Annotated in this window: 49 protein-coding genes and 1 tRNA gene (1 of these 50 only partly in view); 26 read left to right on the plus strand and 24 right to left on the minus strand. The window is 70.4% G+C overall.

The genetic code is table 11. The annotated features are described in order from the left end of the window. Nucleotides 1–294, plus strand: the end of a protein-coding gene (gene rpsD / locus E0493_RS17625; RefSeq protein ID WP_160938561.1) for a 30S ribosomal protein S4. It extends 324 nt beyond the left edge of the window; only the last 294 of its 618 coding nucleotides appear in the window; its start codon lies beyond the left edge, outside the window; it ends in the stop codon at nt 292–294. Between the two features lie 332 nt (nt 295–626). On the opposite strand, the gene E0493_RS17630 is transcribed toward rpsD, so the two are convergent. Then, nucleotides 627–1088, minus strand: coding sequence for a PEGA domain-containing protein (locus E0493_RS17630; protein WP_160938562.1), 462 nt, complete (start codon nt 1086–1088; stop codon nt 627–629). 984 nt (nt 1089–2072) lie between these two features. Here E0493_RS17630 and E0493_RS17635 point away from each other — a divergent pair. After that, nucleotides 2073–3875 (plus strand): SLC13 family permease, encoded by a 1803-nt coding sequence (locus tag E0493_RS17635; protein ID WP_160938563.1) that lies wholly within the window; start codon nt 2073–2075, stop codon nt 3873–3875. 92 nt (nt 3876–3967) lie between these two features. Here E0493_RS17635 and E0493_RS17640 read toward each other — a convergent pair whose 3' ends face one another. Both E0493_RS17640 and E0493_RS17645 read right to left on the minus strand, forming a co-directional pair. Continuing rightward, entirely contained in the window at nt 3968–4117 is a 150-nt protein-coding gene (locus E0493_RS17640; RefSeq protein ID WP_160938564.1) for a hypothetical protein, read from the minus strand. Nucleotides 4118–4272: 155 nt separating this feature from the next. Beyond that, a complete protein-coding gene (locus E0493_RS17645) occupies nt 4273–4791 on the minus strand; it encodes a hypothetical protein (RefSeq protein WP_160938565.1) in 519 nt (172 codons plus the stop codon). Nucleotides 4792–5340: 549 nt separating this feature from the next. On the opposite strand from E0493_RS17645, the gene E0493_RS17650 reads away from it, so the two are divergent. After that, nucleotides 5341–5622: a hypothetical protein gene (locus tag E0493_RS17650; RefSeq protein ID WP_160938566.1), complete on the plus strand. Its 282-nt coding sequence runs from the start codon at nt 5341–5343 to the stop codon at nt 5620–5622. A 380-nt stretch (nt 5623–6002) separates the two neighbouring features. On the opposite strand, the gene E0493_RS17655 is transcribed toward E0493_RS17650, so the two are convergent. Together E0493_RS17655 and E0493_RS17660 are read right to left on the minus strand one after the other, a co-directional pair. Next, a tRNA-Arg gene (locus tag E0493_RS17655) sits at nt 6003–6079 on the minus strand. Nucleotides 6080–6146: 67 nt separating this feature from the next. Next, nucleotides 6147–7505: an amidase gene (locus E0493_RS17660; RefSeq protein WP_160938567.1), complete on the minus strand. Its 1359-nt coding sequence runs from the start codon at nt 7503–7505 to the stop codon at nt 6147–6149. Between the two features lie 155 nt (nt 7506–7660). Between E0493_RS17660 and E0493_RS17665 the strand changes: the two genes are divergently transcribed. The 7 genes from E0493_RS17665 to E0493_RS17695 all read left to right on the plus strand — a co-directional run bounded on the left by E0493_RS17665 (nt 7661) and on the right by E0493_RS17695 (nt 15181). After that, entirely contained in the window at nt 7661–8641 is a 981-nt protein-coding gene (locus tag E0493_RS17665) for a TRAP transporter substrate-binding protein (protein ID WP_160938568.1), read from the plus strand. A gap of 117 nt (nt 8642–8758) precedes the next feature. Beyond that, nucleotides 8759–9265, plus strand: coding sequence for a TRAP transporter small permease (locus E0493_RS17670; protein ID WP_160938569.1), 507 nt, complete (start codon nt 8759–8761; stop codon nt 9263–9265). 7 nt (nt 9266–9272) lie between these two features. Next, nucleotides 9273–10571, plus strand: coding sequence for a TRAP transporter large permease (locus E0493_RS17675; protein ID WP_367614540.1), 1299 nt, complete (start codon nt 9273–9275; stop codon nt 10569–10571). A gap of 20 nt (nt 10572–10591) precedes the next feature. Then, nucleotides 10592–11422 carry an NAD-dependent epimerase/dehydratase family protein gene (locus E0493_RS17680; protein WP_160938570.1) on the plus strand — a complete coding sequence of 277 codons (831 nt, stop codon included), beginning with the start codon at nt 10592–10594 and terminating at the stop codon, nt 11420–11422. 56 nt (nt 11423–11478) lie between these two features. Beyond that, complete coding sequence (locus tag E0493_RS17685) at nt 11479–12294, plus strand: aldose epimerase family protein (RefSeq protein WP_160938571.1); 816 nt, start codon at nt 11479–11481, stop codon at nt 12292–12294. A 380-nt stretch (nt 12295–12674) separates the two neighbouring features. Continuing rightward, on the plus strand, nt 12675–13793 hold the full coding sequence (locus E0493_RS17690) for an FAD-dependent oxidoreductase (protein WP_160938572.1): 1119 nt from the start codon (nt 12675–12677) through the stop codon (nt 13791–13793). A gap of 104 nt (nt 13794–13897) precedes the next feature. Further along, nucleotides 13898–15181 (plus strand): esterase-like activity of phytase family protein, encoded by a 1284-nt coding sequence (locus tag E0493_RS17695; protein ID WP_160938573.1) that lies wholly within the window; start codon nt 13898–13900, stop codon nt 15179–15181. Nucleotides 15182–15276: 95 nt separating this feature from the next. Here the strand turns inward: E0493_RS17695 and E0493_RS17700 are convergent, their stop codons facing one another. The 3 genes from E0493_RS17700 to E0493_RS17710 form a co-directional block, all read right to left on the minus strand. After that, nucleotides 15277–16689 carry a TRAP transporter large permease gene (locus tag E0493_RS17700; protein WP_160938574.1) on the minus strand — a complete coding sequence of 471 codons (1413 nt, stop codon included), beginning with the start codon at nt 16687–16689 and terminating at the stop codon, nt 15277–15279. Nucleotides 16690–16721: 32 nt separating this feature from the next. After that, nucleotides 16722–17270 carry a TRAP transporter small permease subunit gene (locus E0493_RS17705; protein WP_160938575.1) on the minus strand — a complete coding sequence of 183 codons (549 nt, stop codon included), beginning with the start codon at nt 17268–17270 and terminating at the stop codon, nt 16722–16724. A gap of 181 nt (nt 17271–17451) precedes the next feature. Beyond that, nucleotides 17452–18552: a TRAP transporter substrate-binding protein gene (locus E0493_RS17710; RefSeq protein WP_160938576.1), complete on the minus strand. Its 1101-nt coding sequence runs from the start codon at nt 18550–18552 to the stop codon at nt 17452–17454. Nucleotides 18553–18767: 215 nt separating this feature from the next. Between E0493_RS17710 and E0493_RS17715 the strand changes: the two genes are divergently transcribed. Further along, on the plus strand, nt 18768–19703 hold the full coding sequence (locus tag E0493_RS17715; RefSeq protein ID WP_160938577.1) for a cation diffusion facilitator family transporter: 936 nt from the start codon (nt 18768–18770) through the stop codon (nt 19701–19703). A 168-nt stretch (nt 19704–19871) separates the two neighbouring features. Here E0493_RS17715 and E0493_RS17720 read toward each other — a convergent pair whose 3' ends face one another. From E0493_RS17720 to E0493_RS17735, 4 genes are all read right to left on the minus strand, one after another. Further along, a complete protein-coding gene (locus tag E0493_RS17720; protein ID WP_160938578.1) occupies nt 19872–20696 on the minus strand; it encodes a class I SAM-dependent methyltransferase in 825 nt (274 codons plus the stop codon). Between the two features lie 105 nt (nt 20697–20801). Next, nucleotides 20802–22190 (minus strand): FAD-binding oxidoreductase, encoded by a 1389-nt coding sequence (locus E0493_RS17725; RefSeq protein ID WP_160938579.1) that lies wholly within the window; start codon nt 22188–22190, stop codon nt 20802–20804. Then, nucleotides 22187–23092 (minus strand): dimethylarginine dimethylaminohydrolase family protein, encoded by a 906-nt coding sequence (locus E0493_RS17730; protein WP_160938580.1) that lies wholly within the window; start codon nt 23090–23092, stop codon nt 22187–22189. The genes E0493_RS17725 and E0493_RS17730 overlap by 4 nt, the downstream gene beginning before the upstream one ends. A gap of 53 nt (nt 23093–23145) precedes the next feature. Beyond that, a complete protein-coding gene (locus tag E0493_RS17735) occupies nt 23146–23391 on the minus strand; it encodes a helix-turn-helix domain-containing protein (protein WP_202397198.1) in 246 nt (81 codons plus the stop codon). A 492-nt stretch (nt 23392–23883) separates the two neighbouring features. On the opposite strand from E0493_RS17735, the gene E0493_RS17740 reads away from it, so the two are divergent. Further along, on the plus strand, nt 23884–24711 hold the full coding sequence (locus E0493_RS17740) for an HpcH/HpaI aldolase family protein (protein WP_160938582.1): 828 nt from the start codon (nt 23884–23886) through the stop codon (nt 24709–24711). A 43-nt stretch (nt 24712–24754) separates the two neighbouring features. Here the strand turns inward: E0493_RS17740 and kdgD are convergent, their stop codons facing one another. From kdgD to E0493_RS17760, 4 genes are all read right to left on the minus strand, one after another. Beyond that, complete coding sequence (gene kdgD / locus E0493_RS17745; RefSeq protein WP_160938583.1) at nt 24755–25693, minus strand: 5-dehydro-4-deoxyglucarate dehydratase; 939 nt, start codon at nt 25691–25693, stop codon at nt 24755–24757. Nucleotides 25694–25777: 84 nt separating this feature from the next. Continuing rightward, on the minus strand, nt 25778–27031 hold the full coding sequence (locus E0493_RS17750; protein WP_160938584.1) for a DNA polymerase IV: 1254 nt from the start codon (nt 27029–27031) through the stop codon (nt 25778–25780). 159 nt (nt 27032–27190) lie between these two features. Next, the gene (locus E0493_RS17755) at nt 27191–28090 is read right to left on the minus strand and encodes an ROK family protein (protein ID WP_160938585.1); all 900 of its coding nucleotides are present in this window, start codon (nt 28088–28090) and stop codon (nt 27191–27193) included. 59 nt (nt 28091–28149) lie between these two features. Beyond that, nucleotides 28150–29091, minus strand: coding sequence for a DMT family transporter (locus E0493_RS17760; RefSeq protein ID WP_160938586.1), 942 nt, complete (start codon nt 29089–29091; stop codon nt 28150–28152). 506 nt (nt 29092–29597) lie between these two features. Here E0493_RS17760 and E0493_RS17765 point away from each other — a divergent pair. From E0493_RS17765 to E0493_RS17795, 7 genes are all read left to right on the plus strand, one after another. After that, nucleotides 29598–29987: a PH domain-containing protein gene (locus E0493_RS17765; protein ID WP_160938587.1), complete on the plus strand. Its 390-nt coding sequence runs from the start codon at nt 29598–29600 to the stop codon at nt 29985–29987. Between the two features lie 43 nt (nt 29988–30030). Further along, on the plus strand, nt 30031–30285 hold the full coding sequence (locus E0493_RS17770) for a sulfurtransferase TusA family protein (RefSeq protein WP_160938588.1): 255 nt from the start codon (nt 30031–30033) through the stop codon (nt 30283–30285). After that, nucleotides 30282–31211 carry a histone deacetylase family protein gene (locus E0493_RS17775; RefSeq protein WP_160938589.1) on the plus strand — a complete coding sequence of 310 codons (930 nt, stop codon included), beginning with the start codon at nt 30282–30284 and terminating at the stop codon, nt 31209–31211. The genes E0493_RS17770 and E0493_RS17775 overlap by 4 nt, the downstream gene beginning before the upstream one ends. Before the next feature lie 33 nt (nt 31212–31244). Further along, entirely contained in the window at nt 31245–31499 is a 255-nt protein-coding gene (locus tag E0493_RS17780; RefSeq protein WP_202397199.1) for an exodeoxyribonuclease VII small subunit, read from the plus strand. A 2-nt stretch (nt 31500–31501) separates the two neighbouring features. Continuing rightward, a complete protein-coding gene (locus tag E0493_RS17785; protein ID WP_202397200.1) occupies nt 31502–32410 on the plus strand; it encodes a polyprenyl synthetase family protein in 909 nt (302 codons plus the stop codon). After that, nucleotides 32410–34398, plus strand: coding sequence for a 1-deoxy-D-xylulose-5-phosphate synthase (gene dxs, locus E0493_RS17790; protein WP_160938590.1), 1989 nt, complete (start codon nt 32410–32412; stop codon nt 34396–34398). Before E0493_RS17785 ends, dxs begins: the two co-directional genes overlap by 1 nt. Before the next feature lie 110 nt (nt 34399–34508). Next, nucleotides 34509–35249 carry a TlyA family RNA methyltransferase gene (locus tag E0493_RS17795; RefSeq protein WP_160938591.1) on the plus strand — a complete coding sequence of 247 codons (741 nt, stop codon included), beginning with the start codon at nt 34509–34511 and terminating at the stop codon, nt 35247–35249. A 4-nt stretch (nt 35250–35253) separates the two neighbouring features. On the opposite strand, the gene E0493_RS17800 is transcribed toward E0493_RS17795, so the two are convergent. The 8 genes from E0493_RS17800 to fabI all read right to left on the minus strand — a co-directional run bounded on the left by E0493_RS17800 (nt 35254) and on the right by fabI (nt 40011). Further along, complete coding sequence (locus tag E0493_RS17800; RefSeq protein ID WP_160938592.1) at nt 35254–35400, minus strand: peptide chain release factor 1; 147 nt, start codon at nt 35398–35400, stop codon at nt 35254–35256. Nucleotides 35401–35549: 149 nt separating this feature from the next. Then, nucleotides 35550–36749 (minus strand): hypothetical protein, encoded by a 1200-nt coding sequence (locus tag E0493_RS17805; RefSeq protein ID WP_160938593.1) that lies wholly within the window; start codon nt 36747–36749, stop codon nt 35550–35552. A gap of 90 nt (nt 36750–36839) precedes the next feature. Then, the gene (aroC, locus tag E0493_RS17810; RefSeq protein WP_160938594.1) at nt 36840–37952 is read right to left on the minus strand and encodes a chorismate synthase; all 1113 of its coding nucleotides are present in this window, start codon (nt 37950–37952) and stop codon (nt 36840–36842) included. Nucleotides 37953–38108: 156 nt separating this feature from the next. Continuing rightward, nucleotides 38109–38348 carry a hypothetical protein gene (locus E0493_RS17815; RefSeq protein WP_235913854.1) on the minus strand — a complete coding sequence of 80 codons (240 nt, stop codon included), beginning with the start codon at nt 38346–38348 and terminating at the stop codon, nt 38109–38111. A 28-nt stretch (nt 38349–38376) separates the two neighbouring features. Then, nucleotides 38377–38598 carry a hypothetical protein gene (locus E0493_RS17820; RefSeq protein WP_160938595.1) on the minus strand — a complete coding sequence of 74 codons (222 nt, stop codon included), beginning with the start codon at nt 38596–38598 and terminating at the stop codon, nt 38377–38379. A 25-nt stretch (nt 38599–38623) separates the two neighbouring features. Continuing rightward, nucleotides 38624–38812 carry a hypothetical protein gene (locus E0493_RS17825; RefSeq protein WP_160938596.1) on the minus strand — a complete coding sequence of 63 codons (189 nt, stop codon included), beginning with the start codon at nt 38810–38812 and terminating at the stop codon, nt 38624–38626. Nucleotides 38813–38846: 34 nt separating this feature from the next. Further along, nucleotides 38847–39071: a hypothetical protein gene (locus tag E0493_RS17830; RefSeq protein WP_160938597.1), complete on the minus strand. Its 225-nt coding sequence runs from the start codon at nt 39069–39071 to the stop codon at nt 38847–38849. Nucleotides 39072–39174: 103 nt separating this feature from the next. After that, nucleotides 39175–40011 (minus strand): enoyl-ACP reductase FabI, encoded by an 837-nt coding sequence (gene fabI, locus E0493_RS17835; protein ID WP_160938598.1) that lies wholly within the window; start codon nt 40009–40011, stop codon nt 39175–39177. Between the two features lie 106 nt (nt 40012–40117). Here fabI and pdxH point away from each other — a divergent pair, with 106 nt between their 5' ends. From pdxH to E0493_RS17870, 7 genes are all read left to right on the plus strand, one after another. Continuing rightward, the gene (pdxH, locus tag E0493_RS17840) at nt 40118–40714 is read left to right on the plus strand and encodes a pyridoxamine 5'-phosphate oxidase (RefSeq protein WP_160938599.1); all 597 of its coding nucleotides are present in this window, start codon (nt 40118–40120) and stop codon (nt 40712–40714) included. After that, complete coding sequence (locus E0493_RS17845) at nt 40711–42159, plus strand: bifunctional aminoglycoside phosphotransferase/ATP-binding protein (RefSeq protein ID WP_160938600.1); 1449 nt, start codon at nt 40711–40713, stop codon at nt 42157–42159. Before pdxH ends, E0493_RS17845 begins: the two co-directional genes overlap by 4 nt. Nucleotides 42160–42315: 156 nt before the next feature. Next, nucleotides 42316–43191, plus strand: a complete 876-nt coding sequence (locus tag E0493_RS17850; protein WP_160938601.1) for a universal stress protein — start codon at nt 42316–42318, stop codon at nt 43189–43191. Nucleotides 43192–43602: 411 nt separating this feature from the next. After that, nucleotides 43603–44985: a glycosyltransferase family 4 protein gene (locus E0493_RS17855; protein WP_160938602.1), complete on the plus strand. Its 1383-nt coding sequence runs from the start codon at nt 43603–43605 to the stop codon at nt 44983–44985. After that, complete coding sequence (locus E0493_RS17860) at nt 44982–46022, plus strand: hypothetical protein (protein WP_160938603.1); 1041 nt, start codon at nt 44982–44984, stop codon at nt 46020–46022. Before E0493_RS17855 ends, E0493_RS17860 begins: the two co-directional genes overlap by 4 nt. Continuing rightward, nucleotides 46022–47134: a glycosyltransferase family protein gene (locus E0493_RS17865; RefSeq protein ID WP_160938604.1), complete on the plus strand. Its 1113-nt coding sequence runs from the start codon at nt 46022–46024 to the stop codon at nt 47132–47134. The genes E0493_RS17860 and E0493_RS17865 overlap by 1 nt, the downstream gene beginning before the upstream one ends. Before the next feature lie 246 nt (nt 47135–47380). Next, nucleotides 47381–48733 carry a hypothetical protein gene (locus E0493_RS17870; protein WP_160938605.1) on the plus strand — a complete coding sequence of 451 codons (1353 nt, stop codon included), beginning with the start codon at nt 47381–47383 and terminating at the stop codon, nt 48731–48733. Nucleotides 48734–49171 lie beyond the last annotated feature (438 nt).

Consider the following 49171-nt stretch of genomic DNA (forward strand, 5'->3'; position numbering starts at 1 on the left):
CCCTTTGGTGCCCGCCAGTTCATCAACCACGGCCATGTCACCGTGAACGGCAAGCGCGTGAACATCCCCTCCTACCTCGTGCGCGATGAAGACGTGATCGAGGTCAAGGAGAAGTCGAAGCAGCTCGTCGTCGTGCTTGACGCCGCGCAGAGCGGCGAGCGCGACGTGCCCGAGTACATCGAGGTCGATCACCGGCAGATGAAGGGCCGCTTCCTGCGCGCCCCGAAGCTCTCGGACGTGCCCTACCCCGTGCAGATGGAGCCGAACCTCGTCGTCGAGTTCTACTCGCGCTGAGGATGAGGGGCGGGACCTTGGTCCCGCCCTTTTCTGTTTCCGCCAGGTATTTCCGCGACGGCATGAAGTTTGGGCGGCTTGGCGGCGGAAGCTGGTCGCCCGCCTCGCCGGACGATGCGGCAAAAGCGTGTGCGGCCGGAGCCCGCGGTGCAAGCACCGGCGATCCCCGCCTGCCGCGATCGGCCTCCCCGCCGGTCAGCGCCTTCTGAAGGACTGGCGATGATGGCGGCATTCGGGCGCGCTCGCGCATGGCGAAAGTCGGCACTCCCGGGCGCACCCACCTCGGGCCGGCGCGCGGAAGGGCCATTGCGCCCGCTCGCCTGCCGAGAGCCTCAGCTGCCGGGACTCACCCCCGGCTCATAGATGATGGGCATGACGCTGCTCGCCTGCTGCCCATAGAGCGGAGCGGCTGCCGGACGCGGATGCTCAACAAGGTCCAGGCGGATGACCTGCGGGTATTTGCTGTTCGCAGCGGAAGCGGCGTCAACGGCCACGCCGATGATGCCGCCGGCAAGGATGTTCCCGAAGGTGGTACCGGTGAAGCCCCCCGCGATGCTGATCGAGGAGGAGTCGTAGCCCTCCTTGCTGCAGGCCACGGTCAAATCATGGCGGCTCTTGCTGATGCTCAGGCTCCCCGGAGTCATGGCCACCGTGCCGATGCGCTGCCCTTCACGGTCGATCACGCAGGTCGCGCCCGCCGGCGTGGTGGAGACCGTGACATTACCTGTTGTTCCCTCGATCATCGTTGCACAGGCGGAGAGAACGGCGAGGGGTACGAGGCGGAGCAGGCGCATGGAGGGTCCGATGGTTCTTGCCGACCCCAGGCTGCCTGTGCAGCGGAAAAATTCTGGTTCAGGGAAAGCGCATTCGTTCCGCCAAGTGCGGGCATGCTTGAGCGGAATACCGCATGGCGCCGTTTGCAGGCCCGGGCTTGGCGCCCCCGGCCTCCTGGCAGAACGCCTGAGCGGTGCTCATGTCGTTGCTGGAGCGAAGGGGCAGGGTGGGGCGGCGGATGCGGAAGGCCGAGGGTTGACTTGCGGCGCATGATCTGCCCGCTTCTCAAGGCGCTGAAATCCAACGAGTGAGCCTAGCATGCTGATCGGCTATTCCCTCAGCTCGACCACGGATCTGGGCGTCAGCCCGGGCATCCAGGTTGGCGGCCTCCGCGCCGCCGACCGCGAGAAGATTTCCTGGGTGTCGCCGGGATCTCAGCGGGTCGCCGGTGCGAAGCGGCCCTTCCCGGCGCGAAAGGTGCTTGCAGCGGGCCACGCCAGCAGAATCGGGCCCGTCGGAGTTGCGGCCTTCCCGGCCGTGGGGACGCCGCGAGCGGAGGCTGGGCGGAGCCGCGCGGCATGAGTCGCAAGCCTGCCAGCCCCGCCTCCAGGTCAGCACCGCAAAAGCCGCGCAGCGTCCCCAGGCCAGTTTCCCCGAAGCCGCGCAAGGCCACCGGCAAACCGCGTGCGGCGGCCCGGCAAAAGGCTGCCGGACCCGCGCCGCGATGCGGCAAGGACCCTGCATCGTGGCTGCGGCTTGCCGATCTCGCGCTTGGGCTGGCGCTGCTTGGTGCCGGCATATGGGGCCTGATCGTGTTCCGGAATGCGCTGTAGGCTTCCCCTGTGGCAGCAGGAAGGCCCTGCGCCTGCCTGCACCCGCCGCCGGCCCAGGCGGCGGGAATCGGGGGCTTATCACCGGCGGTGCCGCCGAGCCGGATCGGCCGGGCAAGCCGGAAACCCCACCCGCCTCCGCGGGTTTTCGAGTTCTCTCCTGAAGAAGCCTGCATGACACCCGATCAGATCACCGTCACCGCCCTCTGCCTGCTGGCGCTGGCGGGTTTCGTGCTGCAACCCGTCCGCTACGACGTGGTCGCATTGCTGCTGCTGCTGGCGCTGGTCGTGTTCGGCCAGGTCGCGCCAGAAAAGGCCTTCCTGGGCTTCGCCGAGCCGGCCGTGACCACCGTCGCCGCCGTGCTGGCCATCAGCAAGGGCCTGCAATCCGCCGGCACGGTGGATCTGCTGCTGCGCCGGCTCGGCGGGATGCGGGGCCGCCCGCGCCTGCAGGTGGCGACACAGACCACGCTCTGTGCCGGCTTCTCCGCCTTCATGAACAACGTCGGTGCGCTGGCCCTTTTCATGCCCGTGGCGCTGCGCAACGCCTACCGGGATAAGTATTCGCCGTCCCGCTCGTTGATGCCCCTGGCCTTCGGTTCCGTCCTGGGCGGGCTGGTCACGCTGATCGGCACGCCGCCCAACCTGATCGTCTCGGCGATTCGTGCCGACCGCACGGAACTCGGCCGCTACGCCCTGTTCGATTTCGCCTGGGTGGGCTTGCCGATCGCCGTGGCGGGGGTGGCCTATGTCGTCCTGGCCAGTCGCTTCCTGCGCGACAAGCAGGGCGGCAAGGCCGCTGGTGTCGATGCCGGCGACTATGTGGCCGAGGTGCGGATCGGCGAGCGGAGCCGTGCCGTCGGTCTCTCGATCCGGGCGCTGGAAGGCATGGGTGATGACGACGTCACGGTGGTGGGCCTGTTCCGCGGCCCCAACCGGACCCTCGCGCCGCCCGGGGAGGCGCGCCTGCGCCCGGATGACGTGCTGCTGCTGGAGGGCCCGCCCGAGGCGCTGCGGAACCTGGTGGAAGCCGCGGCCCTTTCGCTCGCTGTGCCCGCGGAGAGCGACGGGGAGTCCGTGGTCGAGGAGGATGAGGAGGACGGCATCCGCGCGCTGGTGGCCGAGGATGTGAACGCGGTGGAGGCCATCCTGCGCCCCGGCTCCTCGCTGATCGGCCGCTCGCCGGGCGCGCTGCGCCTGCGCAGCCAGTATGGGGTGAATCTGCTGGCGGTGTCGCGCCAGGGCCGCCGCGTCACCGACCGGATGAGCGACATCGTGCTGCGCGGCGGCGACGTGCTGCTGCTGCAGGTGCTGCCCGAGCGGCAGGCGGAGGCGTTCCAGGCGCTCTCCCTGCTGCCGCTGGCGGAGCGTGGCGTCACACTCGGCCGGCCGCAGCGTGCCTGGCTGGCCGGTGGGTTGTTCCTGGCCGGCATCCTTGCGGTGCTGTTCGACTTCGCGCCAGCCCATATCGCCTTCGCGGGCGTGCTGGCGGCTATGCTCGTCTGCCGCATCCTGCGGCCCGACGAAGCCTATGCGGCGATCGACTGGCCGGTGATCGTGCTTCTGGGCGCGCTCTTCCCGCTTGGGGAGGCCATGGAGGCCTCCGGCACGATGGCGCTGCTGGTGGATGTCCTGTCCGGGCCGGCCGCCGCGCTGCCGGGCTGGGCGCTGGTCGGCGCGGTGATGCTGGCCTGCATGCTGCTGTCCGAGGTCATGGCCAACAACGCCACGGTGCTGCTGATGGCGCCGATCGCCATGGGGCTCGCGCAAGGCTCCGGCGTTTCGACCGACGGCATGCTGATGGCGGTGGCCATGGGCACCTCCTGCACCTTTCTCAGCCCCATCGGCCACCAGTCCAACACGCTGGTGATGGAGCCGGGCGGCTACCGCTTCCAGGACTATCCACGACTCGGCGCGCCCCTGGCGGTGATCTGCCTCGTGCTCGGCGTGCCGCTGATCCTGTATTTCTGGAGCTGATCGCCCCGGCAGGCGCCGGCGGGGCAGGGCGGGCTGCCCCGGGAGCAGCCCTGCTTTCGCCGGCCCGGACGTGGCGCTGAGCGGAATCGGACTCAGAAGGCCCGTGCGATGACCCAGCCAATGGCGGTCCAGAGCGGGACGCTCAGCGCGCCACCCCACAGGAGGCCCTTCGCGGGAGAGGGGCGGCTCTCCGCAACCGGAGCGGAGGGGAGCCTGCAGATGTCGGCGGTGGTGTCGCTCATGGGGAAGTCTCCAGCCAATCCCCGGAGCATGCGGCAAAGGTGTTAAGATTCTCCTTCCGCAGGTCCCGGCCGCTGGGGTGGGAGCGACAGGCTCGGCAGCCGGGCCGGGAAGGTCAGCGGGCCATGCCTGGGCCTGCGAGCAGTTCGCGGGCTGCTCAGACCATGCTGACAGCCACCCAGCCAATCAGCGTCCACAGCAGTGCACTGAGCGCGCCACCCCAAAGAAGACCCTTGGTAAGCGGAGAACAGCGCCGCCTGACATAAGCGCAAGGGCGGAAGTCGTTGACGGCCGCCATGTTGCTCATCGGGCTGGCTCCTCCAGTGGGCTTTCCAGCGTAACGCAGGAGGTAAAATGCCGTTTCCGCAGAACAACCGGATTGGAAAGGGAGCGCGTGAACCTGGATTCCGTGTGGAAGCTTCTGGATGCAACCGCTACCCGGCATGCGCATTTCTATCTGCGCTGTACATTCCTCCCCAGCAGCTTTTCCATTGCTGACTTCAGCCCCGGCCTGGTGCCGGGGCTTCTTTGTTTGGGTGCTTTCTCTGGAGGGGAGCGCGCAGGCCAGGAGTTTGCCGCCGATCTTCTTTTTGCTGCGGAGGCGGTTTCTTTCTCCCGGCATGTCCTGTTCCAGGCGGAAGTGTTCCCGCAACAGCCGAAGGGTCTCCTGAAGCACGGCCAGGGCTTTTCTCCGCCTCCCGCGCGGCAGATGGATGACCGTCCCGCTCCGGCCTTTCCAGAACGGCCATCCGTCGCCGCGCACGCTTCTCGGCTTCGCCGACGTGGCGCTGCGCCCGCCGCAGCCGGCCTTCAGCCATTCTGCATTTCCCGCCCCTGCAGGTGCCGCCCGTTCCCAATCCTGAACGACGCAGGGGCGCCAGCCTCCGTGTCCGGCTTGCTGAAAGCATCCGACACCATGCGTCCGAGCCCGGCCTAAACACCGCTCCTCGTGGCTGGTGGCATCCCTCCGAGAGGCAATGCAGGGCAGGGCGCCCGCAGCAAGGGTGCGAAACTACGGCAGGGGCTGTTCGGCGCATCATGTGACCGCTCTCGGCGGATCAGCACCCGCGCATGGCGGGACTGGACCCGAACAGGAACGAAAACCCTCTCCCTGTTGCCCGGGCGCAGGAAAGAAACCTACCGAGCGCATTTACGCTTTCTTTATTAGCGCAAATCGTCTAAAAAATAGATCGAACTTCCCCTGTGGCAATTGACGGTGTGCGCGATGTCCCCCCCCATCCGTGCAACGGGCTGCTTCGATCTTCTGGAGCAGCACGTTATGGCTTCCTTCGCAAAGGCGTACCACTCAAGGTTGCAGATCTCCTGCGCCGATGAGGGAGCACAGCTCGCCTTCTTCGCCGTGGAAGGCCATCAGGTTTGCCTCGCAAAGCAGGGGCGTGAGGTTGTCGCGCATGACTGCCACGGAAAGGCGCTGGCGCAGGGGCAGGACGTGGCGCTGCTGCTTGTTCAGCTGATGGCAGGTTCCTGGAGCGCCCCCGCGGCCTGACCGAAGGCCAGGAGCCCATGACAACCCGTGCCTGCGCCCCGGTGCCCGCCGCTGCCGATGCTCCGGAAGGGATGAACTCACCACAGCCACCAAGACCGGCGCCGCCACAGTGCCGAGCGCAAGCTCCAGTGGGCCGAAAAGAACGCCTGGCCTGGCATGCCGATCCCGGCCTGGCGTCCTTCCCGGCGGGCATCGGAATGGAGACGTCGGGCAGGTCGGCCACTCCCTTCCTTCCCGTCCTGCGGCCGGAAACAAAAAGGGCCCGCCGGAAGCGAGCCTTACCAGATTCATCGTCTTCGAGGTTTGGGGCCGCGCAGTATTTCCGCAGCGAGGCCAACTTCCTGCGGCTGAGGCGGCAGGCCTGGAAGTCCTGGAATTCTTGGCGGACCCGAAAGGATTCGAACCTTCGGCCTTTGCCTTCGGAGGGCAACGCTCTATCCAGCTGAGCTACGGGTCCTCGCCAGGGGCTTGTTTAGCCGCAGCAAGCGCGCAGGGGAAGCCCCTCGCTGCGCGACTGACCGGTTTCAACCGCGCAGAATGGCCTCCACGGCCATTGCGGCGACGAAGAGGGCGTCATCGCCGTCATGCTGGCCGGTCAGCATCAGCCCCACCGGCGCCTCGCCGGGCGCCTGGCACGGGAGGCTGATGCTGCAGCGGTCAAGGAAGTTGAAGGCGGCCGTGTTGCGCAACAGCAGAAGGTTGATGCGGTTGTACTCCGCCTCATCCTCCACCGCGTCGATGGCTGGCGGCGTGAGCGCCGTGGTGGGGCAGAGCACGGCATCATAGGGCGCGGTGCGGGCTGCGGCGGTCGCGATGAGGCGGGCCCGGGCCTTGTGCAGGTCCAGATAGTCCGCCGCGCCCATGCTGGCGCCGCGCAGGATGCGAGCCAGGATGCGCGGGTCATAGCGGTCGCGCGCGCGCTCGATGAGGGCGCGGTGCCAGGCATAGGACTCCGCCGCGGCGAAGCCGCCTGCCGCGTTGACAGCCGGGATCTCCGCCAGTTCCGGCAGGTCGAAGCGCTCGATATGGGCGCCGGCCGCCTTCAATCGCGCCACTGCGCGCGCAAAGGCCTCGGCCACCGCTGGTTCCAGCCCCTCGAACAGGAAGGTTGCTTCCGGCACACCGAATCGAAGCCCTGCGACAGGGCGGACCGGCGGCGGCGAGGCGGCCTCGGCGCCGGCCATCAGCGTGTGCAGAACGGCGCAGCAGCCGGCGGTATTGGCCAGCGGTCCGATGCTGTCCAGCGAGCTGGACAGTGGCAGCACGCCTTCCAGCGGCACGCGCCTGGCGGTCGGCTTGTAGCCGACGATGCCGCAAAGCGCCGCCGGCACGCGGCAGGAGCCCCCCGTGTCCGAACCCAGGGCACCCAGCCCCATCCCGTCCGCCACCGCGACCGCCGCGCCGGAGGAGGAGCCGCCAGGAAGCCTCCCGGTGGCGCGGTCCCAGGGCGAGCGCGGCGTGCCATGGTGCGGGTTCACGCCCAGGCCGCTGAATGCGAACTCCACCATGTTGGTCCGCCCGAGCACGACAAAGCCGGCGCGCTCCAGGCCGGCCACGGCGGGGGCGGTGGCGGTGGCGGGGGGTGCGTCGGCCAGCGCCACGGCGCCGGCGCGGGTCGGCACGCCCTGCTGGTCGAACAGGTCCTTCACCGAGATCGGAATGCCAGCCCAAGGGGAGGGCGCGCGTCCTGCCGCGCGCAGCGCGTCCATCGCACGGGCGCTGGCGCGGGCCTGCTCCGCCTGCACGAGAACAAAGGCGCGGCCGCCTTCGCCGGCGGGGTCGGCAATGCGCTCCAGCGCCGCCTCCGTCAGCGCCAGCGCGGTGGTGCGGCCGGACGCGAGGGCCTCGGCGGCGGCGGAGAGGGAGGCGATCGGCAGGCTCATGCGACGTTTGGCTCCAGCGGAACAGGCGGCCCGCATGCTGGGCGCCCCGGTGCCGCGCCGCAAGATGGAGGGGGGATTGCGATTTTGAGGGTTTGACAGCCTCCCCGTTTCAGGCGCAACCTCAAGCGAAGAACGAGCATCTGGGAGGACGTACGATGACACGACGTCTGATGAATTGGGCGGCAGCCGCCGCGATCGCCCTGCTGGGCTGGACCTCCACCCCTTCGCAGGCGCAGGAATGGCGCGGGTGGAACATCCATCCGCCTGACTACCCCGTTTCCAAGGGCATGGACCGCTTCACCGAGCTGGTCGCCCAGCGCAGCAACGGCCGCCTGAAGCTCAAGACCTACCACTCGGCGCAGCTTGGCCAGCAGGACGAGGCCATCCAGCAGATGCGCCTTGGCTCCATCGACTTCGCCGAGTTCAACCTCAGCCCGCTGAACAACCTGGTCGCCAGCACGCAGGTGCTGACGCTCCCCTACCTGTTCCGCGACGTGGAGCACCTGCACCGCGTGGTGGACGGCCCGGTGGGCGACCAGATCGCGGCGGAGCTGGAGAAGGTCGGCATCGTGCCGCTCGCCTGGTACGACGCCGGCGCGCGCAGCTTCTACACCCGCAACAAGGTCACCAAGCCCGAAGACCTGAAGGGCATGAAGATCCGGGTGCAGACCTCCGATCTCTGGATCGACCTGGTCAAGGCGCTCGGCGCCAACCCGACGCCGCTGCCCTTCGGCGAGGTCTATACCAGCCTGCAGTCCGGCGTGATCGACGGCGCCGAGAACAACTGGCCCTCCTACGAGAGCACCCGGCATTTCGAGGTGGCCAAGTACTACATCACCGACGAGCACTCCAACGTGCCCGAGATCCTGGCCGTCTCCGCGACCCGCTGGCGCCGGCTGAACGATGCCGACAAGAAGCTGCTGAAGGACGCGGCGCGTGAAAGCGCCACCCACCAGCGGCAGCTCTGGGCCGAGCGCGAGAAGGTCTCCCGCGAGCGGGTGATCGCCGGCGGCGCCGTGGTCACCGACCTCGAGGACCGCTCCGGCTGGTCCGCGCTGATGAAGCCGGTCTATGACAAGTACGCGGCCGATCCGAAGATGGCCGACCTGGTCAAGCAGATCCGCGAAACGAAATGAGCCGGTGATCCGGGGCGCGGCGTCCGCAAGGGCGCCGCGCTTTTTTCTTGCCTCGGCGGCGGCGGCCCGGCGCCCCGCCTCCTGCCGGCGTTCTCCCCTCTCGGAGTCCACCCGCCCATGAATGCCTTCTCGCGTGCTTTGGATGGCCTGGCCAAGCTGGTCATCCTGCTCGCCTCCATCGCCATGGTGGCGCTGGTGGTCATCACCGGCTGGATGGTGTTCGGCCGCTACGTGCTGAACGACACGCCCACCTGGGTCGAGCGCGCGGCGACGCTGATCGTCATCACCATCGCCCTGCCCGTCGCGGCGGTCGGTGTCCGGGAACGCTTCCACCTTTCCGTCCTTGGCTTCCGCGAGGCGCTGCCGCCCGGTGCGTGCCGCATCATCGAGGTGATCTGCGACGTCGTCGTCGGCGTGTTCGGCGCCGCCATGGCGATCTGGTCCTGGGAGCTGGTGCAGACCAGCCAGGGCATCCGCATCCCCTTGCTGGGCATCAGCCAGGTCTGGACCTTTGTGCCGCTCACCGTCAGCGGCATCCTCATCGTTCTGTTCGCGGCCGAGCAGGCGCTGCTGGCGCTCGCCGGCCGGCATACCGAAGCCCGTTCCGCCTCGTCGCTGGAGTAGCCCGCCCGTGGAAATCGGCCTGATCATTCTGTTCGCCATCTTCTTCGGCGGCATCGTCATGGGCGTGCCGGTGGCCTTCACCCTCGGCCTCGCCGCGCTCGGCGGCTTCGTCTGGGAAGGCATCAGCCCGGCCGTCGCCTTCCAGCAGATGACCTCGGGGATGAGCTCCTTCTCGCTGCTCGCCATTCCCTTCTTCATCTTCGCCGGCGAGATCATGATGCATGGCGGCATCGCCCGGCGGCTGATCGCGGTGGCGGCCAGCGCGGTCGGGTGGATGCGGGGCGGGCTCGGCATGGTGAACGTCGCCGCCTCGATGCTGTTCGGCGGCATCTCCGGCTCGGCGGTGGCGGATGCCTCGGCGCTCGGCAGCGTGCTGATCCCGGCGATGAAGCAGAAGGGCTACGACACCGACTACGCGGTGAACGTCACCGTCACCGCCTCCATCGCCGGCATCATGATCCCGCCCAGCCACAACATGATCCTCTACTCGCTGGCGGCGGGCGGCGGCATCTCGGTCTCGGCGCTGTTCTTCGCCGGCATCATCCCGGGCGTGGTCATGTGCCTCTGCCTCGGCGTCGCCGCCTATGTCATCGCGGTGCGGCGGGGCTATCCGGCCGAGCAGTGGCAGGGCTTCCGCCACCTGATCATGACCTTCCTCGACGCCCTTCCGGGCCTGATGACCGGCGTCATCATCCTGGGTGGCGTGCTGGGCGGCGTCTTCACCGTGACGGAAAGCGCCGCCTTCGGCGCCATCTGGGCGCTGGCGGCAACGCTCATCGTCTATCGCGGCCTCTCCTGGGAGACCTTCAAGGTCGCGCTCGCCGCCTCGGTTCGCACCACCGCGGTGGTGCTGCTGCTGGTCGGCACCGCCACGGCCTTCGCCTGGCTGCTGGCGCTCTACGGCTTCGCCGACATGCTGACGCGCGGCATGCTGGCGATCAGCGACAACCCGGTGGTCATCCTGCTGCTGATCAACGTGGCGCTGCTGCTGCTCGGCTGCGTGATGGACATGGCGGCGCTGATCCTGATCACCACGCCGATCTTCCTGCCGGTGGTGCAGGCGCTCGGGATGGACCCCGTGCAGTTCGGCATGGTGGTGATGATGAACCTCGGCCTCGGCCTCACCACGCCGCCGGTCGGCGCCGTTCTCTTCGTCGGCTGCGCCATCGGCAAGATCCGCATGGAGCAGACCATGAAGGGCATCTGGCCCTTCTACGGCGCCATCCTGGTGGCGCTGGCCTTGACCACCTACTGGCCGGCTGTTTCCCTCACCCTGCCGCGCGTGCTGCTCGGCTACGGCCAGTGACGTCCTGAGGAACCGCATCCATGTCCGCTTCGCAAAAGCCCGTCCTGCTGACCGGCGCCTCCGGCAATCTCGGCCGCATGCTGGCCCGTGAGCTCGCCGCGCTCGGCCACACCCTGGTGCTGACCGACATCAAGCCGTTTCCGGACGACCTGCCGGCCGGCGCCAAGTTCACCACCGCCGACCTCGGCGACGAGGTGACCATGCACCATCTGGCGGATGGCTGCGGCGCCATCCTGCATTTCGGCGGCGTCTCCGTGGACCGGCCCTTCGAGGAGGTGCTCGACCCCAACCTCCGCGGCCTCTACCACATCTACGAGGCGGCGCGGCGCAACGCGGCGCGGGTGCTCTTCGCCTCCTCCAACCACTCGATCGGCTTCCACGAGCGCAGCGAGAAGCTGGACTACGACTGCGCCTTCCGTCCCGACAGCTTCTACGGCCTCTCCAAGGCCTATGGCGAGCTGATCGGCCGGCTCTACTGGGACAAGCACGGCGTCGAGAACCTGAACGTGCGCATCGGCAGCTGCTTCCCCGAGGTGGCGAACGCGCGGATGCTCTCCACCTGGCTTTCCTATGCCGACCTGGCGCGGCTCTGCGACGCCTTCCTGAAGGCGCCGCGCGTCGGCCATGCGGTGGTCTGGGGCGCCAGCGACAATCCGGCCAGCTTCTGGGGCAAGGATCACCGCGACCGCATCGGCTGGCAGCCGCAGGACACCGCCGAGACCGCCCGCGCGCAGGTGAAGGACAAGGTTTCCGGCAACCCGGTGGTGGAGCGCTACCAGGGCGGCGATTACTGCGCCAACGACTACAGCCGCGCCGCGCCGAGCCCGAAGGACCCCTTCGCGCTCGACTGATCCCATGGCCGCGGGGGCGGGAAAGCCTGCCCCCTCGCTCCAAGCCCGGAGGATGCATGCGCCTCGAATCCGGCCCCTGGCGGGCCGATCTGCTGCCGGAGCGGGGCGCCCACTTCGCCGCCCTTGCCCATGCCGGGCGAGCGCTGCTCGACCCCGCGCACGGCGCCTTCTGGATGCTGCCCTGGACCAACCGAATCGACGGCGGGCGCTTTCCCTGGGCCGGCGAGACCTACCATTTTCCCGTCACCCACGCCGACGAGGGCAACGCCCTGCACGGCCTTTCCCGTGCGCTGCCCTGGCAGGTGGAGGCCGCCTCGGCGCGGCGGGCGGTGCTGACCCAGTCCCTGGCGCGGCCGCCCTTCGACTATGCCGCGAGGCTGGAGGTGGTGCTCTCGGAGGCCGCGCTCACGCTGGACCTCACCCTGCGCAACGAGGGCGCCGAGCCCTGTCCGATGGGCTTTGGCTGGCATCCCTGGTTCGCCCGCCCCCAGGGTTGCGCGGTGCACTTCGCGGCCGAGGCCACCTTCCGGCGCAACGCGCGCAAGCTGCCGGTGGAGGTGGTGCCTTCGGCTGGCGTGAATGGCGGCGAGGCCGACTGGCTCAATGCCGACGGCCAGTTCGCCGGCTGGGACGGCGTGGCGGAGCTGCGCCGCCCCGACCTGACGCTGGTGCTGCGCGCCACGGGCGACTGGTCGCGCAACCTGCAGTTCTTCGCCCCCGCCGACCGGCCGGTGCTCTGCCTGGAACCGGTCAGCCATGTGCCGGACGTGATCAACCGCCCGCAATTCGCGCGCTGGGGCGCGATGCACATCCTGGCGCCCGGTGAGGCGCTGCATGGCGGCATCACGCTCTCGGTGGCGCCGCCGAGCTGACGGCGGAGGGGGCCGCGGGCAGGCGAAGCCTCCCGGCGGCCTCCAGCCCATCCGCAACCCGTTCCGCGAGCAGTGTCCGGGGATGCCGCAGGCGGCCCCGCCGGCCCGGCTGCCCGCCGCCATGCGGAGGTAGGGCGGGGCCGGGAGGTGGAGGGCATAGCGTCGGCCATCGTGCTTGGCGTGCATCCAGACCACCGTCACCGCCACCAGGTCCGCACCGAGGAAAGCCATGCCGCCGCCGAGCGAGGCCTGCTTCGGCCGCGTTCTCCTGGCTTCCCCCCTGGGGAGAAGGAACCGCGCGCCCGTGCAGGTGCTCCACCGGGAAGCGACACGCTGGCCTGGCGCTAGGCAGGCCGGAGCGGCTGCGGCATGCTCCCGCCATGCCGAACGCGCTTGTCCTCGGGGCCGGGATCATGGGCCTCTCCGCCGCCTGGGGCCTGTCCCGCGCAGGGTTTTCCGTCACAGTGGTCGAGCAGGACCCGGTGCCCAATCCGCGCGGCGCCAGCGTGGACGAGCACCGCCTCATCCGCCACGCCTACGGCCCTGCCGCCGGCTACACGCGGATGGTGGAGGAGGCCTATGCCGCCTGGGACCTGCTCTGGGCCGACCTCGGCGAACGCTTCCACGTGCCGACGGGCGTGCTGGCGGTGGCCAGCCGGCAGGAAGGCTGGCTGGCGGAGAGCCGCGCCACCCTCGCTGCCCAAGGGCACGCCTGCACCGATCTGAGCGCCGAGGGCGTCGCCGCCCGTTACCCGATGCTGGGCACCCACGGCATCGGCGCCGCCTTCCACATGGCGGAAGGCGGCGTGCTGCTGGCCGGCCGCATCGTCGGCGCCCTGGCGCGGCACCTGCAAGGGCGTCGCGTGCGCTTCCTGCGCGGCCGCGCCATCGATGTTGATCCCGCCCGCGCCAGCCTGACCCTGGAGGACGGCACCCGCCACGAAGCCGATCGCCTGGTGCTCGCCGCCGGCCCCTGGGCGCCGCGCCTCGTTCCCGGCCTCGCCGGGCGCGTCACCGCCTCGCGGCAGATCGTCGTCTACCTGGAGCCGCCGGCCGCCCACCGCGCCGCCTGGAAGACGGCTCCCATGCTGCTCGACCTTTCCGACGAAGGCGGCTTCTATGCCGTGCCACCCGTCGCCGGCACGCCGCTGAAGGTCGGCGACCACCGCTTCTCGCTGCAGGGCGACGCCGAAGACCCGCGCGAGGCCAGCGCCGCCGAGGCCGAGGCCATCCTCGCCCTGGCCCGCCCCCGCCTGCGCGACGCCGGCGCCTATCGCGTGCTCGGGGCCAAGGCCTGCTACTACGATGTCGAGCCGGAGGAACGCTTCATCGTCGAGCCGCTGGGCGAGCCGTGCATCGTCATGAGCGGCTTTTCCGGGCATGGCTTCAAGTTCGGTCCGCTGCTCGGGCTGGCGGTGGCGGCCGGGAACGCCGAGGCGCTCACAGGCTGGGCCGCAGGGCGGGGGGGAGCCGCCCCCCTGAACCCCCCGCCGGGGTGACAGCGTCGCCCCGGGCCCCGCCATCCGTCATCAAAGGGTCACACGTCGCACGGAGAACAAACGCATAGCTTGCGCCGTCCGCGAATCATGCAACGGAGGCGCCGATGCGTCGTCTTCTTCTCGCCACCTGCCTGCTGCTGCCCGGCATCGCTCAGGCCAGGCCCGAAGTCACCATCCTGAGCAATGACGACCCGGGGCTGCGCATGGGGCAGGTCCGCTTCGCGGGCGGCAAGACCCTTGACCTCCGCCTCGGCATCGGCAGCGCCGCCTACCACCGCCCGGGCGATCCGGCCGACATCGTCTATACCCTCTCCGACCGCGGCCCCAACATCGCCTGCGGCGACGCCAGGGAAATCACCGGCCTTGCCGCCGACCGCATCTGCGCCGCCGACGCCAGGGGCCGCATCTATCCGCGCCCGGACTATGCGCCGACCCTCTACGGCGTGCAGCTCCTGCCGGAGCAGAAGCGCTTCCGCGTCTTCGAAGCCCTGGCGCTGAAGACGCAGGACGGCCGCCCCATCACCGGCCTCACCAACCCGTTGAAGGGCCGCACCGAGCAGCCGCTCGACGGCGAGGGCCGCAAGCTCGACCACGACCCCTCCGCCATCGACGCCGAGGGCCTGCTGCGCCTGCCCGATGGCAGCTTCTGGGTGGGCGAGGAGAACGCCCCGTCGCTGGTGCATGTGGGCGCCGAGGGGCGCATCCTCCGCCGCATCGTGCCGGCCGGCACGGCGGGCGAGTTCGCCGGCGCCGGCTACGAGGTGTTGGACGGCCTGCCCGCCCTGCTGGCCAGGCGGCAGTCCAACCGCGGCATCGAGAGCGTGGCCGGCACGCCGGACGGCGCCACGCTCTACGCCATCCTGCAGAACCCGCTGGCCAACCCCGACGCCGCCGCCTACCGCGACGCCCGCAACACCCGCCTGCTGCGCTACGACCCCGCCACCAACACGGTGACGGGCGAATGGGTCTATCAGCTCGACGATCCGCAGAGCTTCCGCAATGATCCGTCGAACAAGCAGAACAACCCGCGCATCTCCGAAATGAGCTGGCTCGCCCCCGGCCGCCTGATGGTGCTGGAGCGCACCGAGAAGACCACCAAGCTCTACGAGGTGCGGCTGGACCAGGGCGCCACCAACATCGCCGGCACCCGCTGGGACGATGCGGCGACACGGCCGACGCTGGAGCAGAGCAACGACCTCGTGGGCACCGGCATCACGCCGCTCGCCAAGCGCCTGCTGCTGGACAGCGCCGACCATCCGGAACTGCCGGCCAAGATCGAGGGCATCGCGCTGCTGCAGGGCGGCACGCTGATGCTCATCAACGACGACGACTTCGGCATCACCGGCGAGCGCACGCGCATCGCGCTGGTGAAGGGCGTGCTGGACTGACGCCGGTGGCCGGGGAGGAACCCTTCCCGGCGCGCTTCCCCGCCCAGGCGGAAGGCAGGGTGCCCGGGGGAATTCCTTCCCCCGGACTTTTCGCGTTACTTGAAGATGATCGGCGCGTCGTCGGCCGGCATGTCGGGCAGCGGCACCTCGATGCGGATGCTGCTCGGATCCACCTTCGGGCCGGAATCCAGCCAGTAGGTCACGCTCTGCGGCCACAGGATGACGGTCGCCACCAGGACGAGCTGCATGCAGACCCAGGGGATGGCGCCCCAGTAGATGTCCTTGGTCAGCACCTCCTTCGGCGCCACGCCGCGCAGGTAGAACAGCGCGAAGCCGAAGGGCGGGTGCATGAAGCTGGTCTGCAGGTTCACGCAGAGCAGCACGCCGAACCAGACCAGGTTGATGTCGAGCTTCGCCGCCGCCGGCGCCAGCAGCGGCACCACGATGAAGACGATCTCGAAGAAGTCGAGGAAGAAGGCCAGGAAGAAGATGAAGACGTTGACGAAGATCAGGAATCCGGTCTGGCCGCCGGGCAGGTGGGAGAGCAGGTGCTCGATCCAGAGCGCGCCATCCACGCCCTGGAACACCAGGGAGAAGACGGTGGAGCCGACCAGGATGAAGATCACCATGGCGGTCAGCCGCATGGTGTTCTCCATCGCCTGCCGCAGCAGCGGCCAAGTGAGGCGGCGGTTCACGGCGGCCAGCAGCATGGCGCCCACCGCGCCCATGGCGCCCGCCTCGGTCGGCGTGGCGATGCCAAGGAAGATGGTGCCGAGCACCAGGAAGATCAGCACGATCGAGGGCACCATGCCCTTCGCCACGCGCCAGTAGAGCGGCCAGCCACGCGGTCCCAGCGCCTCGGGCGGCAGCGGCGGCACGCGGTGCGGCTGGAAGATGGCGACCAGCGCGATGAACAGGATGAACAGCGCGATCTGCAGCATCGAGGGGCCGATCGCGCCGGCATACATGTCGCCCACCGAGCGGCCGAGCTGGTCGCCCAGCAGGATCAGCACCAGCGAGGGGGGGATGAGCTGCGCGATGGTGCCGGAGGCGGCGATCACGCCCGTCGCGATCCGCATGTCGTAGCCGTAGCGGTGCATCACCGGCAGGCTGATCATGCCCATGGCGATCACCGAGGCGGCCACCGTGCCGGTGATGGCGCCGAGCACCGCACCCACCAGGATGACCGCGATGGCGAGCCCGCCCGGCACCTTGCCGAAGAGCTGGCCGGTGCCCTCCAGCAGGTCCTCCGCCAGGCCGCAGCGTTCCAGCACCGCCCCCATCAAGGTGAAGAAGGGGATCGAGAGCAGCAGCTCGTTCGACATGATGCCGAACACCCGGAAGGGCAGGTTGCCCAGGTAGGCCGGGGTGAAGAAGCCGAGCTCGATGGACAGGAAGCCGAAGAACAGCCCGGCCGCGGCCAGCGAGAAGGCCACCGGGAAGCCGATCAGCAGGAAAACGACGAGACCGCCGAACATCAGCGGCGGCATCATCTCGAGGGTCACCATCGGGGAGGAGTGTCCGCGTTACGGGGTGGCGATCATTGGTCGGGGCGGTGGTAGTCGGTGACCACCCCGCCCTGCGGCGTGATGCCGCGCAGCAGGGCGGCGCGCTTGATCAGCTCGGCCAGGCCCTGCAGCCAGATCAGCGCGAAGCCGACCGGCAGGAGCAGCTTCACCGGCCAGCGGATCAGGCCGCCGGCATTGGAGGACTCCTCCAGGCGCACCCAGCTGTCCACGAAGAAGGGCCAGGTCATCCAGGCCATCAGCCCCATCGCCGGCAGCAGGAACAGGATCAGGCCGAACACGTCCACCCAGAGCCGGGCACGCGGGGAAAGGCTGCCGAAGACGAGATCCACGCGCACATGCTCGTTGCGCATCAGCGTCGGCGCGGCACCAAGCAGGACGATGCCGGCGAAGAAGTACCACTGCACCTCCAGCCAGGCGTTGGAGGAGTAGTTGAGGCCGTAGCGCACCACGGCGTTGCCGGCACTGACCAGACAGGCCAGCAGCACCAGCCAGTAGGCGATCACGCCGAAGGCGGTGCTGACCTTGTCCATCGCCCGACTGAAGCCAAGCAGGGCACCCATCCAGCGGGTCCTTCCAGGTCTGATAGAAAACACGTCCAACGCCGCTCGGGCGGCGCCCTGATAGAAAATACGTCCGGCGCCGCTTGGGCGGCGCCCTGACAGAAAACAAGGCCGGCGCCGCTTGGGCGGCGCCCTGACAGAAAACAAGGCCGGCGCCGCTTGGGCGGCGCCGGGCAGGCCGTCAGCGGCGCTGCTGCGCCTCCTGGCCGTACATAGCATAGACGAACTGGTCAAAGGTGTGCTCCGTCACCCGGAACCAGCCATACTCGGTATCCCGGAACTCCCGCCAGCCCTCGTAGATCTTCTTGAAGGTGGCGTTCTGGGCGGCGATCTCGTCATAGAGCTCGAAGCTGGCCTTGTAGGCGGCGCCCATCACGTCGCGCGGGAAGGCGCGAAGCTGGGTGCCGGCGGCGATCAGCCGCTTCAGCGCCGCCGGGTTCTGCACGTCGTACTTGGCGATGGAGGTGAGGGTGGCGTCGTGGCAGGCGCTTTCCAGGACCTCCTTGTAGAGCTTCGGCAGCTCGTCGTACTTGGCCTGGTTGACGTAGAGCGAGAGGTTGAGGCAGCCCTCCCACCAGCCCGGGAAGTAGTAGTAGGGCGCGACACGGTTGAAGCCGAGCTTCTCGTCGTCATAGGGTCCGATCCACTCGGCCGCGTCCACCGTGCCCTTCTCCAGGGCGGGGTAGATGTCGCCGCCGGCGATCTGCTGCGGCACCACGCCGAGCTTCTGCATCACGTTGCCGGCCAGGCCCGCGATGCGCATCTTCAGGCCGCTGAGGTCCTGCACGGACTTGATCTCGCGCCGGAACCAGCCGCCCATCTGCGCGCCGGTGTTGCCGGCGGGGATGGAGACGATGTTGTAGCCGGCGAAGAACTGGCGCAGCGCCTCGCGGCCGCCGCCCTCCTGCATCCAGGCGTTCATCTGCCGGGTGTTCAGGCCAAAGGGCAGGGTGGCGTCGAAGGCGAAGGTCGGGTCCTTGCCCACGAAGTAGTAGGAGGCGGTGTGGGCGCACTCGACGGTGCCGTTCTGCACCGCGTCGGCCACCTGCAGGCCGGGCACCAGCTCCCCGGCGGGAAAGGCGCGGATCTGGAACTTGCCGTCCGTCAGCGCCGCCACGCGCTGCGCGACGCGCTCGCCGGCGCCCCAGATGGTATCCAGCGAACGGGGAAAGGAACTGGCCAGCCGCCAGCGGATTTCGGGCGCGGTCTGGGCAATGGCCGGGGCGGCCAGCGCCGAGGCGCCCATCACGGCACCACCGGTCAGCAATTGGCGACGGATCATTCGCTCTGCAACTCCCTTGGACAGCCGGCGGCTGCCGCCGCCGCTCCGTCCCATTTTGCGGGCAGAGGCCGAGCTTTGTCATCGGCCGGCTGGCGAGGACCGTGAAATATTATTATGGACTCCTGTTCATCTTTTCCGCCGCGAGCGCCTTCCCGCAAACGATCGCCGCCCGCCGCGTTCTGTCCGGGGCACAGACCGCAGGCCGAGGAACACCGATGCCGAAAGAGGGAAGCGCGAAGCTGGCAGTCTATGCCGCGCTGGCCGGGAACGTGGCCGTTGCCGTCACCAAATTCGGCGCGGCTGTCCTCTCCGGCAGCTCGGCGATGCTCAGCGAGGCGATCCATTCCACCGTGGACTCCGGCAACCAGGCCCTCATGCTCCTCGGCATGCACAAGGCGGCACGGCCGGCAGACGAGTTGCACCCGTTCGGCCACGGGCAGGAGGTGTATTTCTGGAGCTTCATCGTGGCGATGCTGATCTTCGGCATCGGCGCCTGCGTCTCGGTCTGGGAAGGGGTTGAGCAGGTCCTGCATCCCGTGCCGGCGCAGAATGTCTGGATCAGCTACGGCGTGCTCGCGCTCGCCTTTGTCTTTGAGGGCACCAGCCTGTATTTCGGCGCGCGCGAGTTCCGCCGGCAGACGCGCCCGCGGGGACGCTGGCTGCGCGCCGCCCGCAGGACCAAGGACCCCATCGCCATGACGGCGGTCTTCGAGGACAGCGCGGCGGTCGCCGGCGTGGTGATCGCCGCGCTCGGCGTCATGCTCGACCACCTCTTCGGCTGGCCGGTGATGGAAGGGGTGGCCTCGCTGCTGATCGGGCTGCTGCTCGGCGTGACCGCGCTGTTCCTGGCGCGGGAGAGCCGCAGCCTGCTGCTGGGCGAAAGCGTTGCGCCGGAGGTGCGGCAGGACATCGCCCGGCTGGTTCGCGCCGATTCACGGGTCGTGCGGCTTGACCGCATCCTGACCCTGCACCTCGGGCCCGCCTATGTGCTCGTCGCCCTGACCCTCGACTTCCACGACCGGCTCGGCGACGAGGCGGTGGAGGCGGGCACGCGGGAGATCGCGCGCCGCATCCGTGCCGCCCATGAGGAGGTCGGCACGGTGCTGTTCGAACCCCGCGACAAGCCATCCGGCGCCGCCTCCGCGGCCTGAGCCGCTCCTGCGCGCGGAAGGGCGGCCTTCTGCTAGAGCAGATCCTGTTCCGATGGCATCATCGGGACGGGTGAAGATGTTCGTCAAAACAACCGGCTAGAGCATTCCCGTGNTCGTCAAAACAACCGGCTAGAGCATTCCCGTGAGCCAGGGCGAACGGAAAATGCCCTAGGTGACGCCGCGCACCGCCCAGGCGCGCGCGGCGAGCCGGATGCGCCCGTCCGGCTCCGTGGGCAGCGTAACACGCAGTCGCTCGCGCAGCCGGGCGCGGTGCTCCTCGTCCAGCGACATGCAGTAGCCGGGAGCGGGGGCCTGCCCGCCCAGGAAGGGCCGCCAGAAATCCTCGAAGTCGTGGAACACCGTCGGCACCTCGATCGCCGTCACCTCGACGCCACGCAGCCCCGCGCCGCCGAAGCGCGCGCGCAGGGCATCGGGCCGGCAGAGCGGCGAGCGGAGCGCCTCGTCCCGCTCGCGGGCGGCCGGGTCCAGCGCGCCGGCGGCGTCCCAGAAGCGGCGCATCATCTGCATGCCATCGGCATAGTCCCAGACATAGGCCGCCAGGGTCCCGCCGGGACGGGCGGCGCGGCGCATCTCCGCCACCGCCTTCGCCGGGTCCGGCACGAAGTTCAGGACCAGGCCGCTGACGACCGCGCCGAAGCTGGCATCCGGCACCGGCAGGGCCTGGGCGTCGCCTTGGCGGAATGCGGCGCGTGGGTCCGTCACCTGGTGCCGTGCATGGGCCAGGAAGCCCTCGGAGGGATCGATGCCGAGCACACTGGCCGGGGCATGGTCCGCCAGGATCGCTTCGGTCAGCGCACCGGTGCCGCAGCCCAGGTCAAGCCAGTCCTCGCCGGGCGGCACACCGAGCCAGGCGAGGAACTCCTTCGCGACCCGGCGGCTCCAGCGCCCGACATAGCCTTCATAGACCTCGCCGGATGCCCACCACGGGCCGGCCTCTCCACCCCGCGCGCGGGGCCCGCCTTCCGCTGCCATCGCACCGCTCCCCGCGACTGCACGAGCGGGGAGGAGTGTGGCGTCGTTCCGAGCCCCGCGCCAGCGCCATGCGCCGGCCGGGGCTGGCGGGGCGCCCGGATCGCCTCAGTTCAGGAACAGCTTGCCCGGGTTGAGAATGCCCTTCGGGTCCATCGTCGCCTTCAGGCCGCGCATCACCGCCAGCACCTCGGCCCCATGCTCCTGCTCCAGGAACTCGCGCTTGCCGAGGCCGATGCCGTGCTCGCCCGAGCAGGTGCCGCCCAGCGCCAGGCCCTGCGCGACGATCTGCCGGTCCAGCGCCCAGGCCTTCTCCAGCCCCTGCGGGTCATCGGCGGGGAAGAGGATGACGACGTGGTAGTTGCCATCCCCGACATGGCCGACGATGCAGGTGTCCTGCCCGGCCGCCTCGGCCAGGGCCTTGGCGCCGGTGATCGCCTCGGCGAGGCGCGAGATCGGCACGCAGACGTCGGTGGTGATGCCGCGGCGGCCCGGGTAGAGCGCGTTGGCCGCCCACCAGGCGTCGTGCCGGGCCTTCCAGAGCCTGCCGCGCGCCTCGGCGTCATGCGCCCAGGCGAAGCCCTTGCCGCCCATGTCGGCGGCGATGGCCTCCACCGCCGCCGCCTGCTCCTGCACGCCGGCCGGGCTGCCATGGAATTCCAGGAACAGCGTCGGCAGCGGCGCGAAATCGAGCTTGGAATAGGCGATGGAGGCGCGCATCTGGTCGGCGTCGGCCAGTTCGATGCGGGCGACGGGGATGCCGGCCTGCATGGTCATGATGACCGTCTCGACCGCCGCGGCCAGGCTGTCGAACTGGCAGACGGCGGCGCTGGTCGCCTCCGGGATGCCCTGCAGCCGCAGGCGGACCTTCGTCACCACGCCGAGCGTGCCCTCGGAGCCGACGAAGAGCCGCGTCAGGTCGTAGCCATTGGCCGCCTTGCGGGTGCGGCCGCCGGTGCGGATGACGCGGCCATCGGCCAGCACCACCTCAAGCCCGAGCGTCGCCTCGCGCATGGTGCCGTAGCGCACCGCGTTGGTGCCGGAGGCGCGGGTGGCCACCATGCCGCCGAGCGAGCAGTGGCTGCCCGGGTCCACCGGAAAGAACAGGCCCTGGTCGCGCAAATAATCGTTGAGCTGGTGGCGGCTGACGCCCGGCTCCACCAGGCAGTCCATGTCCTCGGCATTGACCTCCAGGATGGCGGTCATGCGGCTGAGGTCGAGGCTGATGCCGCGCCGGACGGGCACCACATGCCCCTCCAGGCTGGTGCCGGCGCCGAAGGGGGTGACGGGCACGCCATGCGTGTTGCACAGCGCCAGCAGGCGCGAGACCTCCTCGGTGCTCTCCACGAAGGCCACGGCATCGGGCAGCACGGGCGGGTTGGCGTCCTCGCCGCGGGCATGCTGCTCGCGCACCGAGGCGTTGGTGGAGAGCCGGTCCCCCAGGAAGGCCCGCGCGGCGGCGATCACGGTGTCCACGGGGTTGGCGGTGATGGTCATGCGATCTCCTCATCCCGCGCGAGCGGGCAGGTCAGGCAATGCGGGCCGCCGCCGCCCAGGGTGAACAGCGACAGCTCGGGGTCGAGCACGGCGAGCCCCTCGGCGCGGAGCGCGGCGTTCAGGGCGCGGCTGCCGCGGGCGGATACCACGCGGCCGCCGCCCAGGGCGAGGATGTTGCAGCCGAGCTGCATTGCGTCCCGGTAGGGGACAGGCAGCCAGCGGATGCCATGCGCCCGCAGCCAGCGGAGGAAGTCCTCGTCCAGCACATCGGCGCAGGCGACGGCGAGGCCGGGGGCGGCCATGCAGAACAGCACGTCGAGGTGGAGGAAATGCTCGTCGAAGGGCTCCAGCCGGACCTCCCAGCCCTCGGCGCGCAGCCAGCCGGCGAGTTGTTCGGCACCCGCCTCGTCGGTGCGCCCGCCGGAATGGCCGATCACGGCGAGGCCGGGGTGGAGGATGTGGATGTCGCCGCCTTCCAGCGTGCCGGCGGAGGATTTCCGCCAGAAGCCGCTGCCCCGGGCGGCGTGGAAGTCGAGCAGCCCGGCATATTCGCCGCGCCGCTGCGGCCGTTCGAGCTGGCAGAGCACCGGGCCGCGATGCGTCACCACCACGCTGTCCCGCGTGTAGACCATGTAGGGCAGGTGCGGCTCGGGCGGCAGGTGGTGCACGGTGGCGCCGCCCTCGCGCAGCGCCGCCACCAGCTCGGCGTGCTGGGCGGCGAGATGCGCCGGCGCCGGGGCCTGCCGCGCCTCGGCGAGCGTATGGCGGGCAATGGTGTTGGTGGGCAGCCACCGATAGTGGTCCGGCGGGCAGACCAGGACTTCCCGCAGCGTCCCGGTTTCCGAGGCGAGACGCCAGCGGGGCGCGGCGGGGGGTGAGGTATGGCTCGTCGGCTGGCGCATGGTGCCGAACGCTACGCGCCCCCCATTGGAGCGGCCAGCGAAAAGCAGCCGCCTCAGGCGGCGACGGCCTGCCGTCCGGGATAGCGGTTGAAGCGGATGCCCGGGCCGCCGTCGCGCGCGCCGTTATCCGCCAGGAAGACGATGCCGGCCTCCTCGAAAGCGGTGCGCAACTTCTCCAGGATGCTGACCGTGACATTGGGCACGCCATAGACCGACTCGATGCGCCGGATGCTGGCCTGGCTGACGCCCGAGCGGCGGGCCAGTTCGTCCACCGGCCAGCGGAGCGCCGCGCGCGCCATTCGGACCTGGCATGCCGTGAGAAGGATGCCACCACTCAACATTGCCTTGCTCCTTCCTCTTCGTTGCGCTGATTTCGCTCAGGAATGCGGGAAATCCCATCATTTGGCCGGCGTGGCTAGACCTTCGCACCACGTCTGGCCGGTCATCAAGCGCATGGCTGATGGGCGTGACGGAGCAATGCTGCAAATCGGGCGGCGGTGCCGCGGACCCAGAAGGAGAGGACCGGCGCGCGCCACCCCTTCGGCGGCCGCGCGCCCCCTGGCGGCGCCACGGCTTGCTCCGGGCCAGAGGCAGGAGGGGCTGGCCCGGTCCGGGCGGCAGTCGCTCCACAGCCGGGCGCGGTTGGAGGGAAACATGACCCCTGGCGCCGGCAGGACGCGGCGAGCCTCTCCCGCCGCGGCAAAACCGCATTCGTCATGCGTTCGACACGTTGACGCTCCCGCTTCACCGAGCCTAGCGTTTCCCTCCATCCCGGAGGAAACGAACACCCAATGGCAAACAAGGTGAAGGAGGCCTGGTCGCAGGGCCGCGCCGTGGTGAATGGCTGGCTGGCCATCCCCAATGCCTACAGCGCCGAGGTGATGGCGCAGGCCGGCTTCGACAGCCTCACCGTCGACATGCAGCATGGCGTGCAGGACTATCTTTCCGCGGTCGCCTGCTTCCAGGGCATGCAGCCCCATGCGGTGACGCCGATGGTGCGCGTGCCGTGGAACGAGCCGGGCATTGTCGGCAAGGTGCTGGACGCCGGTGCCATGGGCGTGATCTGCCCGATGGTGAACACCGCGGAGCAGGCGAAGCAGCTTGTCTCCTCCTGCCGCTATCCGCCCGAGGGCACGCGCTCCTTCGGGCCGATCCGCGCCGGCATCTATGGCGAGGCAGGCTCCTATTTCGCCACGGCGAACAAGGATGTCGCGGTCATTCCGATGATCGAGACGCAGGAGGCGCTCGACAACATCGAGGCCATCCTGGACGTGCCGGGCATCGACGGCATCTATGTCGGCCCGTCGGACCTCGGCCTCTCGCTCGGCCTGGTGCCGAAGCTGGACCGGGAGGAGCCGGAGATCCTCAAGATCTACGAGCGCCTGCTGAACGAGTGCGGCAAGCGCGACATCGCCGTCGGCCTGCACAACGGCACCGCCGCCTATGCCAAGCGCATGATCGGCATGGGCTTCAAGCTCGTCACCATCGGCAACGACAGCGGCCTGCTGCTGCAGGCGGCGCGCGTCGCGGCGGCGGGCGCGCGTGGCGAGGGCAGCGAGCAGGCGGCGCGGCACAGCCAGGCGGGCAGCCAGCGCGAGCCCGGCGAGCTGCGGAAGTAAGGAAAACCGTGGGGGAGCATCGCTCCCCCACGAAGCCGGCGGATCAGGCGGCGGCGCGGCGCGCGCCTTCCGGCAGCTTGGCGACCAGCGCCTTCAGCATCTCCATCTCGCCCGCGTCCAGATCGGTCAGCGGCGGACGCACCGGGCCGGCGGAACGGCCGACCGCGGCGCAGCCTGCCTTCACGATGGAGACCGCATAGCCCTTCTTCCGGTTGCGGAGGGCGATATAGGGCAGCACGAAGTCGCGCAGGCCCTGGAACACCGCCTCGCGGTCGTGCCGGCGCACCGCCGCGTAGAAGTCCTGCGCGAACTCCGGCACGAAGTTGAAGATGGCGGAGGAATAGGTCGTCACGCCCATCTCCAGATAGGGCAGGGCGAAGGTCTCCGCCGTCGGCAGGCCGCCGACATAGGTGAGCCGGTCGCCCATCCTGGCGTAGATCCGCGTCATCAGCTCGATGTCGCCGACGCCGTCCTTGAAGCCGACGAGGTTCGGGCAGCGCTCGCAGAGCCGCGCCAGCGTGTCCTCGTTCAGGATGGCGTTGTCGCGGTTGTAGACGATGACGCCGAGCTTCGTGCTCCGGCACACCGCCTCGATATGCGCGGCGAGGCCGGCCTGCTCCGAGTTCACCAGGTAGTTCGGCAGCAGCAGCAACCCGTCCGCGCCCGCCGCCTCGGCCGCCTGCGCGAGCTCCTTCGCGATCGGGGTGGCCATGCCGCAGGGGGCGATCACCGGCACGGCGCCCTTCACCTCGTCCACCGCCGCCTTCACCACGGTGGCGATCTCGCCGGCGGAAAGGTTGAAGAACTCGCCCGTGCCGCCGGCGGCGAAGAGGCCGGCCGGCTTGTGGCTCAGCATCCAGCCGACATGCTCGCGGTAAGGCGTCGGGTCGAAGGAGAAGTCGGGGTGGAAATGCGTGACCGGGAAGGAAAGCAGGCCGCTGCCGATCTGCTTCGCCATCTCGGCGGGGGTCATCTGGGGCATGTGCGTTCCCTTGTTGTTCAGGAATGACGTCAGGTCATCCTATGTCTGGCAAGTGGTGCAGGTCCATGCCTCAAATGCGGCTGCCTAGCGCTTGGCGAGAAGGCCTCGCGTGACCGCGGCCTCGCCGAAGCGGGCGCGCAGCTTCTCCATGGCCTCCCAGCGGGCGGCGCGGCGCGGCGCCTCCGCGTCCACCAGGTCGCCCAGATCGGCCCCGGCGCCGGGCAGCAGCGGCTGCGCGCCGATGCCGATCAGCCGGAACGCGGTGCCGTCCGCCTCCCGCGCCAGCAGCGGCCGGGCGGCGGCGAAGAGCGTGTCCGGCAGTCGGCTCGGCGCCGGCAGCCGGGCATGCCGGGTGCGCAGCGCGAAGCTCGCCGTCTTCAGCTTCAGCACCACTCCCCCGGCGGCGAAGCCCTTCTCCTTCAGCCGCCGCGCCAGCTTCTCGCAAAGCCGCCAGAGCGGCGCCTCCAGCTCGGCCACGCCGCGCAGGTCCGCTTCGAAGGTGGTCTCCGCGCTGATCGACTTGGTCTCGCGGTTGGGGTCCACCGGCCGGCCATCCTCGCCGCGCGCGCGGGCGGCCAGCCCCGGCCCCTCCTCGCCGAGCCGCGCCGCGGCCTCGCGCGGGGAGAGCCCCTGCAACTGCCCGAGCGTGACGAAGCCCAGCCCGTTCAGCCGGCGCGCCAGCACCGGCCCGACGCCCGGCAGCACCGAGACGGGTTCGCCCGCCAGCACCGAGGCTGCCTCCGCCGCGCCGATCACCGCGAAGCCGCGCGGCTTGTCCCGCTCCACCGCCAGCTTCGCCAGCAGCCGGTTGGGCGCGAGGCCGACCGAGACGGTCACGCCCACCTCCCGCTCCACCCGCAGCGCGAAGCGCGCCAGCACGGCGGCCGGGGGCGCCCGGTGCAGCGCCGCCGTGCCGGAGAGGTCGAGCACCGCCTCGTCGATCGAGAGCGGCTGCACCAGCGGCGTCAGGTCCTCCATCAGCGCGCGGATGGCGCGGCTGGCGGCGGCGTATTTCGCCATCTCCGGGCGGATCACCACCGCATCCGGGCAGAGGGAGAGCGCCTTGAACATCGGCATCGCCGAGCGCACGCCGCGGATGCGCGCCAGGTAGCAGCAGGCCGAGACCACGCCCCGCTTGCCGCCGCCGACGATCACCGGCTGGGCGCGCAGCTCGGGGCGGTCGCGCTTCTCCACGCTGGCGAAGAAGGCGTCGCAGTCGATATGGGCGATGGCGAGCTCGGTCAGCTCGCCATGGCGCACGATCCGCCGCCCGCCGCAGGCCCGGCAGGTGGGTCCCTCCTGGAACAGGTGCAGGCAGTCGCGGCAAAGGGCGGGCATGGAGGCATTCTAAAGCGGGAATGGGCTGGGCAGGAGGGTTCTTCCCGGAGGTATCGAGGAAGCGAAGGCCGGGGGAATGAATTCCCCCGGACCCCCTTCTTTTTCTGTCGGTTTTCGGCTCCGCCCTGAGGGAAGGCTCCCGCCCCACGGTCGATCAGCTCAGGGCCGGTCCCAGAGGCGCGCGGCGCCGAACACGCCGGAGGAGTCGCCGTGCTTCGCCCGCACCAGCCGCACAGCTGCCACGTCGCCGAAGACGTAGGGCGCCATCCGGCGGGGCACCTCGGCATAGAGATGATCCAGGTTGGAGAGGCCACCGCCCAGCACGATGGCGTCGGGGTCGATCAGGTTGGTCACGGCGGCCAGCGCCCGGGCCAGCCGGCCGGCATGGCGGACCAGCGCCGAACGGGCCGCTTCGTCCCCCGCCGCCGCGGCTTCGGCGATGCCCCCGGCATCCCGATGGCCCTCGCCCTTCCAGCCGGCGGCCAGCGCCGGGCCGCAGAGCCACGCCTCCAGGCATCCCCGCTGGCCGCACCAGCAGCACGGGCCGGGATGCTCCTCCGGCCGCGCCCAGGGCAGGGGATTGTGCCCCCATTCGCCGCCGACCCGGTTGCGCCCCTCGATCACGCGCCCGTCCACCACCACGCCGCCGCCGACGCCGGTGCCCAGGATCACCGCGAAGACCACGCCATGGCCGGCGCCGGCACCATCCGCCGCCTCGCTCAGCGCCAGGCAGTTGGCGTCGTTGGAAAGCCGCACGGGGCGGCCGAGTCGCGCCTCCAGGTCGCGGTCCAGTGCCCGGCCGTTCAGGCACTGGGTATTGGCGTTGCGCACCAGCCCGGTGGCCGGGCTCAGGCTGCCGGGGATGCCGAGCCCGACCGTGGCGCCGGAGACGCCGAGATCCGCCTCGGCAGCCGCCACCAGCCCGCCGATCAGATGCAGGATGCCGCCGTAGTCGCTCGGGGTGGCGGCGCGCCGGCGCAGCCGCACCGCGCCCGCTTCGTCGAGCGCGGCGATCTCCGTCTTCGTGCCGCCAAGGTCGATGCCGATGCGCAGGGTCATGGGTGGGGAGAATACAGGGCGATGCGGCCCGGGCCAGGGCGTGCCGCCGGCCCGGGCGTTCAGCCGCGGCGCAGCGCCAGCGTCACGCCGCTGAGCGTCAGCACCATGGAGACGATCTGGCGTGTCCCGAACGGCTCGCCCAGCAGGGCGGCGGCCGTCAGCGTGCCGAGCAGCGGGACCAGCAGCATCCCGGTCGAGGCGGCCGAGGGCGGCAGGCGGCGCAGCGCGCCGAACCAAGTCAGGTAGCAAACCCCCATCGGGAAGATGGTCATGTAGACCATGGCGCCCAGGCCGGCGGGCGTCAGGGCGCCGAGCTGCGGGCTCTCGAAGGCGACGCCGAGCAGGAACATGGGCAGGCAGCCCAGCCCGACCTGCCAGGCGGTGGAGGCGACCGGCGCCAGCGGCAGCGGCGCCCCGTTCAGCACGGTGCCGAGGGCGAAGAGCACCGCCGCCGCCAGCGCGAAGCTGACGCCCGGCAACTGCCCGCTTCCGGCCGCGAAGCTCTGGCCGCCGAGCAGCACGCTGATGCCCGCCACCCCGAGCAGCAGGGCCGCGACGCCGCGCCGGGTCGGGCGCGTGCCGAGCAGGGGCCAGGCGAAGATCGTCGCCCAGATCGGCATGGTATAGACCAGCAGCGCCCCCTCACCGACGCTGATCCACTTCATGCAGAGCGAGGAGAAGCCCATCCAGGCGAAGACGTTGGTGAAGGCCGCGCCGAGCAGCCGCGGCCATGCCTCGCGCGGCACGCGCAGGCTCTGCTTCATCAGCACCGCCACCAGGGCGAGGCCGATCGCCGCCACCACGCCGGCCAGCCCGCGCGAGAAGAGCGGCGGCCAGACCTGCAGCAGGAACTTCATGGCCACCCAGTTCAGCGCCCAGCCGCAGGCGGTCGCCAGCAGGCAGGCGATGCCGATGGTGCGCTCCGGGCGCCGCTCGGCGGGGGGAGGAGCGGGCAGGCTGCCGAGCTTTGCTTCCTCCACATGTGCCAGGCCGCGCGTCATGTCGGCAGGCCTTCCGGGTGCCGGGGCGGAATGGTGGGCATGGCCTTGCCTCCCTCCAGAAGATTGGTGCCGCTCCTGCCATGATGCGCCGGCGTCCGCTCCAGGGCGCGCAGGGTGCTTGCAAGGCCTTGCGGGACAGGCAAGCCGCCCCTGCAGCGCCTGGCCTGGCGGACTGCCGCCTTCCAGCGGGCTGAGCAGCAACGCTGCGATTCTGCCCCGCCGGCCCGGGATGCGCCAGCCCGCCGGTCTCCAGTCCCTGGACAAGGCCCTCAGCCAGGCATGGCGCGGCGGTGCGCAACCCGTATCCCGGCCTCGGGCGTCCGCGGCGGCGCAGGGGACCGGATCGGGGGGCCCGGCGCGCAGGCGGCCGGACAGCTTCATCCGGCAACCGCGCAGGCCGTGGGACTCGATCCCAATCAACCTGCAAGCTCCCGCGCCTTGGCCCCACCCTGGCGGCCCCCGCCTCGACCCGCCATATCGACGGGGAGGACAAAGGAGGACTGCGGATGCTGGGGAGGCTCCTGGGTGCGATCACCGGCGATGCCGGGCAGGTGGAGCCGAAGGATCTCGGCCCACGCTTCCTGGAGGCGCTGCTGCCGGGCGAGCAGGTGCTGGCGGCCTTCCGCACCGTGCGCGACGGCTTCGCGCTGACCGACTGGCGCATCATCCTGCTGGACCGCCAGGGCGTTACCGGCTCCAAGACCGAGGTGGTCAGCATCCCCTACAAGGCGATCTACCGCTTCTCCGTGGAGGCGGGAGGAACGGCCGACCTCGACGAGGAGTTGAAGGTCTGGGAGCGTGGCGGCGCCGAGCCCACCGCCTTCAGCTTCCGCCGCGGCACGGGCGCGGCCATGGCCGCGCAGCGGGTGCTGGCGGAGCGGGTTCGCGGCCCGTGAGCGGGCGCTTGCGCGCGGCCTCCGGTGGTGGTGCAGTCCTCCAATGAGTGAGACCACACTTGATGTGCAGGGACTGACCTGCCCCCTGCCGGTGCTGAAGGCCAACAAGGTGCTGCGCGGCCTGCCGCCCGGCGCCAGGCTGACCGTGCTGGCGACCGACCCCGCGAGCGTGAAGGATTTCCAGGCCTATAGCCGCGAGACCGGCCATGCGCTGGTCTCCTTCAGCGAAGTGGCGGGGCTCTACCGCTTCACCCTGCGGCGGCGCGAGGAGCCGGCAGCGGAGAAAACGCCCAGGTGACCGTCCTGCTGGTTTCGCACCACGCCTGCCTCGGGCATTCCAACGGTTCCGATCATCCGGAGTGCCCGGACCGGCTGCGCGCGGTGCTGGCCGCTCTCGAAGCGGAGGAATTCGCCCATCTGCTGCGGGAAGAGGCGCCGCGCGCCAGCCTGGAGCAGCTCTGCCGCGTGCATCCGGAGGGTTATGTGCGCGGCATTCTCGACATCCGTCCCCCCGAGGGCGAATGGGTGTCCCTTGATGGCGATACCGGCATGGCCGCCGGCAGCGCCGAGGCCGTCCTGCGGGCCGCCGGCGCCGGCGTGGCGGCGGTGGACGCCGTCTGCCGGGGCGAGGTTCGCCATGCCTTCTGCGCCGTGCGCCCGCCCGGGCACCATGCCGAGCCGCGCCGGCCGATGGGCTTCTGCCTGTTCGCCAACGCCGCGGTGGCGGCGCGGCACGCCCAGGCGGCGCATGGCGTCGCGCGCGTGGCCATCCTTGATTTCGACGTCCATCACGGCAACGGCAGCCAGGCCGTGGTGGAGCGCGACCCCAGCATCCTCTTCGCCTCCACCCACCAGTCGCCCTGCTATCCCGGCACGGGAGGGGAGAACGAGCGTGGCGTGGGCAACGTCTTCAACGTCCCGCTGCCGCCGGGCGCCACCGGCGAGGCCTTTCGTGCCGCCTGGGCCGAGCGCCTGTTGCCGGCGGTGGAGGACTTCGCGCCTGGACTGATCGTGATCTCCGCCGGCTTCGACGCCCATGCGCGCGATCCGCTGGCGCAACTCCGCCTGCGGGAATCGGATTTCGAATGGATCACGGCCGAAATCTGCCGCCTGGCCGAGCGCGCCTGCGGCGGCCGGGTCGTCTCCACGCTGGAAGGCGGCTATGATCTGGACGCGCTGGCGACTTCCGCCGCCAGCCATGTGCGCGCGCTGATGCACGCCTGACCTGCCGATACCCTGCTCCGAGGTTCCTGCCCCATGCCCGAGACGCCCCCCCTGACGGACGTCGCTTCCCTGTCCTTCGAGGCCGCCCTGGCGGAGCTGGATGCCATCGTTCGCAAGCTGGAGGGCGGCCAGGCGAAGCTGGAGGAGGCGATCGCCGACTACGAGCGTGGCGCCGCGCTGCGCCGACACTGCGAAGCCAAGCTGGCCGAGGCCGAGGGCAAGGTGCAGGCGATCGTCGCCGGGCCGGCCGGCGGGCCGGAAGGCGCCACGCTGCGCGACATGGCCTGACCATGCCGGAGACCCAGACCTCCCCGCTCGCCATGGCGCTCGGCGGCGCCGTGGCCGAGATCGAGCACGCGCTCGACACCCTGCTGCCGGCCGAGGAAGGGCCGGAGGCGCGGCTCTACGCCGCCATGCGCCACGCCGTGCTCGGCGGCGGCAAGCGGATGCGCGGCTTCCTGGTGCTGGAGGGCGCGGCGCAGTTCGGCGTCTCCCGCACCTCGGCGCTGCGCGTCGCCGCCGCCATCGAGATGCTGCACGCCTATTCGCTGGTGCATGACGACCTGCCGGCCATGGACAACGACGACCTGCGCCGCGGCAAGCCCACGGTCCACAAGGCCTATGACGAGGCCACCGCCATCCTGGCCGGCGACGCGCTGCAGGCGCATGCCTTCGCCGTGATGGCGCATGAGGACACCCATTCCGACCCCGCCGTGCGCGCCGAGTTGTGCCTGCGCCTGGCCCAGGCGGCCGGTCCGCGCGGCATGTGCGGAGGCCAGATGCTCGACATGCTGGCGGAGGAAGGGGAGGAGGATCCGAGCGAGGCCGCCATCGGCCGCCTCCAGCTCCTCAAGACCGGCAAGCTGATCGAGTTCGCCGCCGAGGCGGGTGCCATCCTCGGCAAGGCGCCGGGGCAGCAGCGGCATGCTCTCTGCGCCTATGGCCGCGAGCTGGGGGCCGCCTTCCAGATCGCCGACGACATCCTCGATGCCACCGCCAGCGCGGCGGAGACCGGCAAGCGCACCGGCAAGGACGCCGAGGCCGGCAAGGCCACGCTGGTGGGCCTGCTCGGGCTTGATCGCGCAAAGGTGCAGGCCGAAAGGCTCGCCGAGCAGGCGGCGGCGCATCTCGACAGTTTCGGTGAGCGCGCCGATCTGCTGCGAATGCTGGCTGCCTATACCATCAACCGGAGGTCCTGATGGCGACTCCCCCGAACCCCGCCCGGCTGCCTCCCAACCAGCCGCCGGCGACGCCGTTGCTGGACCGGGTGCGCGTCCCGGCGGACCTGAAGAACTTCTCGGCCGAGCAGCTGAAGCAGATCGCCGACGAGCTGCGCGCCGAGACCATCCACGCCGTCAGCCAGACCGGCGGGCATCTCGGCGCCTCGCTGGGCGTGGTGGAGCTGACGGTGGCCATCCACGCCGTGTTCGACACGCCCAAGGACCGGCTGCTCTGGGATGTCGGCCACCAGGCCTATCCGCACAAGATCCTGACCGGGCGGCGGGACCGCATCCGCACCCTGCGCCAGGGCGGTGGCCTTTCCGGCTTCACCCGCCGCTCCGAGAGCGAGTACGACCCGTTCGGCGCCGCGCATTCCTCCACCTCCATCTCGGCCGGGCTCGGCATGGCGGTGGCGCGTGACCTCAAGCGCCTCAGTGGGAAGAATGCGGCGGGATACCGGGACGACCGCAACGTCATCGCGGTGATCGGCGACGGCGCGATGAGCGCCGGCATGGCCTACGAGGCGATGAACAACGCCGGCGCCATGAAGTCCCGCCTGATCGTGGTGCTGAACGACAACGACATGTCGATCGCGCCGCCGGTCGGCGCCATGTCGGCCTACCTGTCGCGGCTGATCTCCTCGCGGCCCTTCCTGTCGCTGCGCGAGGTGATGGCCAAGGTCGCCCGCCGCTTCCCCGCGCCGCTGGAGCGCGCCGCCCGCCGCGCCGACGAGTTCGCCCGTGGCATGCTGACCGGCGGCACGCTGTTCGAGGAGCTGGGCTTCTACTATGTCGGCCCGATCGACGGGCACAACATGGACCACCTTCTGCCGCTGCTGCGCAACCTGCGCGACGCGGAGGAAGGCGCGCCCATCCTGCTGCACGTCGTCACCCGCAAGGGCAAGGGCTACGCCCCCGCCGAGGCGAGCGCCGACAAGTACCACGCCGTCAGCAAGTTCAACGTCGTCACGGGCGACCAGGCCAAGGCGCCGCCGGGGCCGCCGACCTATACCAAGGTCTTCGCGCAGTCGCTGATCGCCGAGGCGGAGCAGGACGACCGCATCGTCGCCGTCACCGCCGCCATGCCCTCGGGCACGGGGCTCGACGCCTTCGGCAAGCGCTTCCCGAAGCGCACCTTCGACGTCGGCATCGCCGAGCAGCACGCCGTCACCTTCGCCGCCGGCATGGCGACCGAGGGAATGAAGCCCTTCGTGGCCATCTACTCGACCTTCCTGCAGCGCGCCTATGACCAGGTGGTGCATGACGTGGCGCTGCAGAAGCTGCCCGTCCGCTTCGCGCTGGACCGCGCCGGGCTGGTCGGCGCCGACGGCGCCACCCATGCGGGCGCCTACGACATCGCCTATCTCGGCTGCCTGCCGGACATGGTGCTGATGGCCTCGGCCGACGAGCTGGAGCTGGCGCACATGGTCGCCACCGCCGCCGCGCATGATGCGGGGCCGGTCGCCCTGCGGTTTCCGCGCGGCGAGGGCTTCGGGCTGGAGCCGGTGCCGGCGCGCGGCACGGTGCTGGAGATCGGCAAGGGGCGGGTGCTGCGCGAGGGGAGCAAGGTCGCGATCCTCAGCTACGGCGCGCGGCTGCAGGAATGCCTCAGGGCCGCCGAGGATCTGGCCGCCCGCGGCCTTCCCTGCACCGTGGCCGACGCCCGCTTCGCCAAGCCGCTGGATACCGCCCTCGTCGAGCGGCTGGCGCGCGAGCACGAGGTGCTCATCACCATCGAGGAAGGCTCGGTCTGCGGCTTCGGCGCGCTGGTGATGCAGCACCTGGCCTGGAAGGGCGCCTTCGACACCGGGCTGAAGTTCCGGCCGATGACCCTGCCCGACGCCTTTATCGACCACGACAGCCCGAAGGCGCAGTACGAGACGGCCGGGCTCTCCGCGCGCTCGATCGTGGCGACGGCCTTGGCGACGCTCGGCGAGGCCGCGGGCCTTCAGCCGGCGCGCGCGTAAGCGCCAGGGGGCGCCGCCCCCTGGCGCGCCCGCCCCCTGGAACCCCTGCCGGGGGGATAGTATCCCCCCGGACCCCGCCTCACGTTGGGCGCGGTCCTGGAGCGGAAGACATGCCCAAGCAGCGTGCGGATGTGGCCCTGGTCGAACGGGGGCTGGTGGAGTCGCGGGCGAAGGCCCAGGCGCTGATCATGGCCGGGAAAGTGTTCTCCGAAACCAGGCGAGTGGAGAAGGCCGGGCAGCCGGTGGCGGAAGACACGCCGCTGGAGGTGAAGGGCCAGGAGCACCCCTGGGTCAGCCGCGGCGGCATGAAGCTGGCCCATGCGCTGGCGCATTTCGGCCTCTCGCCGGAGGAGCGTGTCGCGGTGGATGTCGGCGCCTCCACCGGCGGCTTCACCGACGTGCTGCTGCAGCGCGGGGCGGCAAAGGTCTATGCCGTGGATGTCGGCCACGGGCAGCTCGCCTGGAAACTGCGCAGCGACCCGCGCGTGGTGGTGCTGGAGCGCACCAACGCACGCCGCCTGGATGCCGCGCTGATCCCGGAGGCGCCCGGCGTGGTGGTCTGCGACGCCAGCTTCATCGGGCTTTCCACCGTGCTGCCGGCGGCGCTGGGGCTGGCCGCGCCCAACGCCTGGGCGGTGGCGCTGATCAAGCCGCAATTCGAGGCGGGGCCGGAGAATGTGGGCAAGGGCGGCGTCGTGCGTGACCCAGCCGTCCATGCCGAGGTCTGCGAGCGCGTGCGCGGCTGGTGGGCGGCGCTGCCGGGATGGACGGTGCTGGGACTCGAGCCCAGCCCGATCCTTGGCCCGGAGGGCAACCGGGAATTCCTGATTGCCGCCCGGCGCGAGGGCTGAAGCGTCAGACCGGCCGGGGCGCGGCCAGTTTGGAGGCGCCGGCGATCTCCTGCAGCAGCGACCAGACGCGATGAGGGTCCATCTGCACCTCGGGGTCGTTCAACAGCCGGTCAAGCTCCAGCAGCTTGGCTTCCATTTCACGCTCGGACATTGTGGGTCTCGTATGCGGCACAGAGGTTGTAAGAACCATGCAACGCAGCATGACGGAAAAAGTGGCAGGCGAACGACGAAAGTTTTTGGCGGAGCCTCAAAAGCCTTCACATTATCTTTAAAATTGATTTCGCGATCAGCCTCTTTGCGTCAGCACAGCGAAACAAGAGCGGGCTGAAGCGCCGCCAGCCTGGCCGCCGGATGAGCCTGGTTGCGGAAGCGCAACTCGCCCTGCTCGGCCGCATCGGGCGGCGCCATGCCAAACATCTCCATGCGGGTGGTGCAGCCGGCTGCGGCGATGTGCGCAGCCCGTGGCGTGGTGAAGAAGCGGCGCACCGCGCCCTCGACCTCCAGCGTCTCCCGCAGGCCGCGCCATTCCGGGCGCTCCACATCTTCCAGGAACACCGAGACGATGCCGGCACGGGTGCCGGAAAGGCGGCTTTCGGCGATGGCGTCGAGGCGCCGGACGATGGCGCCGGCGACCGCGTTCTCCCGCCCCGCCCGCGCCGCCATGACAAAGAGGCTGGCGCCGTTCGAGTCGGCGGTCACCGCCAGATGCGCATCCGGGCCGAACTGGCTGCGCAGCCGTTCCGGCAGGCCCTGGCCGGCGGCTTGCGCACCGGCCAGCATCAGCGGGTCGAGCTTCAGAATGGCGGCGGCGCTGGCGTCCTGCCGCTTGCGGTCGGCCAGCATGGCGCTGATCCGCTGCTGCAGCTCGGCGAGCTGCTCCGGCCCCTGGATGCCTTCGGGCAGGGTCATCTTGAGAAGGTAGCGGCCGGGGTGGGCGGCGAGCCAGGTCTGCAGGTCAGGGTTGATGCCGTCCATCAGCCGGCACCAGTCACCGCGCGGAACCAGCCGCCCTTCTTCGGCGGAAAGGGCTTCGCAGACCAGCTCCGCCTGCTCGCCCTGGCGTTCCAGCAACAGGTCGTAGGGCGTGTTCTCGGTCAGGCCGGTGAAACGGACGGTAAAGCCGCGCTCGCGCTGCCGCGAGGCCTCGCGCAGCAGGTGAAACAGCGGGATCAGGGTGGCCTCGCCCGTCAGCCCCTGCAGCAGGCGCTCGCGCAACCGGTCCCGGGAGTCGCGCGGAAGGGTGTCGGCCAGCGCCACCGCCTCGCGGGCCAGCGCCAGGACGATGCGCTCGGCGCGGCCGAGGCGCGGCGCCTGCCGCTGGCCGGCGAGGCGCGCCAGGATCAGCTCCAGCGCGTGCCGCTGCTGCGTTGCGCGCCCATGCCAGGATTGCGGGGTCGCACGCGCAGCCAGGTCGGCCATGCGGCGCTGCCAGGGCCTTTCCCCGGCCAGGGCAAGGAAGCCGCGGCAGGCATCGTTGGTGTCATCGACAGCGCGAAGCATGGAGGATCCTCCGCCAAACGGACGATCTCGCTATCCGAAGGGGTTCTTGATGGGTCAACCCGATGAGCGGATTTTACTCAGCAGCCGCAGTCACGCTTGGTTGCGTGGCAGCCGGGCCCTTTCCGGCGCATCCGGATTCTGGGCTCGGTGGCGCAGCAAATGATCGGCGAGCACGCAGGCCAGCATGGCCTCCCCGACCGGAACGGCGCGGATGCCAATGCAGGGATCGTGCCGCCCCTTGGTGAGAACCTCCACCTCCTGGCCGGAGCGGTCCACCGAGCGGCGTGGCGTCAGGATGGAGGAGGTGGGCTTCACCGCGAAACGGGCGACCACCGGCTGGCCGGTGGAGATGCCGCCCAGGATGCCGCCGGCACGGTTGGAGAGAAAGGCCACCTCGCCATCCGCGCCCATGCGCATCTCGTCGGCATTGGCCTCGCCATCCAGGGCCGCGCTCGCGAAGCCTTCGCCGATCTCGACGCCCTTTACCGCATTGATGCTCATCAGCGCGGCGGCGAGGTCGGCGTCGAGCTTGCCGTAGAGCGGCGCGCCAAGGCCGACCGGCACGCCCTCCGCCACCAGCTCCACCACGGCGCCGAGGCTGCTGCCGGCCTTGCGGGCGGCGGCAAGCTTCTCCTCCCAGACGGCCACGGCGCCGGGGTCGGGGCAGAAGAAGGGATTGCGCTCCACCTCGGCCCAGTCGAACCGGCTGCGCTCGATGCCGAGCGGCCCCATCGCGACCATGGCGCCGCGGATGGTCACGGTGCTGCCCAGCACCTTGCGGGCAATGGCGCCGGCGGCAACGCGCACCGCCGTTTCGCGCGCGCTGGAGCGGCCGCCGCCGCGATAGTCCCGCTGGCCGTACTTCAGGTGGTAGGTCAGGTCGGCATGGCCAGGGCGGAAGCGGTCCTTGATCTCGCCGTAGTCCTTGCTGCGCTGGTCCTGGTTCTCGATCAGCAGGGAGATCGGCGTGCCGGTGGTCAGGCCCTCAAAGACGCCGGACAGGATGCGAACCTGGTCCGGCTCCTGCCGCTGCGTGACGAACTTCGACTGGCCAGGCCGCCGCCGGTCCAGGAAGGGCTGGATGTCGGCCTCGGAGAGCGGGATGCCAGGCGGGCAGCCGTCCACCACCCCGCCGATTGCCGGCCCGTGGCTTTCGCCCCAGGAGGTGACGCGGAACAGGTGGCCGAAGCTGTTATGAGACATGGATGGGGCACCGGCGGCAGCGATCAGGGCCGGTGGTTATGCGGGCCGCTGGAGCAAACGCCAAGGGCCGATGCCGGAACGGCGCAGCCGCGGGGCAAGACGCCGCCCAAGCGGCGGAAGCGCGGGGGAAGCGGCGCCTCCCCCGGCAGGGGCAGCTCACCCCCCTGACTGCGGCGTCTTGCGGCGCCCGCCGGCAGGAAAGACGTCCACCGGCCCGCCCAGGGTCTGGGCGAGTTCATTCGTTTCGCCTGGCTGCACCTCCCCGGGCTGGATCGGCTGACGGATGGTGCCGCTGGCGGTTTCCTGCTGTTCCGCCTTCCCGAGATGCGACTTGCGGATGGTGCCGCTGTCGTCCGGGCTCATCGCGTCGCGGTTCTGCTTGTTGTCGTCGGCCATGAGGGTCTCCTTCCGGGCCGCTTCCGAATCAGGAGCGGCTGGTGGAATCGTGGGTGTGGTGGCTGTCCCGTTCGCCACCTCCGCCGGAGACGCGGCTCTCACGGCTGTTGGTCGCAGAACCGGGCACGGGCCCTTCCTGGGCGCCGCCGCCCTTGTGGCCGGTCGGGGCGGACTTGCCGGGATCCTGGCGGTTCTGGTGGCTGCTGCCGGGGCCGCCATGGCGGGCGGTGTCGGGGTTGTGCTCGGGCATGCTGCCGTCTCCTCTCCCGCGGGGCTCAGCGGTCCTGCTGGTAGCCCTGATTGGTGGTGTTCTGCTTGATGTCGGCGCTGCGGCCCTGGTTCTGCGGGATGTTGTTCTGCGGCCGGGCCTCGCGCTCCGCCTTGTCGGCCGCGTTCTCGGTCTTCCCGCCTGGGCCCTTGGGCTGGTTCTCAGGGGGCACGGGGGGCATGTGCGCCTTGCTCATGGCTGTCTCCTGATCCGAAGGGTGGCGCGCAGCGTCAGCGGGCGTTCCGGGCCGCGGCTTCCGCGCGCTCCATGCGCTCGTCCTGCTCGGCCTGCCTGGCCGCCTCGGCGGCCGCTCGCTCCGAGCCGCCCTCGTCGCGCCGCTTCGCCGCGGCGGCATCGCCTTCAGCGCCGGCGGACGCGGCGCCGGTGCCTGCGCCGGAAGCGGGCGTCGTTCCATGCGCCGCGGGTGGCAGCGGCGGTTGCTCATGCTGGCTCATGCGCGCCTTCCCTCGCGCGGCCCCGATTGGCCGCACGGGAAAGGAACGGCGGGGAAGGGGGGAGGTTGCCGCGCCGCGCGGATGCCGCGGCGCGGAAGCCGGCTCAGACGGTGGCGATGTCCGGCGCGTCCACGGCCTTCATGCCGACGATGTGGTAGCCGCTGTCCACGTGCAGCACCTCGCCGGTGACGCCGGAGCCGAGGTCGGAGAGCAGGAACACGCCGGCGCCGCCCACATCCTCAATGGTGGTGTTGCGCTTCATCGGCGCGTTGTACTGGTTCCACTTCAGGATGTAGCGGAAGTCGCCGATGCCGCTGGCGGCCAGCGTCTTGATCGGGCCGGCGCTGATGGCGTTCACCCGGATGTTCTCCGCGCCCACATCGGCGGCCATGTAGCGCACCGAGGCCTCCAGCGCCGCCTTGGCCACGCCCATGACGTTGTAGTGCGGCATCACCCGCTCGGCGCCGAGATAGGAGAGGGTGAGCAGGCTGCCGCCCTCCGGCATCAGCGCCACCGCCCGGCGGCTGACCGAGGCGAAGGAGAAGCAGGAGACGTCCATCGCCTGCAGGAAGGCCTCGCGGGGCGTGTCCATGTAGCGGCCGCGGAGATACTGCTTGTCGGCGAAGGCGATGGCGTGGACCAGGAAGTCCAGCCTGCCCCAGCGGCTCTCCAGCGCGGCGAAGACGGCGTCGATGCTGGCCTCGTCGGTCACGTCGCAGGGCAGCACCAGGTCGCTGCCGACGCTGGCGGCCAGCGGGCGGACGCGCTTCTCCAGCGCCTCGCCCTGGAAGGTGAAGGCCAGTTCGGCGCCCTGCGCGGCGGCGGCGCGGGCGATGCCCCAGGCGATGGACTTGTCGTTGGCCACGCCCATGATCAGGCCGCGCTTGCCGGCCATCAGCGTGCCGGCGGCAGGGGTCGCGTGCGGGGCGTCAGCTTCCATCGTGAGGCAGAACCGTCTTCGTCAGGGTTGGCGGGGCTGGGAGATCCCCGTTGCAAGGGTCAGGCCGTGGTGGCACACCGCCTTCGCCTGGGCAAGGGGGAGCCGCATGTCCGCGCCTGATGCATCCACTGATCCGTTCACACTGTTCCGCGCCTGGCTGGCCGAGGCCGAGACGAGCGAGCCCAATGACCCCAACGCCATGTGCCTGGCCACCACCACGGCGGACGGCTTTCCTTCCGCCCGCATGGTGCTGTTGAAGGGGCTGGACACGCGCGGCTTCGTGTTCTTCACCAACCGCGAGAGCCGAAAGGGGGGCGAGCTGCTGGCCAATCCCCGCGCGGCGCTGCTGTTCCACTGGAAATCGCTGCGCCGGCAGGTGCGGGTGGAAGGCGTGGTGGAGCAGGTGACGGAGGCGGAATCCGACGCCTACTACGCCACCCGCCCCCGCCTCTCGCGCCTCGGCGCCTGGGCTTCGCAGCAGTCCCGCCCGCTCGCGGGGCGCAGCGAGCTGGAGGCCGCGCTGAGCACGGCAGAGTCGCGCTTCCCCGGCGAGGAGATCCCGCGGCCGCCCTACTGGGGCGGCTTCCGGGTGCTGCCGGCGCATTTCGAGTTCTGGCAGGACATGCCCTTCCGACTGCATGACCGCCGGCTGTTCCATGCCCACCCCGGCGGCGGCTGGCGCACCGAGACGCTTTTTCCTTGAGCATTCCGGCAGGGCAGCAGGAGGCCGCCGCCCTGCTGTCCCGCCTGACAGGGGGCGCGGCGCCGGTGGAGACGCACATCTCCGCCGTGTTCGTCGGCCCGGACCGGGTGTTCAAGCTGAAGAAGGCGGTGGCCCTTGCCTTCCTGGACTTCACCCGGCTGCCGGACCGCGAGCGCTTTTGCCGGCGCGAGCTGGCATTGAACGCGCCGGCGGCGCCGGGCCTCTACCGCGCCGTGCACCCTCTCACCCGCGGCCCGGACGGCGCGCTGCGCCTCGGTGGGGAAGGGCCGGCGGAGGAATGGGCGGTGGAGATGGCCCCGCTTCCGCCAGCGAGCTTCCTTGATGCCGTCGCCGCGCGCGGCGAGCTTGGCCCGGCCCTGCAGGACGCGCTGGCCGATGCGGTGGCGGCGCAGCACGACGCGCTGGCGCCGGTCGCCGGCTGGGGCGTCAACCGGGCGCTGCGGGACGTGATCACCGGCGCGGCCGAGGCGGCACACGAGGCCGGCCTGCCGCCGGCGCGCATCGATGCCTGGGCAGCGGAGGCGCTGGCGCGGCTCGCGGCCTCGGCGCCCGCCCTGGCGGCACGGGCCGGGGCCGGCTGCGTGCGCCGCTGCCATGGCGACCTGCATCTCGGCAACCTCGTGATCTGGCAGGGGCGTCCGGTGCCCTTCGACGCGCTGGAGTTCGACGAGGCGCTGGCCACCGTGGATACCGGCTACGACCTGGCCTTCCTGCTGGCCGATCTCGACCTCAATGTCGGCCGTGCGGCGGCCGGCCGGGTGCTGAGCCGCTACGTCGCGCGACGCGACGACGCCGGGCTTGTGGCGGGGCTGCCGCTGTGGCTGTCGCTCCGCAGCCTGATCCGCGCGCATGTGCTGCAGCGCGTCGGGCGGGATGGGCTGCCCTGGCTGGCCGCCGCCGAGGCGGCGCTGCACCCGCCGCCGGCCCGCCTGGTGGCGGTGGGCGGCCTGCCCGGCTGCGGCAAGTCCTTCTGGGCGCGGCGCTGGGCGCCCGGGCTGGGAGGGGCGCCCGGCGCGCTGGTCCTGCGCAGCGATGAGATCCGCAAGCGCCAGCACGGCGTGGCGCCGGAGGTGCGGCTGCCCTCCGCCGCCTATTCCGCCGCCGCCACGGAGGCCACCTACGCGGCGCTTTTCGCCGAGGCGGAGAAGGCCATCCGGGCTGGCCATTGCGTGATCGCCGACGCCGCCTTCCCGGAGCCGGCGCAGCGCGCCGGCATCGCCGCCGCCGCAGCGCGGGCTGGCGTGCCGTTCCAGGGGATCTGGCTGGAGGCGCCGATGCCGCTGCTGCGGGAGCGGATCGCCGCCCGCCGGGGCGATGTCTCCGACGCCGACCTCGCCGTGCTGGAGCAGGCGGCGCGGCGTGACCCGGGACCGCTCGACTGGCGCAGGCTGGACGTGGCCGCCGAGATGCCAAACGAGATTTAACGAGCGGGCGGCAGGGCGGAGGCTCTAGCCTGTTGCCCTCGGCCGGCCCGGCAGGACGAAGCGGAACATCTTGGGCTTGGCCGTGTTAGACCCTGGCCGTGTACAATGGGTGGCGCCCCGGCCCGGAGCGCCGGACTGGAGAGAGGAGACCGAGCCATGGCCTACCGCCGGCTGTTGTTGCCACTGACCGGAACCGCCGCCGGCGAGGCGGCGCTGCACACCGCCCTGATGGTGGCCCGCACCTGGAACGCGCATGTGCATTGCCTGCACGTGCGGGTGGACGCCCGCGACGTGGCGCCCTTGGCCGGCGAGGGCCTCTCGGGCGCCATGATCGAGGAGATGATGGCCGCCACCGAGCGCGAGAGCGGCGAGCGCGCCAACCGCGTGCGCAGCCTGTTCGAGCGCTTCGTGCAGGGGCGGGACGTCACCATCGCCCTCTCCGCCGAGACGGCGGCGAAGACCGAGGGGCCGACGCTTTCCTTTGAATCCATCGCGGGGCGGGAGGAGGACGTCGTCGCGCAGCAGTCGCGCCTCTATGACATGGCGGTGGTGCCGCACCCCGAAGCGGGCGAGGACGTTTCCTCCTCCGACGCGCTGCATGCCGTGCTGTTCGACTCCGGCCGCCCGGTGCTGATCGCGCCGCGCGAGGTGCCGGAAACCATCGGTACCCGCGTGTGCTGCGCCTGGAACGGAACGGCGGAAAGCGCGGCCGCCGTGGCGGCGGCGTTGCCCTGGCTGCACCATGCCGAAGCCGTGCGCGTCCTGCACAGCGAGGACTACCAGCGGCGCGGCCCGAACGCCGAGGGGCTGCGGGCCTATCTGCGCTGGCACGGCATCACGGCCGAGGCGGTGGCCTTCAAACCGCAGACGCGCGAAGTGGGCGCCGGGCTGCTCGGCGCGGCGCGCGACTTCAACGCCGACCTGCTCTGCATGGGCGCCTACAGCCATTCGCGCCTGCGCCAGCTCATCCTGGGCGGCGTGACACGGCATGTGCTGGAGAACGCGGAACTGCCCGTGCTGATGTGCCGGTGAACTGAACCGGCTGCGCAGGCGGCGGAGCATGCGGCGGAGCATCGGGCGATGCCTCCGCCGCGGCTTTCGAGTGTTACGTCTGCAGGGTTGCAGCGTCTCACGAAGACCCAACTTGCGAGTGCAGACCATGTTGCGCTGCGATCAAGTTCATGTCATTTTCCGGCGTGCTCTAGCGGTCTAGGGCGGGCAAGCTGCGCAGGCGTTGCAGCCGCTTGTCGTGCCTGCTGCGCTGCGTAGTCGGGAGGGGTCGTGACCGATCGGCGTTCGCCTTTGAATGTGTTCACGCCTCTTCCGCCGGAAAAGAACGGGATCGCGGACTACTCCAGCATCCTTCTGGAAGAGCTCAGGTCACTCTACGATTGCACGGTCCTTTGTGACGATTGTGGTGCAATCGCGCCGCCCGGCGTGGGCGTGCGGGATCAGGCGCAGGCCTTCCGCTGGATCGCTCCGGAAAGCCGTGTGCTGCACCAGATCGGCAACAATCGCGGGCACCTGTTCGTGCTGGAGGCGCTGCGCCTGTTTCCGGGCGTGGTGACGATCCACGACATCGGCCTGTTCTACCTCTACGAGCTGGAAGCGCGCGGCATCGACCCGATGCTGGCGCAGATGATGCACTCTTCGCCGCGCCTCGCCGCAGTCTACGGGCGGCACTGGAAGCGGATGGGCATGAAGACGGCGGCCAACTACGCGCTCTTCGACATGCAGCGCGAGCTGCTCGCCCGCTCGACCGGCGTGATCGTCCATTCGCATTTCGCCAAGGCGAAGCTGCAAGCCCTCTATGGGGCGGAGGCGACGCGTCATGTCTCGGTCATCCCCCATTTCGCGCCGCCGGCGGAAATGCCGGAGCGGGCGGTCGCGCGCCAGAAGCTTGGCCTGCCGGCCGACGCCTTCATTGTCGCGACGTCGGGCTTCGCGACGCGCGCCAAGCGGTTCGACTGGATGATGGAGGCGCTGGAGCAGGTCCTGGCCGAGGGGGTGGAGCTCATCTGGATCCATGCCGGCGAGGAGCGGCCGCATGAATACGACGTGTCCTCGCAGCTGGAGCGCTATCCGCTGTTGCGCGAGCGGACGCGCATCACCGGCTACGTCGATGAGGACGCGCTCAACGCGTACATCTCCGCCTGCGACCTGCTGCTCAACCTGCGCTTCCCCTCGGTCGGCGAAAGCTCCGGCACCCTTGCCCGCGCCCTTGCCGCGGGGCGCTGCTGCGTCGTCAGCGACACGGCGGCCTATCGCGAGCTGCCGCGCGAGGCGGTCGTGCATCTTCCGGTGCTCGACCAGGTGCGGTCCCTGGCCTGCGCGGTGAGTGCCCTCCACCGGGACCGCGAGCTGCTGCATGCCTTTGGCGCGAATGCCCGCCGCTACGCGGAAACGGAGCTGAACATCGCGAGCGTCGCCCGCCGGTACCGCGATGTCATCGAGGAGAGCCAGGGGCGCGCGGTGGCGCGGCCGGGCCTCCTGCCGCCGCGGGCCAAGACGAACTCGGTGCTGGTGCTCGATGGGGGGGCGGATTTGTCGCCGCAACGCCTGGCCGCGGCCCTCGGCGAGGTGACCGGCTCCTGCTCCCTGCTGCTGAAGTTCTCCAGCATGCAGGAGATCATCGCGTCCAGCCTTGGAGACGCGCCGCTGCTGGCCCGGTTGCTGCCCGAGCATGTCGCGCTGGCGGATGTGCGCATCCTGGCCCCGGAGGATGCGGCGAATTCGAACGATCCGTCGCAGGATGTGCTGCCGCCCGAGCTTGCAGGGCGTGGCGGCATCCTGCTGCGCCTGGAAGTGGCGGGAAGCGCGGCATGAGCGAGGCTGCCGGCGTTGCTCCGCCTGGGCCGACCGGCGTTCCGGCCGCCCAGATGAGCCGGGTGATGGGGACATGGCTGGCACGGGCGATCGGGCCCGTCGCGCTGCTGGATCTCTCCTTCCCGGCGCTCAACCTGATGGGCGCGTTCCGGGATGGCCTGCCCGGCCTGTCCGACGTCTCCGCCATGCCGGCTGCGGCGGGAGCGTTCTTCCGGCGGTTCCGCATCGCGGGCGGCAGGCACCCGCTGTTTGGGCTTGGATCGGCGGAGGATGCCGCCATCCTTGCGGATGACCGCTCCATCTGGTCCGCCGGAGGGCGGCAGCGCCTGGCCTATGCCGAAGCGCCTGTCCACCCGGGGATCCTGCGGCAGCTGCGCGAGGCGGAGAGCTGGCTGCTGTTGCGCGACCCCGGCGCGGCGATGCTGGCTGCGCCGGAACTTTCGGAGCTCGACGCGCTGCGGCTGCGGCTGTGCCTCGGCGAGCACGCGGCCGAGCACGTCCTGCTGCTGCCCGCGCGGGAGGCCGCGGGCGTGCGGCATGGTCTTGCCGAGGCGGCCCGCCAGCTCGGCCTCCTTGAGGGTGATCCGGAGGATCGGCCGGGCGCCCTGGAGCTGCGGGTCCAGCCGCCGCCGCCGGGCGTGCATCTGCTGGCGGAGGTCCCGGCCGCCGCGCTGATCCACGACGGTGCCTACCGCAGCGAGGCGGATGGCGGCTACACCTGGGTGTGGACCGGGCCGGCCCGCCACTTCCGCATGGCGCTGGGCGGCCTGCCGGCCGGAGCGGGCTGGATCAAGGTGGCCGTGATCGGCGTCGGCAAGGCCTCTCAGCTGGACAGGCTGGTGGCAACGCTTAACGGGGTTCCGGTGCCACACAGGCTTGAGCGCTGGTCGGAAACCAGCGCGGCGGTGATCGTCGACCTGCCGGACCCGCTTCCGGGCAGCCTGCTCCTCGGTCTGGCGGTTCCGGAAACCATGCAGGAGCCCGAGGGCAGCCGGCGCCTCGGCCTTTGCGTCCATAAGATCGAGATATTCGCCTGATGCGGCCGCCGCGGATCCTGGTTGTCTCGCCGATTCCGTCGCACCCGGCGGATCAGGGCAATTCCGCCCGCATCCAGGCCATGGGCCACCAGCTGAAGCAGCGTGGCGCGGTCGCGGACTTCTTCTATTACGGAATGGAGGGCCTTTCGGAAGATCAGCGGGGCAGCATGTCCGCCTTCTGGAACCGGCTCCATTTCATGCCTTCGCTGCCGCTGGCGCGGGCCAGCTTCGCCGAGCACTGGGGACTGGACGACTGGTGCCCGGAAGACCTCGTGGAGGCGGTGCGCGCCCTCCACAAGGCGCAGCGCTATGACGCCGTCATCGTCAACTATGTCTGGATGTCGCGCATCCTGGCCGGCATCGAAGGCGCGGTGCGGGTGCTCGACACGCATGACCTGTTCGGCGACCGCCATCGCGTGGCGGAGCAGAACGGGCTCGATCCGCGCTGGTTCTTCACTTCGCGGGCCGAGGAGGACCGTGGCTTCGCGCGGGCGGATGTGGTGATCGGCATCCAGGAGGAGGAGGCGGCGATCATCGGCGGCCGCTTCGGCGGAACGGTGCTGACCGTCGGCCATCCGATGCTCCCTTACTTCCTCACCACGGCCATCGACCCGGAGCCGCCCCTCACCTTCGGCTATCTGGGCAGCGCGAATCCCTGGAACCTGCGGTCCGTCGCCAGGCTGGACGAGACGATCGGGCAGGATGGCGGGATCGGCTGGGCGCTGGCGGGCACCATCCTCCGGCGCAACCTGACGCTGGCTTCAAATCCGGTGCGGCTGGGCGTGCTGCCGACCGTTGACCTGTTCTACCAGAAGGTCCGCTGCGTGCTGAACCCGATGCTGGGCGGCACTGGGCTGAAGATCAAAACGGTCGAGGCGCTGGCCTATGGCCGGGCGGCGATCGGCACGCGGGACGCCTTTGTGGGCCTGCCGACCCGCCACCCGGCGCATCAGCTGGAGACCATCGAGGAGATGGTGCAGGTCATGCGGGAGTTCCAGACGGATGCGCTGCTGCGCCAGGAACTGCTTGCCGCATCCCGCGGCCTGTACCTTCAGTACCTTGCCAAGGTGGGGCGGGAGTATGACCGCCTCGTCCGCTGTTGCGCGGCCTGAGCTTGGCGCCCGCCGCGGCGGTTCCCGGAGGGCGGTCCGGGCCAGTGCCGGATCCTGCGCTCCGCCCGGACGCCGGTTGTTGCCGTGAACCTGCCGGAAACATCTTGTGCATCAGCGGCATGAGTTGGCAGAACATCCATGCTGCCGTTCAAGGCGAAACCGGAGAACGTTACTTCCATGCTGGCCTCGCTCCCCGAGCGCCCTGGATGCCCCGGAATCCGGCGTGCGGTTTGAGAACTGGAAACGATGACAGAACGTCCTGAGGCCGAACCGATCTTCACGCCGGCGGGCAGCTCCTTCCAGCGGATCCTGCTCCGCTGCACCAGGGACTGCGAAGTGGACGACGAGGTGCATGCCTATGTGCAGGGAATCAAGGTCGGCCAGGTGAGGTTGCAGGGGAGCTTCGCGGTGGGCGACAAGGTCGGCGTTCCGGTGCACCGCCTGCCGCTGGTTGACCTGCCGGCGGCGGTCCGGCTTGCGGGTTCGCCCGAGATCACGGGCGATGCGGAGGCGCTGGTGCTCCGGTCGCCCGATACCGCGGTGGCGCTGGTCGGCGCCGGGGAGTTGAAGGTGGATGGCCTTGAGCTCAGTCAAGGCATGCTGCGTGGCTTTGCCGTCAACCGCGTGAACGGGCTCTACACGCCCGTGCTGTTCGCGCGCCTCAACGGCCTGCTGGTGCGGCCGGTCTCCGTCGAGCGGCCCCGGCTGCTGGATGACGGCGGCTGTTCCTTCGCCTTCGCCGTGCAGCTTTACCCGGCCGATATGGGGGAAAGCGGCTTTTCGGCGGAGATCTTCGCCGCCGGCAGCGAGGCGCCGATCGCGACCTTTCAGTACGCCCGCAGCGACGGCGACGATCTTCTGAAGCGGATCCTGACGCTGGAGAGCCAACTGGCGCAGGTCCGCCAGATGGCCAGCCTGCAGATCGCCTCCCTGACCACGGAGTTCCGGACCCGCCTGGAGGCGCAGCAGGAGCGGATCGATGCCTTCATCGATTATGCCAGCTGCCTGATGTTCGACCAGTTGGCTGTTGAGCCGGTATCGGAGGCAACAGGCCTGCAGCTTGAGGCGGACGAGGGCATGCGGCAGCGCCTCGCGGAGTTCCGCCGCCTGATTGCCGCAGCGCCGGGAGAAACGGCGAAAGGAGCCCGGAATCCGGCTTCCCTGCCACGCGAGGTCCAGCTCGAATTGCGCAGCGAGGCCTTCAACTTCGGTTGGCACGACGTGGAGGTTGACCAGGCCGGCGAGTTCCGCTGGATGGGCCAGAGCGGCATCATCCTGAACCCGGCGCCCGCACGCCGCTCGGCGCGGGTGGCGCTCTCCCTGCGGCATGTCTTCAAGGTGGGCACGCCGCTGCTCCGGGTGTTCCTGGACGGTCAGGAAGTGGATGCGAGGATCAGCCCGGCGACGGCGCCGGACGCCTATACGGTCGAGATCCTCCGGGCGACGGATGAGCCTTCCCTGCCACCCTTCCAGACGCTGAGGCTCGACAGCTTCGTGGCGGGAAGCCCGGTCGAGGAAGGAATGGGCAGCATGGATCACCGCATCCTTTCGGTGGCCGTCTCGGCCGTCCATTTCGAGTACCTTGACGGCGCGAACTGAGATCTGCGCCGGAGTTCTTGCGCAGTCGCGATTTCGCTGACGCCACGAAGTTGGCCGCCGTACGCGGCAAGGCTGCCTTCCATGCTTCCGAAGGGCGCGTCTTGCGCGGCAACTGGCGCGTCGCGCGTCTCCTTCCCCGCTTTGTTCCGCGGCAGCTTTCTCCGCTGCCGAAGTTGCGTGCTGTGCGCGCGAAGGAATCCGCCGCAAGAGAATCCGGAACTGTTCGCCTGTTCTCGCCCTTGTCTCGATAAGGGCCCCTGGAGGCGGAATTTAGACTGCGCGGACCTTGCACGAGCGCCAAACTCCTGTGGGCTTCCCGCTCCTTCGCTGCTGCGAGCACTATTCAGAGGCGAAAAAAATGTGTAAGCCTCGCCTCACATTTCCGAGTGGGGCTGCCGCATGAAAATTACCATGATCGGTGCCGGCTATGTTGGGCTG

The sequence above is a fragment of the Teichococcus coralli genome, from assembly GCF_009829925.1.
Taxonomy (GTDB): domain Bacteria; phylum Pseudomonadota; class Alphaproteobacteria; order Acetobacterales; family Acetobacteraceae; genus Pseudoroseomonas; species Pseudoroseomonas coralli.

What these genes read in the sequence shown, in the direction of transcription:
- E0493_RS17825 (WP_160938596.1), bottom strand. Translation starts at nt 38,812, where the DNA reads ATGAGCAAGGCGCACATGCCCCCCGTGCCCCCTGAGAACCAGCCCAAG.
- E0493_RS17850 (WP_160938601.1), top strand. Translation starts at nt 42,316, where the DNA reads ATGGCCTACCGCCGGCTGTTGTTGCCACTGACCGGAACCGCCGCCGGC.
- E0493_RS17690 (WP_160938572.1), top strand. Translation starts at nt 12,675, where the DNA reads ATGCCGAACGCGCTTGTCCTCGGGGCCGGGATCATGGGCCTCTCCGCC.
- E0493_RS17815 (WP_235913854.1), bottom strand. Translation starts at nt 38,348, where the DNA reads ATGGCCGACGACAACAAGCAGAACCGCGACGCGATGAGCCCGGACGAC.
- E0493_RS17795 (WP_160938591.1), top strand. Translation starts at nt 34,509, where the DNA reads ATGCCCAAGCAGCGTGCGGATGTGGCCCTGGTCGAACGGGGGCTGGTG.
- E0493_RS17630 (WP_160938562.1), bottom strand. Translation starts at nt 1,088, where the DNA reads ATGCGCCTGCTCCGCCTCGTACCCCTCGCCGTTCTCTCCGCCTGTGCA.
- E0493_RS17755 (WP_160938585.1), bottom strand. Translation starts at nt 28,090, where the DNA reads ATGACCCTGCGCATCGGCATCGACCTTGGCGGCACGAAGACGGAGATC.
- E0493_RS17800 (WP_160938592.1), bottom strand. Translation starts at nt 35,400, where the DNA reads ATGTCCGAGCGTGAAATGGAAGCCAAGCTGCTGGAGCTTGACCGGCTG.
- E0493_RS17695 (WP_160938573.1), top strand. Translation starts at nt 13,898, where the DNA reads ATGCGTCGTCTTCTTCTCGCCACCTGCCTGCTGCTGCCCGGCATCGCT.
- E0493_RS17720 (WP_160938578.1), bottom strand. Translation starts at nt 20,696, where the DNA reads ATGGCAGCGGAAGGCGGGCCCCGCGCGCGGGGTGGAGAGGCCGGCCCG.
- E0493_RS17705 (WP_160938575.1), bottom strand. Translation starts at nt 17,270, where the DNA reads ATGGGTGCCCTGCTTGGCTTCAGTCGGGCGATGGACAAGGTCAGCACC.
- E0493_RS17740 (WP_160938582.1), top strand. Translation starts at nt 23,884, where the DNA reads ATGGCAAACAAGGTGAAGGAGGCCTGGTCGCAGGGCCGCGCCGTGGTG.
- fabI (WP_160938598.1), bottom strand. Translation starts at nt 40,011, where the DNA reads ATGGAAGCTGACGCCCCGCACGCGACCCCTGCCGCCGGCACGCTGATG.
- E0493_RS17770 (WP_160938588.1), top strand. Translation starts at nt 30,031, where the DNA reads ATGAGTGAGACCACACTTGATGTGCAGGGACTGACCTGCCCCCTGCCG.
- E0493_RS17765 (WP_160938587.1), top strand. Translation starts at nt 29,598, where the DNA reads ATGCTGGGGAGGCTCCTGGGTGCGATCACCGGCGATGCCGGGCAGGTG.
- E0493_RS17660 (WP_160938567.1), bottom strand. Translation starts at nt 7,505, where the DNA reads ATGAGCCTGCCGATCGCCTCCCTCTCCGCCGCCGCCGAGGCCCTCGCG.
- E0493_RS17870 (WP_160938605.1), top strand. Translation starts at nt 47,381, where the DNA reads ATGACAGAACGTCCTGAGGCCGAACCGATCTTCACGCCGGCGGGCAGC.
- E0493_RS17715 (WP_160938577.1), top strand. Translation starts at nt 18,768, where the DNA reads ATGCCGAAAGAGGGAAGCGCGAAGCTGGCAGTCTATGCCGCGCTGGCC.
- E0493_RS17640 (WP_160938564.1), bottom strand. Translation starts at nt 4,117, where the DNA reads ATGAGCGACACCACCGCCGACATCTGCAGGCTCCCCTCCGCTCCGGTT.
- kdgD (WP_160938583.1), bottom strand. Translation starts at nt 25,693, where the DNA reads ATGCCCCAGATGACCCCCGCCGAGATGGCGAAGCAGATCGGCAGCGGC.
- E0493_RS17725 (WP_160938579.1), bottom strand. Translation starts at nt 22,190, where the DNA reads ATGACCATCACCGCCAACCCCGTGGACACCGTGATCGCCGCCGCGCGG.
- E0493_RS17780 (WP_202397199.1), top strand. Translation starts at nt 31,245, where the DNA reads ATGCCCGAGACGCCCCCCCTGACGGACGTCGCTTCCCTGTCCTTCGAG.
- E0493_RS17820 (WP_160938595.1), bottom strand. Translation starts at nt 38,598, where the DNA reads ATGCCCGAGCACAACCCCGACACCGCCCGCCATGGCGGCCCCGGCAGC.
- E0493_RS17865 (WP_160938604.1), top strand. Translation starts at nt 46,022, where the DNA reads ATGCGGCCGCCGCGGATCCTGGTTGTCTCGCCGATTCCGTCGCACCCG.
- aroC (WP_160938594.1), bottom strand. Translation starts at nt 37,952, where the DNA reads ATGTCTCATAACAGCTTCGGCCACCTGTTCCGCGTCACCTCCTGGGGC.
- E0493_RS17710 (WP_160938576.1), bottom strand. Translation starts at nt 18,552, where the DNA reads ATGATCCGTCGCCAATTGCTGACCGGTGGTGCCGTGATGGGCGCCTCG.
- E0493_RS17700 (WP_160938574.1), bottom strand. Translation starts at nt 16,689, where the DNA reads ATGGTGACCCTCGAGATGATGCCGCCGCTGATGTTCGGCGGTCTCGTC.
- E0493_RS17635 (WP_160938563.1), top strand. Translation starts at nt 2,073, where the DNA reads ATGACACCCGATCAGATCACCGTCACCGCCCTCTGCCTGCTGGCGCTG.
- E0493_RS17805 (WP_160938593.1), bottom strand. Translation starts at nt 36,749, where the DNA reads ATGCTTCGCGCTGTCGATGACACCAACGATGCCTGCCGCGGCTTCCTT.
- E0493_RS17685 (WP_160938571.1), top strand. Translation starts at nt 11,479, where the DNA reads ATGCGCCTCGAATCCGGCCCCTGGCGGGCCGATCTGCTGCCGGAGCGG.
- E0493_RS17750 (WP_160938584.1), bottom strand. Translation starts at nt 27,031, where the DNA reads ATGCCCGCCCTTTGCCGCGACTGCCTGCACCTGTTCCAGGAGGGACCC.
- E0493_RS17860 (WP_160938603.1), top strand. Translation starts at nt 44,982, where the DNA reads ATGAGCGAGGCTGCCGGCGTTGCTCCGCCTGGGCCGACCGGCGTTCCG.
- E0493_RS17665 (WP_160938568.1), top strand. Translation starts at nt 7,661, where the DNA reads ATGACACGACGTCTGATGAATTGGGCGGCAGCCGCCGCGATCGCCCTG.
- E0493_RS17650 (WP_160938566.1), top strand. Translation starts at nt 5,341, where the DNA reads ATGTCCCCCCCCATCCGTGCAACGGGCTGCTTCGATCTTCTGGAGCAG.
- E0493_RS17760 (WP_160938586.1), bottom strand. Translation starts at nt 29,091, where the DNA reads ATGACGCGCGGCCTGGCACATGTGGAGGAAGCAAAGCTCGGCAGCCTG.
- pdxH (WP_160938599.1), top strand. Translation starts at nt 40,118, where the DNA reads ATGTCCGCGCCTGATGCATCCACTGATCCGTTCACACTGTTCCGCGCC.
- E0493_RS17680 (WP_160938570.1), top strand. Translation starts at nt 10,592, where the DNA reads ATGTCCGCTTCGCAAAAGCCCGTCCTGCTGACCGGCGCCTCCGGCAAT.
- E0493_RS17735 (WP_202397198.1), bottom strand. Translation starts at nt 23,391, where the DNA reads ATGGCGCGCGCGGCGCTCCGCTGGCCGGTGGACGAACTGGCCCGCCGC.
- E0493_RS17730 (WP_160938580.1), bottom strand. Translation starts at nt 23,092, where the DNA reads ATGCGCCAGCCGACGAGCCATACCTCACCCCCCGCCGCGCCCCGCTGG.
- E0493_RS17670 (WP_160938569.1), top strand. Translation starts at nt 8,759, where the DNA reads ATGAATGCCTTCTCGCGTGCTTTGGATGGCCTGGCCAAGCTGGTCATC.
- dxs (WP_160938590.1), top strand. Translation starts at nt 32,410, where the DNA reads ATGGCGACTCCCCCGAACCCCGCCCGGCTGCCTCCCAACCAGCCGCCG.
- E0493_RS17785 (WP_202397200.1), top strand. Translation starts at nt 31,502, where the DNA reads ATGCCGGAGACCCAGACCTCCCCGCTCGCCATGGCGCTCGGCGGCGCC.
- E0493_RS17830 (WP_160938597.1), bottom strand. Translation starts at nt 39,071, where the DNA reads ATGAGCCAGCATGAGCAACCGCCGCTGCCACCCGCGGCGCATGGAACG.